Source organism: Paenibacillus tarimensis (assembly GCF_021532315.1).
GTDB lineage: Bacteria > Bacillota > Bacilli > Paenibacillales > Paenibacillaceae > Paenibacillus_I > Paenibacillus_I tarimensis.
On sequence record NZ_JAKGAO010000004.1, the window covers coordinates 57,672 to 113,837 of the forward strand.

Genomic DNA, 56,166 nt, shown 5'->3' on the forward strand with positions numbered 1-56,166 from the left:
GATTCGGGAGAAGGAGATCGTCTCGAGTTCGGAAGATCTTCAGGAGGCATGCCGGGTCCTGCTCAGCAGCATGATGAAGGATGGCGGAGAGTTGATTACGCTTCTGACCGGGCAGGATGCTGCCGAGCAGGACACGAACGAGCTGGCTATCTGGATCGAAGCGGAATTTCCGGATGCGGAGCTTGAGGTTCATCCTGGCGGCCAGCCGCTGTATCCGTATCTGATAGCAGTTGAATAACGGCTCAGCCGGAAGAAAGAAGTGAGCTTTCCTATGTGTGCAGTGAAAATTGTAACAGACAGCACATCCGATGTGCCTCGCGAGGTTCGTGAGAAGCTGGGAATTGAGATGGTACCCCTTAAGGTGCTGTTTGGTGAAGAGTCCTATCAGGATGCGGTGACACTTGAAGCGGAGCAATTTTATAAGATGCTGTCAGCCTCACCCGCACTGCCTACTACGTCACAGCCGTCGCCGGTCGAATTCATGGAGGCTTTTGAACGGATGCTGGCTGAGGACCCGGAGGCACAAATTATTTCGTTTCATCTAAGCTCCCAGTTCAGCGGCACGTATCAATCCGCAGTGCTGGGCAAGTCGCTGCTCGAGCGCGATGCTGATATTACGGTAATCGATACAAAGTCTGCCTCTTCCGGCTTCGGTGTTCTGGTCGTCCGCGCTGCGGAGATGGCCCGAGAAGGCCGCTCGAAGGAAGAGATTCTGGCGGAGGTCGACCGGATTGCCGCCAGCCTCGAGCTGTATTTTCTGGTGGACACGCTGGAATATTTACAGCGGGGAGGACGGATTGGCAGGGCTGCGGCCTTGTTCGGTTCCATTCTGAATATTAAGCCGATCTTGACGATTGATGATGAAGGCTTCGTGGCGCCAGTTGATAAAGTGCGCGGCCAGAAAAAGGCGATGCTGCGCATTATGGAGCTGCTCGAACGGGATTTCGGCGCGGGTGCTGAGCTTAATGTGGTAATGGCCTGGACGAGTGATGAAGCGCCTGCGATGGAGATGCTGAGTCTGATTAAAGCACGGTTTAACGTCAAGGAAGTTAATTATACGACAATTGGCGCCGTTATCGGGACGCATGTCGGTCCTGGTACAGCAGCCGTGTTCGCTTATAAGGTGTGAGGATTCATATGACGACGGCATTACATGAGATTGCCGTCCGGCAGATCAAAGGCGTGAGCGCTCAGAAGGAACAAGAGCTTCACGCCTTTGGCATTCAGACCGTAGCTGATCTGCTGGACTATTTTCCATTCCGGTATGAGGATTACCGGGTAAGGGATTTGGCGGATGTGAAGGATGGGGAGAAAGCTACTGTCCAGGGGAAAATTATGAGTTCGCCTTCGCTGCAGCGGTATGGGCGCGGGAAGTCCCGTCTGTCCTGCAGAGTGGCAGTAGACCATTTACTTTTGACTGGCGTATGGTTTAACCGCAATTTCCTGCAGAGCCAGCTGGTTCCGGGACGGGAGATCACCATTACGGGCAAATGGGATCAGAACCGGAGGCAGATTACCGTATCCGATTCCGAGTTTCCCGATAAGGGGACGGCTAAGACAGGAACACTGCAGCCGGTTTATTCGGTAGGCGGCGCTATCACCCAGAGCTGGATGCGGAAAATAATAAGACAGGCTCTGGAGCAGTACGGTGCTATGATTCCGGAGGTGCTGCCGTATGTACTTACCTCCAAATACGATCTTGTCCCTCGCAGGGAAGCTGTTATGCGTATGCATCTGCCGGGTGATGCCGTGGAGGGCCAGGCGGCCAGACGCCGTATGGTCTATGAGGAGCTCTTCTTGTTCCAGCTGAAGCTGCATGCCTTCCGTGCGCAGACACGAGGCAGGGCGGATGGGGTGGTACATACGACGGATAATGAAACAATCCGGTCCTTCGTTAAGGGACTGCCCTTCGAGTTGACCGATTCTCAGAAGAAAGTCATCAATGAGATTATGTACGACATGCGGCAGTCTTACAGTATGAACCGGCTGCTTCAGGGGGATGTGGGTTCTGGTAAAACAGTCGTTGCTGCGGTTGCGCTCTATGCTGCCGTGAAATCTGGTCATCAAGGGGCCTTGATGGTGCCGACCGAAATCTTGGCCGAGCAGCACAGCCGGACGCTGGACAAGCTGTTCAGTTCATACGGTATTCAGATTGCTCTGCTTACCGGCAGTCTTGGCGAGCGCAAGCGCCGGGAAATACTTGCAGGACTGCAGATGGGGCTGATCGATATTGTGGTCGGCACCCATGCACTTATACAAGAGGATGTATTCTTCCGGAGCCTCGGGCTGGTAGTAACCGATGAGCAGCACCGATTCGGTGTCAACCAGAGGAGCATCTTGCGGCGTAAGGGCATGAATCCCGATGTGCTGACTATGACGGCGACGCCGATTCCGCGTACGCTGGCTATTACTGCGTTCGGTGATATGGATGTATCAACTATTAAGGAACGGCCGCAGGGCCGGAAGCCGATCAAAACATATTGGGTCAAGCATGAGATGCTGGACCGGGTACTCGGTTTCATCCGGCGTGAAGTCGGGGAGGGCCGGCAGGCTTATGTGATTTGCCCGCTGATCGAGGAATCAGACAAGCTGGATGTACAGAATGCCATTGATCTGCATATCCAGCTGCAGCAGGCCTTCCCGGACCTGCAGGTTGGCCTGCTGCACGGCCGGCTGCCGGCCTCTGAGAAGGAGGAGGTCATGAGGCAGTTCAGTGAAGCAGAGACGCATGTTCTGATTGCGACAACGGTCATCGAGGTGGGCGTCGACGTACCGAATGCCACGCTGATGATCATCATGGATGCAGAGCGGTTCGGTCTCTCCCAGCTGCATCAGCTGCGCGGCCGGGTTGGACGCGGCGGCCATCAATCGTTCTGTGTGCTGGTTGCTGACCCCAAATCGGAGACGGGGCGGGAGCGGATGCAGGTCATGACGGAGACCGACGATGGCTTCGAGGTGGCTCGCCGTGATCTGGAGCTGCGGGGCCCCGGGGATTTCTTTGGTACGAAGCAGAGCGGGCTGCCGGAGTTTAAAGTGGCGGATATGGCGGCTGACTTTGCAGTATTGGAGACGGCGCGCGATGACGCGGCCGAGATGGTGGCGCAGCCTGATTTTTGGGAGCGGCCGGATTATGCGCCACTCCATCAGATTTTGCTGCGGGATCAGATTTTTCAGGGCGAATTGCTTGATTAAGGGGCTTGCAGGCAACAATGGCACTGGGACCGCATATCCTTTTACAGATTGCCTGTGAAATCGGATGGAGGTGCCCCAAGTTGAGTTACCAAAAGTATGGCATTCGGCCTGAACTGGTCGGCCGCGTTAAGATGAAGATGAAGCATCCGGCTGCCAAGGAGCGCGTGAAGGCGCTGCTGCAGGGATTGACCAAAGCGGATCTTCAGGATAAGGCTAAGGTAAAGCGGCTGATCCGTTCAGTTGCGGCTGTTCTTAACGAGCCGTTGAGCGAGACACAGCAGGAGCAGATGGCAGCTTTCGTACTCGGTCAGAAGATTGATCCGAATAATACATTTCATCTCCTAAAGCTGTGGAGCATGTTTCGCTGAATAGAACCGCATGTTCTCATGACATTAAAGCCGCTTGACGGCCATCCGGTAGGGTGCCGCTCAAGCGGCTTTTGTGTGCCACGAATAATACGGATATGCATGGACGGGTTCGTCTCTCAAAGCGGTTCAATACAGGATGGGTCATCCTGGCGCACGCTGCCGACTATCGGGCTGACCGGGTAGGCTTCCAGCCGATCCGCGGGATAGGGCTTGAACAGATGCTGCAGGGCTTCAGGACGCTGAATCTGCCGATCCAGCCAAAGAGATTCATCCTCTTGGTGCAGGATAACAGGCATCCGGTCATGGATTGGTGCCATCAGCTCATTCGGCTCCGTAGTCAGAATGGTACAGCTGCTCACTCTGCGGCCATCCGGAGCGGTCCAGGACTCATACAGGCCGGCCATGCTGAACAGGCCGCCGCCTGCTTTGACAATCCTCATCGGCTGCTTGGCGCGGGCAAGCCGCTGCCATTCGTAGAAGCCGTCTGCCGGTATCAGGCAGCGCTTCTGACGGAGCGCATGTCTGAAGGCGGGCTTCACAGCGGCTGTTTCGGCGCGGGCGTTAAGCATGCGGCTTCCAATTTTTTCATCTTCTGCCCAAGGGGGGATCAGTCCCCATTTTAGTCCGCCCAGACGATTGCGTTCACCGTCATGAATGATAGCGGGAATGAGCTGACCGGGCGCGATGTTATATCTCGGCTCGTAGCGAGGAAAGCGACTTTCTTCAATTAAATAGTGGGCCATCAGCTCCTCGAGTGTCACGGTTATCGTATACCTGCCGCACATCGTTGTTCCCCCTCTGCCAAAATAAAATTTGCCCGTATAAGGACAAAGAGTTCTATAGGTTAAGTATACGGTTCCGAAAGGCCTTAAACCAGAGGTGCGTGCTGCCAGCCGGCTGCTTCACCCCCCGGTACGTTTAAGAATAGGCTGAAGGTAGATACTGGTTATAGAAGCTTAAGGCAGGCTGACAGCTGCAGTGCTGGAAGGGAGGACCTATACTTGTGAACGGATTCAATAAGCGAAATAATAGACAGCGGATACGTTCCAGCTGGATGGATCGGCTGACAGGCTGGCCGCAGGCGGTTGGCCGTTATGTGCTTGGAAAATGGAAAGGCATGTCCGCCTCTCATGCGATGACCAAGGCTGCTGAGCCTCTTAAGCTGGACAGAACAGCGGTGAAGGAATTGGAAGCTTATTGGAAACAGATGACTCTGCCTGGTCAGGCATCCCCGTCCGCCTGGCTGGAAGCTGCTGCTCCGCTCGGCACCCCCGCAGCAGAGGAAGCGGGTTACGGCTCTTCTGCCTCTCTGGGGTACCCGCCGGACCTGCCGGGTGACGCCTATGACGCGATCATTCACCGGATTCGTGAGGAGACTGAGCGTCACAACCGGAACAATGTCACTCGGACGGAAGCATACCGGGCGGTGTATTTGCGCTGCCCTGAGCTTCACTGGGCCATGCTGGCTCACATGGTTTCCCGCAATGGCGGCTGGAATATGACGGATCTGCAAGGGGAATGGCTTCCCCGGCTGCTGGGACTGGATAAGCGTGAACCGACATTCCAGTTTCTGGAGCGGGCCAACTGGCTGATCTTCGGAGATGCTTATCCGCAGCTCCTGCTGTATGAGGCAAGCCAGCGGTACGGACGGGATTTGTCGCGACTGCTTCCGGCCTTCGGGGTCTCCCGCTTTATGCAGCCGGTCTGGGCCCAGTTCTGGCGCCGCAGGGATCCGGTGCCGCTGACGGTTTCTCTTATCGTGAACGAGCAGCATGTAATTGAGAAAAGGGTTGTGCAGCATCCCTATTATCAGAAGAAGGTCCTTGGCACGCTGTTCTTCGGCATGCAGTCGCTGCTTCAGCTGAACCAGGTGGTCTTTCCTTACCATCTTGATCCTGCAGCTTATCTGGAAAAGCAGAACGGGCGCCAGGCGGGTTCGGATTTGCGGCTCGCTGGACTTGTATTGGAAAGCTTCGGCAGCTTGAAGGAGAGGATCGAGTTTGGCAAACGGCTGTACGCCATGCTGTTTGGTATTCCAGAGGTGCGAGAGGGCGTACACCGGTTTGCGCGGCAGATCAGACATACTGGCTCCCGATCGGATTACGCGCCTCACCTGTTCGCTCCACTGCGTCATGGCCCCCCGCAGCGCCCTTACCGGGAACGCCTGTCCGGCCTCAGGCTTCGCCCGCAGGCTGAGCCGCTGTACAGCCCAAGGCTTACGGATGCCTGGCCGGATTGTACCGCTGACCCGGCAGAGCCGGGAGACTGGTTCACTGCCTCTGCTGCGGAAGCGGTAACCGCTCACTTGGGGGAGCTTCGTATGCCGCTCAGCTTTGAAATGACGAATGAATACGGCTTTGGTCTAAGCAAGGTCGAGATGGCTGTATTGACAGCTCAGGAAATTGGAGTGGCGCGCTCCCGGCTTTAGCCGGCAGCGGGATGCCCGGGGACATGCATCTAGGCTCAGGGCCGTACCACTCTAGGTAGACTCTTTCACATCAATTTCCACATCATCCTCCGGACCATCGTCTGTACGTACTTCGAGAATGTCCGCAACGGGAATCCAGGTGTCGCCAAGCCGCACTCTTTGGCGCAGGGGATCCACCCCTGTAACGGTTCCGCTGAGCTGCCGCTCCCCGTATTCTTCGTAAAGCGTGGCGTGCAGCGTCTGTCCGCCTGTGTAGGCGGTGCTGATCTGCTCAGCGATAGCCTCCATATGCTGCTCATCGAGCTCCGGGCGTCGCTTCTTCTTCTTGCCTGCTTTCCGGTCGAGCAGCGAATCACGATGCTCGAACAGCATCATGCGGGAGGATTCCCAAAGACCGTTGCCTGTCAGTTTCTTCATTTGTAATGTCCTCCGATCTTGGCGTTCAAAAATTTCAGCTGGCTGGACTGCTTCAGGGACGAGCCATAGAATACGGCCGCCGGTCCGAAGGCATCCTGGAGTTCATCCATAACCGATTCGAGCTGCATGATTCTCTCCCGGTCACCGAAGAGGGAGAGTTGGTGAACTGAATCATCCTGCAGCTGGTCGAGCGACAGCCAGATTTTCCGTACGGGCTGACGGTCCCAGTGCCGGTCGAACAGCTGCCGGGCGGCGGCATAGACTTCGCGGGTAATGTTGGTTGGCTCCGCGACCTTGATCTGGCGGGAGAAGCCGCCCGGCTGGTCAAAATCCGCTCCCTGTGCGCCGGCATGCACGACGCTGCCCATGTACCCCTTGGCTCTGGCACGCCGGCAGATGAGCATGGCAAGCTCCCCAAGGATGACATCAATGTCTTCCGGCTTGCGGTAGTCGACAGGCAGCGTCGTCTGCCGCCCAATTCCCTTCTGCCTGCTGAAGGCGTCCGGCGTAACCGGTGAATCGTCATAGCCGTTCGCCGTACGCCACAGCACCTCGCTCCATATATCGCAGTTCTTCTTCATATACCGCTTCATCCGCTGTTTGAGCTCGGGGAGCGGTGTCCGGGCAAGCTGGCCAATGGTGGTGATGCCGATCCGGGCCAGATGGTTCGTTGTGCGGCTGCCGACGCCGAACATCTTGTGGGGAGAGCACTGCCAGAGCTCATCCAGATTAGCGGCTGTCAGCTCATATATCCCTGTGTCATTCTTCTTCGCAAAATTATCGCAGGCCATCTTCGCCAAAATCTTGTTATGGCTAATGCCCACCCTTATGTAAATGCCCGTTTCATGAAAAATCCGCATCTGAATATGTGCCGCCAGCTCGGTAGCTGAGCAGCCAAAATGCTTGAGGCTGGCGGTGACGTCCATGAACTGCTCATCGATGCTGAACGGTTCGACCAGCTCGGAATAAGATTCGAGAATCGATGTAATCTGCAGGGATACCTGGATATACGTCTGCATCCGCGGCTTCATGACGATCAGGCCGGGGCACTTGCGCTGTGCTTCCCCGAGCGCCTCGCCGGTCACAATGCCGGCTGATTTGGCGAGCGGACATCCGGCAAGTATAATGCCGCTCCTGCGGGAAGGGTCTCCCGAGACGACGAGCGGCTTGCCGCGGTAAGCCGGATTGGCGGCTTTTTCGACCGAAGCATAGAAGGATTGGCAGTCCGCCAGGAAAATAATCCGCTTGCCCTTTGCACCCATGCTAATCCCACCTCCTTAATCACCGCTGATCTGAAAATGCGCCGCCAGCGCCACCTCGATTTCGGCCTTCACAATCTCCCAGATTAAATCCATCTTATGCTCATAGCCGCGGCACAGGTAGCGGGCCCGCAGACAGGCCGTCCGCCGTTCCTCGTGAATAACCTTCATCCCGCGGCGAGCAAGCTCCTTCCGAAGGGCGATCTGCCGCATCAGGACGGTCTTCTGAACCGCCTGCAGGCTGCGGATATAGAAGTGGGGCAGTTTCAGGCGCAGTGTATCCATCGTCTGGATATCCCGCTCGAGCACATCGAACATGACGGGAAGGAGGATATATTCCTTAATGAGCTGTATTTCTTCTTCAGTTTGCAGGGGAGACGAGGACATGCTGACCAACCTCCAGCCGGGCATCGGTTTCGTTCTTATTATATAACGAACATCTGTTCCCTATGCAACCGGAAAAACCTGTATGACATGTAAGCTGATTCATTCTAAGGAAGAGAGGCTCTAGCAATCTATGAGATAACGGCCTTTTCTACTAAAATCAGGCGGATACCGGGGGGCCCGTCCAATCCCTGAACAAACCTGTCTCATAAGATACATTATCAAACCAAAAGGAGATGAATGTTCAATGGCAAATCGTTTTCTTGATGCTCAGATGAGCCAGGCCCGCAGCTTCCCGACAGCAACCGTTACGCCTGTTCCAGCTGCCGGACTTACAGTAGCGACACTTGGATTAAATCTGACGGGGGCAGGCAGCAACACCCAGGTACACTTTGATTTCACAGCAGGCTTCGATGTTACAATCGGAATCGTGGGCCTGACGGCTACTGTCTACAGAGATGGCGTTCCAATCTACCAAGCTATCGAAAACTTTGACGTTGGCGTGAACCAGCTTCTGTCGTTCTCAGGCGCAGATTATCTGCCTCCCGCAGCCTTCCATCTCTACCGCGTTGAATTAACAGTCAGCGGTCCGGGAGCAGTGGGTCTTATTGGTCCGGTCAGCTTCACGGCAGCCGGATACTCGGACTAACTTTCGGTCCGGCAAGGCCCTTGACAGGGTCTTGCCCTTCCTACATAGCGGACATGACATTTTGGGCCGGCTAAGGGTTCAACCGTCGTGCCCCTGCAAGAGCGAGGCTAATATAGTGTACTACTGGTAACAGGACCGCATGGCGGTGAGAAAGGACGTGAGGTATGAACATTCTGCTCTGCACGTTTTGGGCTGTGCCCCATGTGGGCGGAGTATGGAACTACATGCAGCAGCTAAGACGGGAGCTGGAAGCAAGGGGACATACGGTGGATATGCTGGGCCATGGTCCAGGCAACAGCAAGATCCATAACGTGACGCGAAATCAGGAGATACAGAAATCAGTCCTGCTGCCGCTGCTGGAGAAGAAGCTTGACAGCGCGCATTATCCGCAGCTTCAGGACCCTGTCATCCGCTTCTACGAGCTGGAGCGCTACTGCTTCGAGCTGGGGGCGGCCTGCATAGGCGTTGAGGGCTACGATATCATTCATGCGCAGGATGTAGTTGCGGCCCGGGCGATCCGCAGGATCAAGCCGGATGCGCCTCTGGTAGCTCATGTGCATGGTTCGGTGGCGGTAGAGTATATGCTGCATTTTCAGCTGAATCCGCAGCTGGGCGTGACGGAAAACTCGCCGGCCTGGAAATACTTTGAGTCGCTTGAGCATCACGGAGCAGCTTCGGGTAAAAGAACCGTGACGGCGAACCAGTGGCAAAAGCGGCTTCTCGTACACCAGTTCGGTGTGCCTGAGGAGCGCATTGACGTGTTTCCCTATGGTCTCGACACCCGGACATTCCGCCGCAAGGCCTCTCTTGGCACGCCATACCGCAGGCCACCGGGCAAGAAGGTAATCATCTGTCCAGCGCGGCTTGTGTTTGTAAAAGGCGTTGATGTCCTGCTGGCCGCGCTTGGAATCCTGAAGCAGACACGAAATGACTGGGTATGCTGGATTGTCGGAGACGGTGACCAGCGGCAGGAACTGGAGCGGATGAAGGCGAAGCTTGCTCTGCATGAGGAGGTCTTGTTCCTTGGACAGCGAGACGATGTGCCTGCACTGCTGCAGCATTCGGACATCTTCGTCCATTCCTGTATTCAGGATAACCAGCCATTCTCCGTCATGGAGGCTCAGGTCTCAGGTGTTCCCACACTGTTATCGACAGCAGGCGGATTACCGGAGATGGTAGAGCCCGGCAGGACTGGTCTTGTGAGCCCGGCAGGCGATTCCCGGATGCTGGCCAAGCAGCTTGCTGTGCTGCTGGAGAATGATGACTACCGGAAGCAGCTTGGGCGTAATGCGAAGCAGTGGGCGGAATCGCATTGGTCCCTGGACCGGATGATGGAGCGGCTGCTGACTGTATATGACAATGTGCGACACGGACGATAGGGGGTAAACGGATGCAGCAAGGAGCTTTTATGGTGATGGGGGATCTGTACAACCGGATTTTTGCTGTCCAGACCAGTACACCCGGGCAGCTTGTGGATTATGTATACTGGAATCAGATTTTCGCAAACCTGCCGAAGGGATATACGGTGCCGGATATGCCGGTCCTTTCCCTGAAGCAGACTGCGAAGCGTGCGACCATATAGTGAACCCAAACAGAGGGCTTGCCGATAGGGGCGCCCTCTGTTTGGGTTCTGACGGTTGAATGCCTCACCCCGACGTAACCAGGATGCCGCTTAGCAGCTCTGTCCAATAGCGGCTGTTGCCCGTCAGAATGTCGCTGGAGTTCGGAAGCTGGACGGCTGTAACATGGCGCAGCGGCCAGTTAAGCGGTGTGATGCCTTCGACAGGAGCATGGTTGACGAGCAGCACGCGGAAATCTCCTCTTACAAGATTTGCGAGCACTTTCTCTAGCTCTCCTGCCTCCTCGTACGTGCCCTCTGTCCGGATAAACAACATGCGCCGGCTCGACGAGCACTTGGCAAGAAAGCGTGACACCCGGCGGTCGTATTTAGCCTTGATCTCCGGATAAGCGGCAAAGTGCGGAGGGAAATTGTTATGCGTAAAAAAGTCATGATTGGAATAGACGTTGTACTCGGTTTCCTTCACCAGGTAGAGCTTGTCGCTGGCCTGGCCGGCGAGCACGAGATGAGGATAATCCATAAAGCGGGCAAAGCGGTTGGCAAGGAGCCGGTTTACATCAGACAAGCTTGGCGATGACATCCAGTCGAGCGGACCCGCGAATGGACGCAGCCCATTTTTCTCCAGCTGAATACCTGCGATGCACAGGTGTCCGAGGCTGAATACAGCGTCATACGTACCTTTCAATGGTTTCAGCTGCATAGATTGTTCTCTCCTTTCCTTCCTGTTTGCAAGCGGAATAGTCCTGCTTTATATAATGATGGCGGCGGCCGGCTTGCATGGACAGATGGGGCCTGCCTGGCGGATATGGGTGACTGGACCTGACGGTATGCCCTTTCGGCCCGCGCGGACGAAGCATACGATGTAGGAGAATGCAAGCGGGAGGAGAGACAGCATGTCCGTATTTCGTCTGGAGGCCGCACCGAATACCAAGGTGGACTCCCGTTATATTGAGAGTGTGGACTTGACCATTACCAATATAGGGAGCGAATCGTTTGAAATGCTGATCCACGGCTATAAGCCGGAGGGGGTATTCCATGTGGGGCTCATTCATGTGCCGGTTGGCGCGGCTATAAGCATTCCGGGGCTGGTGACGCAGTACTCGCCTTTCAGCCTGCTCCTGGTGTCGAATTACCATACCTTTCATACCACAGGCATCGCGGCGCATGTCAAGGATCAAGGGGCTGTTGTAGCCGTGTTCACACAGGATGACTTTACGAGGATGCACTAGCTTCGTACAGGAGTGGCACGCGACCACACGGGCAAGGGAGGGAACGAGGAACGATGAAAGTACTGTTCGTTTATTACGTGCCGAGCGGCGGGGTTGATACGCTAAACAGGCAGCGCTGCCGGCTGCTGCGGCAGTTTGGCGTCCATGCGGAATGCCTTTACTACGGGTGGGGTGCAGGCCTGCAGAACGCGGCTGATTTTCCGGTTCATGTAACCAGGAATGATATCGCGATCAAGCACATTTTGGATTCTGGGAACTACGAGGCCATTGTGGTTACAACCGATCATATAAGCCTGCAAAGGCTGCGGGTGCTCGGCTTCGGCGGTAAGCTCATACTTGAAATTCAGGGATACGGCCCGAAGGAGGTGGCCCGGCAGCAGCTGACTGCCGCAATGCCTGTCATCAATGCCCATGCCTCCGCACTTCTTAACCCGCAGACGCCGCATATCAGTGCACTGTTCAAGGAGCTGTATCCGCATATTCCGAAATTCCAGTTTAACAATTGTTTTGATGCCGCCCAGTTCACCTACCGTCCAGGCCCGAAGGCGGAAGCGCCGGTTATCGCTTGGCTGGGCAGAATCGAAGATAACAAGAATTGGCGGGAGTTTCTGCATATTGGCCACCAGCTGAGCGCTGTGTACAGCAATCTGCAGCTCTGGATGTTTGAAGACCCGAACCTGGCGATTCCGGCCGAGAAGGAACAGTTTGTCCGGCTGGTCGATACGCTGGGGCTAAAGCAGAGGCTGACCGTCCGTTCGAATGTGCCGCATGCGGAGATGCAGCAGTACTTCTCGATGGTGGGCGATTCGGGCGGGTTTTTGTGCTCAACATCCAAGGTAGAGGGAGCGCCGTATGCGGTGCTTGAAGCGATGAGCTGCCGCTGTCCGGTCCTTTCCACCAATTCCGACGGGGTCTCTACCTCCATCTACCATAACCAGACGGGCAAGTTTTATAAGCTTGGCGACATCGCGCATGCAGTCTGGGAAGCGCGTGAACTGATGGAGAATCCGCTGCTGCGGGAGCAGATACGGGCAGGAGCCCAGCAGCATGTCAGACAGCATTTTGATTCTATGGCATACGGAAGGCATTTTCTTGGTATGCTGCAAACCATTTAACCATATGAAGGGCAGTGTTGCTTGTGATTCAGCGTTATCATAAGGTGGAGGCGCCGGCGGGGAGCTTCCCGGTGTTTGATATAGGCAGGTCAGAAGTTGTGCTGACATCGGTTTCGCTGTTCCCGGTGAATCCGGGAGAGCAGATTATGCTGCGCATGGAGATCGGCTGGGAAAGGCCGGTGCAATGGGATACCGGGGAGCTGGAGGTTGCCGTACGGCACGGCTCGAAGGTTGGGCCAGTCGTTTATTGGACGACGGAAAATTGCTTCCAAGAGGCGAAAACATCGGATTCCTTCACGGTAAAGGCCAGCGGATTTGCTGAGCATTTCTACCTCACGGTACGGTCGGCTGAAGGCCGGGCGCGGATTAAAGGACCTTTCCAGCTGGAGGGAAAGGTCGGGATTGCAGGAAGGAGCACAAAAGAGCAGCCTTGATTGCTGGCCCGGAGGCAGTGATCAAGGCTGCTTCTTGTTAGCGGAGCTTGGCGTTCAGCCGGGCACGGTAGGTCTCCTCAACCCCCTGCGGGAAGGAATATGCGGGGCTCCAGCCGAGACTGGCGGCTGCTTGGTCCGCAGATAAGCAGCTGTGGCGTATATCACCGGCTTTAGCCGGGCGGTACTTCACGCTGACGCCCGCAGGATGCAGGCGGTCCAGCAGCCGGATCAGCGTATTGACTGTGGTCGGCTGTCCGGTGCTGGCATGCAGCGTTTCACCGTCTCCCTGTGATGCGGCGGCCAGGTTGGCCTGAACGATATCGGCAACGTAGATGAAATCACGGGTCTGCTCGCCGTCCCCGTTCACACCAAGCGGATCGCCTGCGGCTATCCGGTCCATGAAGACGGCAACCACTCCGCCTTCCCCTTTGGCTGTCTGGCGGGGACCGAATACATTGCCGTAACGGAGAATGGTGTACGGAACGCCAAACAGGCGGGCGTACAGGCGGATATAGTGCTCGGCCGTCAGCTTCGACAGCCCATAGAAGGAGATTGGCCTGGCCGGATCATCCTCGGTAAGGATATCCTTTGCAAGATCGCCGTATACAGCGGAGGTGGAGGCGAAGACGAGCTTGCAGCCGCCGGCCAAGCGGCAGGCTTCCAGCATGTTAATGGTGCCCTGGACGTTAACCGAGAGATCAAGACCGGGGTTCTGGATGGAGCGCTGCACATCAGCCTGTGCGGCCAGATGGTAAATAACGTCGGGCTTGATGGCTGCCGCTGTACGGCAGGCCTCCGGACTGCATACGTCCAGCTGATGCAGACGCGCCCTCGGGTTCGCCCGCAGCCAGTCACCGGATGATAAATCGTCGATTATATGAACTTCCGTTCCGGCGGCAAGCAGGGCATCGGTCAGATGAGAGCCGATAAAGCCTGCGCCGCCGGTTACGATGGCTCTGCCTGGCATTTTCATGATGGTTGAAAGCTCCCTTCCTGGTTCTGCTTTATCGTACGCGGCGTGCCGCTGCCACGCGTGAGCGTAAGTCCAGGGGGCAGGAAATATCAGCGGCATGTGGATTTTTTCGAATGGTTTGTTATAATAGGGCATGACAACAACTGAATGCAGCAACCAGGGGAGCTGGGCAGGCCGGCTGAGAGGGTATCCCGAGAGAGCATGACTATGATACCGACCCTTATACCTGATCTGGGTAATGCCAGCGTAGGAAAGATGGCGGTACAGCCGCCGCAGGGCTTCCGCATGCGAAGAAGGCTTTCGCGGCCGCAGTCTCCTGAATGAATACGTGAACACGGCGTCTCCCGGATCGGGGGGGCGTCTTTTTTTGCGCAGGAGTTGTTGAAGACAAGCTTATAAAGACAGAGAGGGGAAACAACATGCTGAACGGAAAGAAGCTTAAGGGAATGAAATGGGGTCTTGCGCTGACGGCGTTAATGCTGCTGCTAACAAGCTGCGGCGGCGGCAGCGGCGGGAATTCGGACAGAGGTAATGCGGGCGGAGAGAATACAGGCTCTGGGAATGCGCAGCAGGAGGAAGCGGACAAGCCTCTGACCAAGGTGCGTGTCGTGCTGGACTGGACGCCGAATACGAATCATACAGGCCTGTATGTGGCGCGTGACAAGGGATTCTTCCGCAATCACGGCCTTGATGTAGAGATTGTTCAGCCGGGTGAAGGCGGAGCCGAGCAGATGGTTGCTACAGGCAGCGCGGAATTCGGCGTAAGCTATCAGGAGCAGCTGACGATGGCACGCACCAACGGGGTGCCGGTCGTGTCGGTTGCGGCCGTCATTCAGCACAATACGTCTGGCTTTGCTTCGCCGGAAGCGTTGAATATCAAGTCGCCGAAGGATTTTGAAGGCAAAACCTATGGCGGATGGGGAGCGCCGGTGGAGGAGGCCGTAATTGATTCCCTGATGCAGCAGGAGGGCGCCGATGTGTCGAAGGTCGAGATCGTCAGCGTAGGCGACGCGGACTTCTTCACAGCAATTGAGCGGGACATCGATTTTCAGTGGATCTATTACGGCTGGACAGGCGTTGAAGCCGAGCTGCGCGGCGAGAAGCTGAACATGGTCTACCTGACCGATTACAGCGACAAGCTGGATTATTATACGCCGGTGCTGGCAACGAGCGAGCAGCTTATTGCCGACAACCCGGACCTTGTGCGTGCATTCGTGGCAGGTGCCTCGGAAGGCTACCTCCACGCCATTCAGAATCCGGAGGAAGCAGCTGACATTCTGATTGCCGCAGAGCCGGATCTGAACGCCGAGCTGGTTCGCGCCAGCCAGAAGTGGCTGAGCCCGAAATACCAGGATGATGCCGCGCGCTGGGGCGAGCAGAAGCTGGAGGTATGGCAGGGCTACGCCGAATGGATGACCGAGCACGGCGTGCTGGAGGGTGAATTTAATCCGGAGCAGGCATTTACGAACGAGTTCCTGCCTGAATAAGGGGCGTGCTGCGCCGTGTACCGGCGTGTAAGAAGATGGAAGAGGGAGAGATGGGGCAATGGCAAATGCACTGCTTAGTATACAGATTATTCCGCGAACGCCTGGCGGCGAGGATGTTATTCCCTACGTAGACCGGGCGATTGATATCATCAAGGCGTCCGGCCTGCCGTATCGCGTTAGCCCGCTGGAGACTACCATTGAAGGCGAAATGGACGTGCTGCTGATGCTTGTGAAGGATATGAATGAAGCAATGGGAGAAATGGGCTGTCCGTCGGTCATTTCCCAGGTCAAGCTGTACTACAATCCGAAGGATGGCGCTTCGATGGGCCGCCTGCTGGAGAAGTACCCTGATGGGCAGTAAGCTTCGCAGAGGATGGCCGCCGCTGGCGGTCATCCTCCTTTTCCTTCTTGCCTGGCAGGGCGTGGTCATGTACGGCGGCATCAAGCCTTATCTTCTGCCTTCGCCCATTCAGGTTATTCAGGAAGCGCTGTCGGACAAGGTATGGCCGCGTCTTGTGGAGCACACGCTGGCGACGGCACAGCGGACGCTGCTCGGGCTGTTTTTGGGCACGGCGGCGGGGATTGTGCTCTCGATGCTGCTGCATCTGCTCCCTGGTGCGCGCAGGGGGCTGTCCCCGATGCTGATTCTGTCACAAAATATTCCGATAATCGTGCTTGGACCGCTGCTGATGATCTGGCTCGGCTTCGGCGAGCTTCCGAAAATCGTCCTCATTGTTCTTGTATGCTTCTTTCCTATAACGGTGGCGATGATGACCGGCCTGCGTCAAAGTGATCCGAGGCTAGCCAACTATCTGGCGATGATCGGGGCGGGGAGATGGACGATGTTCCGGCGCCTGGAGCTGCCAGGGGCGGTGCCTTACCTGTTCTCCGGCATGAAAATAGCGGCCGCCTACAGTGTAACATCCGCGATAGTAGCCGAATGGCTTGGGGCGAAGAGCGGCCTTGGCTACTTCATCAAGCTGTCGGCAAGCGGCTTCTTCACAGCGCGGGTGCTCGCGGCAACCGGCATTATTGTGCTGTTCAGCTTGCTGCTGTATGGGCTTGTGGCTGCGGCCGAGCGCTGGTTTGTCAGGTGGAAGCCGCAGGGAGAAGGAGGGGGGCTGCAGCCATGACAGAGCATGCGCTGGACATACGCAATATAAGCAAGCAGTTTGGCGGCATCCCGGTTCTGGACAATGTGTCTATCACGGTGTCCGAAGGCGAGTTTGTCGCGCTGCTCGGTCCCTCGGGCAGCGGGAAGAGCACGCTGTTTCAGATGATTGGCGGCATGATGAGGCCGGAGGCGGGAAATATCATGATCTCGGGCAGGCAGGTGACCGGAGAACGCGGACATATCGCGTATATGCCGCAGCAGGCGTCACTGCTGCCATGGCGCACGGTAGCCGCCAACGTGGAGCTGGCGCTGGAGATTGGCGGAGTTCCCAAGGCAGCGGCACGGAAGGAGACCAGGCAGTGGCTGGCCCGCGTGGGCCTCGGTGAATATGCGGATGCTTATCCGCATGTGCTCTCGGGCGGGATGCAGCAGCGGGTTTCGTTCATCCGCGCGCTGCTCAGCCCGCAGCGGCTGATGTGTCTTGACGAGCCGTTCGGCGCCCTCGATGCGCTGACCCGGATGCAGATGCAGCAGTGGCTGCTGTCGATTTGGGAAGAGAACCGCCGCTCAGTGCTGCTCGTTACCCACAGTATAGAGGAGGCGCTGCTGCTGTCTGACCGGATCGTGGTGCTGTCAGCCAAGCCTGCTTCCGTGCTGGAGCAGATTCCGGTGCCATTTGACAGGCCGCGTGATGAGCGGCTGTGGAGTACGCCGTTGTTTAACGAAATGAAGGAGCAGATCTATGAGCTTCTTAAGCCCGCGAACGGAGCGGGAGGGGCGGGTCAAGCTTGATGCCGACAGGAGAATGTAATGGCGAAGGGGGAGTGCACAGTGGCAGCAGGGCGGATGAATGCCGGCTTTGCATGGATTGATGCGCACATTCATTTGGACGCATACGGGGATGAGGAGCGGGACGGGCTGCTGCAGCATGCTGCGGCAGCCGGCTTAGAGGCAGTCGTAGCGGTATCTATGAATCCGGAGTCTTGCAGGATAACGCGGCAGCTGGCGCTCGCAAATCCCGGACAGGTCATGCCGGCTTATGGTTATCATCCGGAGCAGGCGGTCCCGGATGAAGAGCAGATAGAACGCCTTACAGGGTGGATTCGGAGGCTTCACCAGGCGGGGGAGCCGTTTGCGATCGGGGAGGTCGGCCTTCCTTATTACAGACGGACAGAAGCGGAAGCGGCGGGGGGAATTTTCGACGAAGGGCCTTATTTGCAGCTGCTTGAACGGTTCATCAGCCTTGCGGCCGAGCTGGACCGGCCTGTTGTGCTGCATGCCGTCTATGAGGATGCGGCGAAAGCCTGCGACCTGCTGGAACGCTACGGAATCAGAAAGGCGCATTTTCATTGGTTCAAGGGCCCTGCTGAAACTGTCGAGAGGATGGCCGCGGCGGGGTACTATGTGTCCATCACGCCCGATGTCCGCTACGAAGCTGAAATTCAGGAGCTGGTGCGGCATTACCCGCTGACGCAGCTGATGGTCGAGACAGACGGGCCGTGGCCGTTTGAAGGACAGTATGCGGGGCGCCGGACGTCGCCGGCTATGGCAGCCGATGTGGTCGCCGAAATTGCGGCGCTGAAGGGTCAGCCGCTTCCCGAAACGGCCGCGCTGCTGCTGCAGGGCACGAAGGCATTTTACGGAATCGGATGACAGTTATTCGGACGGCGGCCTATCCGTACAGGGATAACAGCTGCCGTCCATCTGTCCCGGCTATTTCAGGAACAGGCGGAACAGGTAGGCTCCAAGGGACAGCACGACACTGATAATAATGCAGGTAACGATCGGAAAGTAAAACTTCATATTTTCCTTATCGATGGCAATGTCACCCGGCAGTCTGCCCAGAGGAATATACTTGCCGACGAGCATCCAGAGTAGCCCCGCAGCAAAGAGAATGGCTCCGAGAATCATTAACAGCTTAGGCACCTGATTCATGATGATCATCCTCTCCTTTTTGTACTAAGGATAGCCGAAACAGCATGGCAATGCCAAGCCTGGCTGAAGAGGCTCGTTATTTATGGAACAGTGGTATGGCCGGAAGCAAGCAGTACAGTACAATGCATGACGTTGACACACTTCATCGATAATGATAATCTTTATCAATTAAAGAGTGATCGGGATCTCTATCGAGCGGGGTGTGCATATGAAAGCATTGGAGCGGCAGGTCTGTCAGGTTGACTGTACAGGGCAGGGTGCTGCTTGAATATGCCAAGCAGGTCATGAACCTTTTGGAAGAAGCTGCCTTTCAAGTGCGAAAATTAGGGGAAAACGGTGACAGGCTGGCCTAATGCGTGATAAACTTATAAACAGGAAACGACATTAATTACCAGAGATGAGGTATAGATGATAATGAAGAAACAGGGCTATCTCTTCGTCGGCATTTTGGTTGGGGCAGCACTCAGCTTCAGTCTTAGCGCGTTTGGCGCCGAAACAAGTTTTGTCGGCAAGAAGATCCAGGGAGAGAAGGATCTGGTCATCCAATATGAGCCATCTGGCAAGGTCCTCATTGTAGACGGCAGAAGCTATGCGCCGGTTCGAATGGTTGGAGAGTCCGCAGGCTATGATGTAGCCTATACAGGCAAGCAGGTTATTATGGTCAAGCCGGGAGCTGACCCGACGCAATCGTCGACAGAAGAATAGCGGCGCCGCTTGGTTAAGCAGGCCATTATAGATACTCTTAAGCAAATACAGCCGGGTCTCCCGGGGTGCGTAAGTCCATCAAGCGGATTTCGCTCTCCGGGAGTTTTTTTGTCATGTTCCTCTACAACAGTATGGCACGGCAGCGGCCGCCCACTCCGCTTAGCCCGCAGAGTCATAAGCTGAGCAGAGAGGAGGAATGCAGAAATGGCGAAATACCGGTTAATTGTGGATCTGTCTGACCGCAAGCTCTATCTGCTGGAGGGGGACCAGGTAGAGCGTCAATATCCTGTAGGCATCGGCAGGACAGCCATGGAGACCCCGCAAGGGGAGTTTACGATTGTTAATAAACAGGAAAATCCCGGGGGGCCGTTCGGTGCTTTCTGGATGGGATTGTCCAAGCCCCACTACGGCATACACGGTACCAATGATCCTTCATCTATTGGAAAAGAAGTGTCCCATGGCTGTATCCGGATGCATAACGGAGACGTACTGGAGCTGTCGAAGCTGGTACCGGTAGGTACGGCGGTAACAATCCGGCCTTAAAAGAGAAGTTCAGTGACAAAAAAATCGGGACCCCTTTCGGGGTCCCTTTCATGGGAGAGGAGAAACCGGACGAAGAGCTTATGGGGAAACGTAAGTCTTCTCCGCGGTTGTCTACGGCATCTCTCGACGCCGATAATGTAAGGATGGCCAAAGACGGCAGTTATTATACATATTGTCCTAAAATTAAATAAAAAGCTGCCGGATAAGGCATGATTAAGACCTGTATAAGGCCTGTTATGTCAGGCGGTTGCACGGCGTGCAAAATATGGTACGATAGCTAGTACAGCTAGCAGAGGCAAGGGGGTATTGGTTGTGAGAGTAATTGCGGGCGAAGCCAGAGGACGCAGCTTGAAGGCAGTCCCCGGCAGCCATACACGTCCGACCACAGATAAAGTTAAGGAAGCAATGTTCAGTATGATCGGGCCATTCTTCGAAGGAGGAACGGCGCTGGATCTGTTTGCGGGCACAGGAGGGCTGGGCATTGAAGCGCTTAGCCGCGGCATGGAGCTCGCAATCTTCGTGGACAGCGACAGGCGGAGCGTGGAGATTATAAAGTCCAATTTAGAAGCAGCGCGTATGAAAGAGCACGCGGAGGTATATTGCAACTCGGCTGATCGGGCCATCCGGACCTTGGAGAAGCGGGATATCCGGTTTAATCTTGTGTTTCTTGATCCGCCATACCGGATGAAGAATGCGGACGAGCTTATGCTGGAGCTGGCTGCCCGCGGTCTGCTTGCCGAGGATGCGACGCTGGTTGTCGAGCATGAATCAGGACATCGTTATCCCGAAACGTTCGGAGATTTCCAGCAGCGCAGATTAGCTCTGTACGGCGAAACAGCAGTGGCTATATATCATTACGGGCCGATTGGCGAGAGAGGCGGCATGGCAGATGATGGAGAATGAATGTCCCCAGAGGATTGCGGTTTACCCTGGCAGCTTTGACCCGGTCACATTAGGGCATCTGGATATTATACAGCGTGCGTCCAAGCAGTTTGACCGGTTGATTGTGGCTGTACTTAATAATACAAGCAAGAACCCGCTGTTTTCAGTGGAAGAGCGTAAGACGCTGCTTGCCCAGGTTACACGGAGTATGCCAAATGTGGAAATCGACAGCTTCCGCGATTTGCTGGTCCGTTACATGCAGAGCAGGCAGGCTAATGTCATTATCAGGGGAATACGGTCGGTGTCGGATTTTGAATATGAGCTCCAGCTTGCTTCCACTAACCATCAGCTGGACAGCGAGATTGAGACGATTTTTATGATGACCAATCCCAAATTTTCTTACCTTAGCTCAAGCATCGTCAAGGAAATCGCCAGGTTCCAGGGCAATGTGCATGACTTGGTGCCGGCAGAGGTGGAGGCGGCACTGCTGGATAAGTACCGGGTATAGAAGTTACCGGCCTGTATGCTTCATGTGAACAAGCAGGGATAAGATGGCCATTATGCCAATTATGCATGCCAACAGGGCTGCACTAGCAGCAGCGGGGAACCAGAGACCGGGTATGCCCGCAAAAGATATCGAGCCGCCTTGGGAGGCGAACACGGCTTCTGTTATGCCGTCCCAGCGGATAACCACAGGCTCCAGCTGTTCCCACATCCGGCTGAGCGGCTTCCACAGCATGAACGTGCTTCCAAATGCAAGTATGGCATGCAGCAGCTTTCCGCGAAGAAGCGGGGCAAACCGGAGTCCGGCTGCAGTTAGGCTGCTCTGTGCGCTGAGAAGAGCAGCCATGCCGCTCCAGGCCAGAAAGGCGGACAAGGAAGCGGCTGCCAGCGGTGCTCCCCATTCAGCGAAATGACCGGCGATATCATAAGCGCCGAGATGGACTTCGAACAGTCCCGGATATATAAGCAGCTCCATCTGCCCGGGGAGAAGCCGCTGCAGGAGACCGATTAGAACAGAACCGGCGATCATAAAGCCGCCGATCAACAGCAGCTTCTGGACGCTGGCAGAGATAGCCTCTCCGAGCGCCTTGCCGAAGCTGCGGCCATCGCGCTCCTGTGCTTCCTGCATCGCTGCGAGGGCCATCCTCAATCTTGAGGGGCGGGCCGCAGAACGGAGAAGCTTCGAACCAGTGGAAGCAGCTGATTGGCCTCGGCTGCCGGGCAGACGGGCAGACACGATGGCGGCCATTGCGCCGGACAGCCATACGGCAGCTGCTATTGTGAGGGCGGTGGAAGGCTGATGAAGGAAACCTGCCCCGATGACGACCAGCATCAGAATCGGACTCGGCATATGGCTGAGCGCTACCAGCCGCTGTGCTTCCGGGCCGCTGAGCATTCCTCTGTTTTTCATGGAAGCTGCAGCATCCGGTCCTGAAGGGAAGCCGGCTGTCCAGCCGAGGGCGACTACCCACCCTGCGCAGCCGGGAATGCGAAACAGTTTGTACATTAGCGGATCCAGCAGCACACCTAGGGCATGGATGGCGCCGAAGGCAAGCAGCAGCTCGGATAAAGCGTAAAAGGGCAGCAGTCCGGGGAATACAATTTTCCACCAGACGGACAGGCCTTGAACGGCAGACTGAAAGGATTCACCCGGGCTTTGGATGATAGCGGCAACAAGCGCAAGCATAACGGCTCCCACCATAATGGTTCGCAACATACTCAGCTTCCCTCCTGTACGTGGAACGTGAAACTCCCGGCCGCAAGGGCGGGAGCAGCAGACTAGACAGACTATTGTCAATGTACGCGGACAAGCGGGGCTTTAGACCAGACATGAAAGGATAGGCTGCGGTGAACGGATTCAAGCTCAGGCGGCCTGCTGTTTCGCTCCCGCTTAAATGGGCGCTTGCGGCAGCGGTGCTGATGATTTTGCTATTGTATGTACCGGCCCCTTATCTCGTCGCAGAACCGGGACCGGCACAGGAAGCTGCGACGCTGGTGCATGTGGCGGAGGAAGCGGGGCAGCGAGACAGCGGCTTTCTTGTCACAACCGTCTATATGGCGGGTAAGTCCAATTACTGGATGGTATTGCAGTCTCTGTGGAGGGACGACCTTGAATCCTATCCGCGTGATGAAATATTGAAGGGCGGCACAATAGATGAATATGCCCAGCGGATGCATGTATTGATGGACAATTCACAGAGCAGTGCTGTTGAGGCGGCTTACCGGCAGGCGGGTATCTCATATGCAATCGGTACGAAGGAAATTGTGATTACAGACCCTGGTGATGGAACGGGCTTTGCTCCTGGAGACCGTATTACGGGGCTCAACGGCACCTCGCTGTCTGATATCGGACAGCTGCTTGAACTGCTGAAGGCTGCCGATGAGGATAGCAGGCAATCCGCCTTACGCGTTGCTGTAGAGCGCAGGGGGATTAGTGCACAAGTAGAAGTGCCGAAGAGCGGAGTTCACCGAACGGAGAAGCTGGATGAGCAGGATCTCCCCGGTCTGCTGGGAGTTGGTGGGTTGACCGTGATGAAGGCGGTCATGCCAGAAGATCCGGCCTTCCGGGTGGAGATAGAGGCGGGAGAGGTGGCCGGGCCTTCGGCAGGCCTGGCCTTCGCGCTTGAAATTTACGACAGGCTGACTGGCGGGAAGCTGGCTGAAGGCCGAAAAATAGCTGCTACCGGTACAATCAGTCCCGACGGCACAGTGGGTGCCATCGGGGGAGCGGCGCTCAAGGTAATTGCTGCAGAGCGGGCAGGAGCCCAAATGTTTCTGGTGCCGAAAGGGAACTATAAGGAAGCAGCACGGCAGGCGGAAGCGATCGGAACCCGCATGATGATTATCCCGGTTGGTACTCTGGCAGAAGCACTTGTAGGGCTTGACGCTAATGGCTTGTGAACCTTTGTGGCATATTGGGCCGGTTAAACGATAATCGGAGCGTCAAAATAATCACGGAACAGATCGGGCGGGCCTGCATTGCCAAAAGCAAGGGCATAGACCGCGCCTGCTTTTGTATCCAAATCCAGCATCCGGAAGGCAGCCGGGGGCCTTGCCGCGCTGTGCAGCACCGGAAGGGAAGCAGTAGTCCTCATTTGCTTGAGCAGGGCTCTGCCTTTGTCCGTAAAACCCAGTACCCGGATATATTCAACGCCGGAGGCCAGGCTCGCGGCTGTAAAATCCTGCTTCCGGTGGCCGAGCAGAATGGCGAGCAGGGCACGTTGGAGCCTCGTCCGGGTATACCTTTTGGTTTTGAGCGCTTCCATTAAGGAGTCAAACTCGAGCGAGGGAAGGGTTGGGATGGCCTGCTTGATGCGGTATTCCAGCCCTTCATTCACCTCCCGGTAAGCGGCCAGCTCGTCCGGGCTGCTGCGTACAATTTCATGCAGGAGCCTGGGCAGGAAGCCGTTCCAGTCAATCGGTGCCCGGTGCGCTTCCCATTCCTGCTTAAGCAGCCGCAGGGAAGCCGGCGGTACGTAAGCTGCGATCGCTTCAGGTTTCAGGTGTTCGGCCAGCAGCCTGCGTAGAGCGGTGGCGCTGGCTATAGCGTTATCTGATATGCTCTCTTCATGGTAGCCTGCTTTCTCTCTCTTGACCGTATAAGGCACGATTGAGCTCCCGATCTTTTCCAGTGCGATTAAGTAGTGAAGGCCCAGCGTGTTGTTCGGCTCCTGCAGCGGGAAATCTGCAGCCTTGCTGAGCCCTAGGCCGGATAAGTAAGAACGAACGGCTGAGCTGTAGGCGGCAGGGTAATTGCTGCCTGACTGCAGCGCGGCTGCGAGCAGAGCACGGAAATCCTCCGGCTCGGCGGCCAGCATGCCGGCAATGCGGCGAAGCGTGTCGATATCCCCGGTCTCGCTTCCGAAGCACAGCGTGTCCACGATACCTGTGGCATGAAGGAGGGAGACGGCACCGTGCGCAAACCATTGAGCCGCATTCGTTGCATAGGCGACCGGAAGCTCAATGATTAGGTCACACCCGCTGCGGAGGGCAGTTTCGGCCCGGGCCCATTTGCTCAGCAAAGCCGGTTCTCCGCGCTGCAGGAACGGCCCGCTCATGACGGCTACCACAGCCTCCGCGCCTGTCAGCCGCACGGACTGCTGCAGATGATAAAGATGGCCGTTATGAAACGGGTTGTATTCCACAATCACGCCGACAGTGCGCATAACGATCCCTCCATCATTCATATTTCTTGCATTTTGCAGGCTGCTAATGCTATTCTACCAGAACCGCGGTCATCGGCGGGACTGATGCCGGCAGACCCGCAAGTAATCGGATGACTGTTCATCCGACATACAAAGAATATATCACGCTCTGAAATTGTTGACAAAACCTGTGCCTGATCGATATAATAATCTTTGTTTGTTTGGAGTGATGACTCGTGAATATTCATATGCAGGAAACGTTAAAGGGAAAAACCCACACGTTCGACACCGAGCTTGACGTTTCGTCACTGGTGGATGGAAGGCGCGATGTAATCCGGAGCAGTCCTTTGAAGGTGCGCCTTGAAGCCCGCTCCGAGAGCGGTGCCGTTCAGGTGGAGGGCGGGCTGGACATTGATCTTGAGATGTCCTGTTCTAGATGCCTTAAACCGACTACTGCCCACATTGCGGTGCCGTTCCAAGAACAGTTCAAACCGGCCTCAGCTGTCACGGCTGCTGAAGTCGAGGAAGACGAGGTTATCCCGGTTGACGGAGAATGGCTCAATCTTCAGCCTTATGTTGAACAAGCGCTGCTGCTTGAACTGCCTTTTGCCCCGCTGTGCGGTGAAGACTGCAAGGGGTTATGTGCTGAATGCGGGTCTGATCTCAATGAAGGGGAGTGCGGCTGCTCCCGTGAAGTGATCGATCCAAGGCTTGCAGGGCTCAAGGATTTCTTTAAATCGTAAGCTGTTGATGGATAGAGCAAGGGGCAGGACACGATCCTGCTAGTCTTTGAAGGAGGTGGGAAACATGGCAGTACCACAAAGAAGAACATCCAAAACTCGCCGCGACAAACGTCGTACGCACTTCAAGCTGGCGGTTCCAGGCATGGTTAAATGCGAGCAGTGCGGAGAGTTGAAGCTGGCTCATCGCGTTTGTAAGGTTTGCGGACATTACAAGGCAAGAGAGATCATTAAGCAATAGTTTTGACAAGAGAGTAGTACTTCATCTTAGGATGGGGTGCTATTTTTTTTGTCCATAGAATGATAGGTGTGAAATCCTGTGGTAAATGGGTCTTGCTTTTCCATTGCTTCCCCGTTTAATATTCTTTATACTGGATTAGTACCAGGTGATAGTAGCAGCTGCCGATATTTTGTCATGTTTATACATATCGCTGCTTAATAATAATATAGAGGGCGGTGCGGACCATGGAGCGTCTGCCAAAACGGCAGCGGCACCAGCAGCTGTCCCGACTGGTCGAAGAAAATCCGTTCATGACAGACCGGGAACTGACCCGGCTGCTGAAGGTAAGCATTCAAACGATTCGTCTGGACCGGATGGAGCTGGGTATTCCGGAGCTGCGTGAACGATTGAAGCTGATGGCCGAGCGTTCTTATGATGCGGTTCGTTCGCTTCCTCTCCATGAGGTAATCGGCGACATCGTCGATCTGCAGCTGGACAAGAGCGGTATTTCACTTTTCGAAATCCGTGAAGAACACGTATTTTCCAGGACAGGCATTGCCCGTGGGCATCACGTTTTTGCTCAGGCAAATTCACTTGCTGTAGCCGTTATTAATGATGAAATCGCACTGACAGCAGCGGCCGACATCCGGTTTGTCCGTCAGGTTAAGCTTGGCGAGAAGTGTATTGCCAAGGCATACGTGAGATCAGGCGGCAGGAGCAAGGCGAAGGTGGAGGTGTTCACCTACGTGGGAGAGGAAATGGTGTTCCAAGGCCACTTTATTATCTATCGTTCAGCAGGGGAGCAGGTCATCGAAGGAGGAGACGAACGTGCGGATCGCAATTGACGCTATGGGGGGCGATCACGCACCGGCTGAAATCGTCAAGGGCGCGGTTCAGGCGGCTGCGGAATGGAAGGATACCGTTATAGTACTGGTTGGAGACCGGGAGCGGATTGAACCCTATCTGGCCGGACAGGCGCAGGCCAATCTCGAGATCCGGCATGCTGCCGAGCAGATTGGACCGGATGAGGAGCCTGTGCGCGCGGTAAGACGGAAGAAGGATTCTTCTATGGTTGTTGCAGGTAAAATGGTGCGCGAAGGGGAAGCGGATGCCATGATATCCGCTGGTAACACGGGGGCGCTGATGACAACGGGACTGCTTGTCGTTGGGCGGATTGAAGGCATTGAGCGTCCGGGGCTGGCGCCTATGCTGCCGACTGCTGATAACAAAGGCATGCTGGCGCTTGATTTGGGTGCCAACATGGATGCAAAGCCGGAGCATCTGCTCCAGTATGCCCTGATGGGCAGCATCTACCGCTCGAGCGTTCACGGCATAGCCAAGCCGCGCGTCGGCTTGCTAAATGTTGGCAGCGAAGCCGCCAAGGGCAATGAATTGACCAAGGCGGCATATGAGCTGCTGGACAAGGCACCGATTCATTTTGTCGGCAATGTCGAGTCCCGAGATGTGCTCCAGCGAACCTGTGATGTGCTGGTATGCGACGGATTTGCCGGCAATATACTGCTGAAGGCGATGGAAGGCACGGCCAGCATGGTTATGGGGGCGCTGAAGGAAGAGTTTACGCGGAACTGGCGCACCAAGCTGGCGGCAGCCATCATGCTGCCGGGGCTGCGCGGGCTGCGCGATAAAATGGATTACAAGGAGCATGGCGGTGCTCCGCTACTTGGCGTGAACGGGTTGGTGATCAAGAGCCATGGCTCCTCCGATGCCAGAGCGGTCAAAAATGCAGTCAGACAAGCCAGAATTGCGCTGCAGGGTCAGTTGATCCGTTCGATTAAGGCTGAAATCAGCGGGAAATGAGAGGTTGCTTTTGATGAGTTTACAAGCAGTTGGCATACTTGGAACCGGTAAATATGTGCCGGAGAAAATTTTAACGAACCACGATCTGGAGCAGATGGTGGAAACGAATGACGAGTGGATTGTTACCCGGACAGGCATTCGGGAGCGTAGAATCGCCTCACCGGAGGAAGCGACCTCCGATCTCGCATTTATGGCTTCGCAGGAGGCGCTTCGTAATGCCGGGATTGGCGCCGAGGAACTGGATCTTATAATTGTAGCGACGGTTACACCGGATAAATTTTTTCCTTCCACTGCCTGCCTGCTGCAGGAACGCCTGGGTGCCCGCAAGGCCGCCGCATTTGACTTGTCGGCAGCCTGCTCGGGCTTCATTTACGGGCTGGCCAATGCAACCAGCATGATTGCGAGCGGCATGTACAAGCATGTCCTCGTAGTGGGAGCGGAATGCCTGTCACGGATAACGGACTATACGGACCGCAATACCTGCATATTGTTTGGGGATGGGGCTGGCGCTGTTGTGCTTGGCCCTGTGGCTGAGGGACGCGGTTTCCGCTCCTTCGAGCTTGGTGCAGACGGCGGCGGCGGCGAACTCCTTAAGATTGACGGCGGGGGATCCCGTATTCCTTTGGACAAGGATAGCACTGCGCAGAACAGGCACTACATTCAGATGGCCGGCAGCGAAGTGTTCAAGTTTGCGGTGCGGATCATGGGCAACGCAGCTGAGGAGGCGCTCCGCAAGGCGGGTATTAACAAGTCGGATATTGATCTGCTGGTTCCGCATCAGGCGAATATTAGAATTATCCAGTCATCTCTTAACCGCCTTGAGCTGGAAGAAGATAAGTGCATGATCAATTTGGACAAGTACGGTAATGTATCCGCTGCTTCGATTCCAATCGCGCTTGCGGAAGCGGTTGAGCAGGGAAAGGTTTCCGAAGGTGATTGCGTTGTGCTTGTAGGCTTCGGGGGCGGACTGACCTGGGGCGCAACCGTGCTGATTTGGTAGTGCAGGAGGTAATGGTAAATGGGTAAAATAGCATTCGTATTCCCTGGCCAAGGGGCACAAACGGTCGGAATGGGTAAAGATGTTTATGAAGCATCCGAAGCAGGACGTTCGTTATTTAAGCGGGCGGATGAGGCGCTGGGCTTCAAGCTGTCCGATATTATCTTTGACGGCCCTGAAGCGGAGCTGAAGCAAACGGCCAATACACAGCCGGCACTGCTGACGGTTAGCCTGGCTCTGCTGGAACTTATTAAAGAGCGGGTTAAGCCGGATTATGTTGCCGGGCACAGCCTTGGTGAGTACAGCGCGCTTGCAGCAGCGGGTGTTCTCGCATTTGATGAAGCTGTTCGGGTTGTAAGGGCCAGAGGAGAATTCATGGAGTCTGCTGTACCGGGGGGGCAGGGAGCAATGGCTGCCGTTCTGGGTGCGGACCGTGAACAGCTCGCCGCGCTCTGCCAAGCGGTTTCGGGTGAAGCCGGAGCCGTTGAGCTGGCGAATGTGAACTGCCCGGGACAAATCGTCGTCTCCGGTACGGCGGAAGGCATAGCCGCCATCGTTGAACGGGGCAAGGAAGCCGGGGCTAAACGGGTGATTCCGCTTGAAGTAAGCGGCCCGTTTCACTCTTCGCTCATGAAGCCGGCGGCTGACCGGCTGCAGCAGGTGCTGGAACAGGTTAATCTGAAGGATAGTGCGGTACCGGTTGTTGCTAACGTGACGGCAAGACCGGTACAGTCAGCTTCAGACATCCGGGGCCTGTTGACCGAGCAGGTCATATCTCCGGTTCTTTGGGAAGATACAATTGTCTGGCTGATTGAACACGGTGTGGATGAATTCATCGAGATCGGTCCTGGTACGGTGCTGGCTGGTCTCATTAAGAAGACGGACAAATCGGTGCGCGTGCGCTCGGTGAACAGCCTGACGGCTGCAGCTCAGCTGGTGGATGAGCTTCGCTGAAGCCGGCCGCTCCAGCTTTAATTGAAGGAGGGCAATCAATGTTTGCAGGTCTAGAAGGAAAGAAGGCGCTGGTCACCGGCGCGTCCAGAGGCATTGGAAGGGCAATTGCCGTAGCGCTGGCGGAAGCGGGTGCGGATGTAGCGGTTAACTATGCAGGCAGTGAAGGCGCAGCCGCCGAGACGGCAGCCGCTGTGGAATCGTTGGGACGCCGTGCGCTGCTGATCAAGGGGGACGTGGGGAAGGCTGATTCCTTCGATGCGATGGTTAAGGAAGTGCTTGAGAATTTCGGTTCCTTGGATATACTGGTGAATAATGCCGGTATTACTCGGGACAATTTAATTATGCGCATGAAGGAAGAAGAGTTTGACCAGGTCATTGAGACGAATCTCAAAGGGGTGTTTAATGGCATTAAGGCCGTTACACGCCCGATGATGAAGCAGCGGTCGGGCCGGATTATCAATATTTCGTCTGTAGTGGGGGCGGTCGGCAATCCTGGCCAAGCCAACTATGTGGCGGCTAAAGCCGGCGTCATAGGACTTACAAAGGCGAGTGCAAGGGAGCTTGCTTCACGGGGGATTACGGTTAACTGTGTAGCACCGGGCTTTATCGCAACAGATATGACTGATAAGCTGTCAGCCGAAACCCGTGAGCAGCTTAGCGGACAAATTCCGCTTGCCCGCCTGGGACAGCCTGACGATATTGCCAATGCCGTACGCTTCCTGGCATCTGACGCAGCCGGTTATATGACAGGGCAGACGATCCATGTGGACGGCGGCATGTATATGGGCTAAAGGAGCCTTTTAGACCCCTATGGCAATTTGTCCAACATTCTCGTATAATACCAAGGAGGAGGTGAACCGGATGTCCGACGTATTGGAACGCGTAAAACGCATCGTCGTTGACCGCCTCGGCGTAGACGAAGCCGAAGTAACGCTCGAAGCCAATTTTAAAGACGACCTCGGCGCGGATTCTCTCGATGTCGTGGAGCTTGTTATGGAATTGGAAGACGAGTTCGATATGGAGATCTCTGATGAAGACGCAGAGAAGATCACCACGGTGGGAGAAGTAGTCAATTACATACAATCTCATACGTAATGTACGAAAGTCCCGTTTAGCAGACGGGACTTCTCTCCATATCAGGGTGCAGGAAAGAGTGCACCGGGATCGAATCTGTATCCATTCTCTTAGGAGCGGCGCTTGCCAAAGGCTGTACAGACATTATCGAAAAATCATTATTCAAATAATTGATACTATAAATGAATCGGCAGTTCATGGCTTTAACTTGTTTGGCTGTCGTTAGAGGTGATAGATATGAAGCAAAGAGTCGTAGTCACCGGCATGGGAGTCATGACCTCGCTCGGATCCGACCTGGAGACATTCTGGGGGAACCTTATGGCAGGGAAGTCCGGCGTTTCACTGATTGAAGCCTTTGATGTATCGGAGTATCCGACACGGATTGCCGCGGAAATCAAAGGTTTCAATCCTGAGTTATATGCAGATAAGAAGGAAGCGCGGCGCATGGACCGCTTCGTACAGTTTGCCGTGGCGGCCAGTACGCTTGCCGTAAAGGACTCCGGCATTGAAATCGGCGGTGAGGTTGATCCTGAACGGGTCGGCGTTATGGTCGGTTCCGGTATCGGCGGGCTGGGCACGTGGGAGGACCAGCATAAGATTTTACTTGAAAAGGGTCCCAAGCGCGTCAGCCCGTTCTTCATTCCAATGATGATTGCAAATATGGCTTCCGGTCAGATTTCCATGACTACAGGTGCCAAAGGGCCGAACAGCACGGCGGTAACCGCTTGTGCAACCGGCACGCACTCCATCGGCGATTCGTTCAAGCTGATTCAGCGCGGTGATGCGGATGTGATGATTTGCGGGGGTGCCGAAGCAACGATTCGTCCAACTGGCATGGCGGGCTTCTGCTCGATGAGAGCGATGTCCACCCGCAATGATGAGCCTGCAAGAGCCAGCCGTCCGTTTGACACGGACAGGGACGGCTTTGTTATGGGTGAAGGAGCCGGTATTCTTATATTGGAATCCTATGAGCATGCAATCAAGCGTGGTGCCCGCATCTATGCTGAGGTTATTGGTTATGGCATGAGCGGTGATGCTTATCATATGACAGAGCCTGATCCGGATGGGGCTGCCCGCTGCATGACCAGGGCGGTTCGCGATGCCGGTATCAGTCCTGAAGAAGTGGATTACATTAATGCGCATGGCACATCAACCCCAGTTGGTGACCGGTCAGAGACAATAGCCGTCAAGAAAGCTTTTGGTGATCATGCGTACAAGCTTGCTGTCAGCTCCACCAAATCGATGACCGGCCATCTTCTCGGCGCCGCAGGCGGTGTGGAAGCGGTTATTGTCGCCTTGACGCTGCAAAATGGCGTAATCGCGCCAACGATCAATCTGGAGAATCAAGATCCGGAATGCGATCTGGATTATGTGCCAAACAAGCCTCGCGAGGCGAATGTCCGGACTGCGGTTTCGAATTCCTTCGGTTTTGGAGGCCATAATGCTACGATCGTCATGAGGAAATATGAAGCATGACCGGTTTGACGAGCTGCAGCAGCGGCTCAGTGTCCGTTTCCGCCGGACTAAGCTGTTAAGACAGGCTTTTACGCATACATCGTATGTAAATGAGCATAAAGGCGGAAATACACAGGATAATGAACGGCTTGAGTTCCTGGGAGATGCTGTACTGCAGCTGCTGGTGTCGGAGTTTCTCTATACGACGCACCCGCAGCGGCCTGAAGGCGAACTGACGCGCATGCGCGCCTCCATCGTATGTGAGCCGTCATTCGCCCGCTTCGCCGAATCGCTGGAGCTCGGCCGGTATGTGCTCTTGGGACGCGGAGAAGAGCAGCTGGGCGGCCGGCAGCGGCCGGCACTGCTGGCTGACTTGTTCGAGTCCTTCGTCGGTGCGCTATATCTGGATCAGGGTTTAACGGCTGTTAGAAGCTTTCTGGAAGCCAGCATCTTTCCGCTGATAGATTCGGAAGATCATTTGCCGGTAAAGGATTTCAAGTCCAAGCTCCAAGAGCGGGCCCAGCATCGTTCCCTTGGACAGATTGAGTATGTCATTGAAGAAGAACGCGGTCCTGCGCATGACAGGGAGTTCGTGATCCGCGTGTTGATCGGCGGTGAGTCCTGGGGCTCTGGCACGGGACGAACGAAGAAGGAAGCAGAGCAGCGGGCGGCATCTGAGGCATGGCGCCAGCTATCGGCTGATGATAAGAGTGATAAGTAAACCCCGGCATCGGTGGTCTAGATCCATTAGTGAATCTGCAATGGATCTAGACCAGGCTTGCCGGTTTTTTTATTGCGCCAATGAGCTTTCCGCTATTATCCGCTGATGTCGAATGGTTGCGGGTATGGTACAATAACGCTAGAGGTGAAGGTATAATCATGTTTCTGAAGCGAGTCGAATTAGCCGGGTTCAAATCGTTCGCAGACCGGACGGAATTGGAATTCGTGCGGGGCATTACCGCCGTTGTTGGACCAAACGGCAGCGGCAAGAGCAATATATCGGACAGCATCCGCTGGGTCCTTGGCGAACAGAGCGCCAAGAGCTTGCGCGGAGGGAATATGCAGGATATTATCTTTGCCGGCAGTGATGCCCGCAAGGCAGTCAACTATGGTGAGGTTTCGTTGACGCTTGATAATACCAGCGGCTCCCTTCCGCTTGAATACGATGAGGTAACAGTAACCCGCCGTGTTCACCGCAGCGGCGAAAGTGAATATCTGATTAACAAGCAGGCTTGCCGCCTTAAGGATATTACCGAGCTGTTTATGGATACCGGTATCGGCAAAGAAGCGTACTCGATTATCGGTCAAGGCCGGATAGAGGAAATTTTGAGCACTCGCTCCGAGGACCGGCGCGGTATTTTTGAAGAGGCCTCGGGTATTGTCAAATATAAATCACGTAAACGGGAAGCACAGCGGAAGCTTGACGATACGGAGCAAAATCTCCTGCGGATAAACGACCTGGTGACTGAGCTTGAGGATCAGGTTGAACCGCTGCGTCTGCAGTCAGAAAAGGCCATTCACTATAAAGCCTTGCGCGAGCAGCTGAGGACGAAGGAGATTTCAATGTATGTGCATCAGATTGAGCAGGTGCACAGCAGCTGGAAGGAAGCGACAGCTAGGCTTGAGAAGCTCCAGAACGAGCAGCTGGAGCTGTCAGCCGTTGTCAGTAAGCACGATGCGCATTTGGAGAAGGACCGCCTGCAGCTGCGGGATATTGAGGAAGCGCTGGAGCGTCTGCATGAGGATATGCTGCGTTACAGCGAAGAGTACGAGAAGTGCGAGGGCCAAGGCGAGGTATTGAAGGAGCGTACGCGCAACCTGGAGCAAAACCGCCGCCAGCTCGAAGAGTCCATAGCCGCCCAGTCGGAAAGAATTACGGCACTGACGAAGGAAGAGACGGATTTCCGAGCGAAGGCTGCCGGACTAGAACAAGAGCTGCAGACACTGCGCCAGCGGCTCGAAGAGGAAGAATCGACGCTGATTGGTGTAGCAGGCGGTATGGGCAGCGACGCAGAGGAAAAGCTGAAGGGTGAGCTGCTGGATGTGCTAAGCAGCATGGCTTCCACACGCAATGAAATCCGGTATGCCGATCAGCAGAAGGAAACGCTGCAGAAGCGAATTGAACGTCTCGGGGAAGAAGAAGCCAAATGGCAGGAGCAGCTGGGCGCGCTTGAGGGCAAGCGTGAGGAGCTGCAGAACCGCCTGGATCGTACCGTTGCCGAGCTGTCCGTGCTGCGGGATCGCTACATACAGGAAGGGGACCGGCTCAAGAGCTCACAGCAGCTGCTTGAAGAGGCCCAGATGGCAGTGCGCAAGTGGGAGCAAAAGCTGGACGCGCTGACTTCCCGGCGTGACACCATGAAGGAAATGCAGAATGATCTTGACGGCTTCATGCATGGCGTCCGGGAAGTATTGAAGGCTTCGCGCCGCAGCGGCGGCGGGATAGACGGCGTGCATGGGGCTGTTGCCGAATTGATTCGCGTTCCTGAGAAGCTGGAAACAGCAGTTGAAACCGCGCTTGGCGGTGCCCTGCAGCATGTCGTTATGGAGGACGAGCGCTCTGCGAGGGCAGCGATTGCTTTTTTGAAGCAGCGCCAGCTTGGCCGGGCGACCTTCCTCCCTCTCGATGTCATTAAGGGAAGAAGCGTACCGGAACAGGAACGGAGGCTTGTTGCTTCGGTGGAAGGCTTTGTCGGCGTAGCGGCTGATCTTGTCGGCTCGGAGCCGGCTTACAGCTCTATTGTGGCGAACTTGCTCGGAAATGTGCTGATCGCGGAGACGCTTGAGCAGGCCAACCGGATTGCGGCTAAATGCCAGTACCGGTTTCGTGTTGTGACACTCGATGGCGATGTGGTAAATGCCGGCGGCTCGATGACAGGCGGCAGCCTGCAGAAGAAAGGCGCTAACCTGCTCGGCCGCCAGCGGCAGATCGAGCAGCTGGATGAGGATATCAAGCAGTCCGGGTTGCAGCTGGACAAGCTGCGTGATAAGGTATCGGATCTGCGCAAGGAGCTGTCCATACTCGGACAGACCATTGAGGAGCTGCGGGACCAAGGTGACAAGCGCAGGCTGGAGGAGCAGCAGCTTCGTTCGGAGCTGCAGCAGGTGGAGCAGGAGACGCGCTATCTGCGGGAGCAGCATCAGATGTCTCATGAGGATCGGAGCAGCCAGATGTCTGAATCGACGAGCCTGGATAAGCTCAAGGCTGCAGCCGAGGAGAGGCTGGCCCAGTTGACTGCTCAGGAAGCCCGGCTGCAGCAGTCGATCAAGGCAGCGGAGGATCGGCGCAAGGCCAGTGAATCGGCCAAGGAGGAGCTTCAGACACATCTGACCGATCTCAAAATCCAGGTCGCCAAGACGGACCAGGAGAAGCTGTCCTTTGAGGATCAGGCAGTGCGCATCCGTTCGGATATCAACCGGGCGAAGCAGGAGCTTGCTACGCTGCGCAGCCTGGCTGTCCAGCAGGAGGAAGAGCAGCGTAAGCTGGAAGCTGAGAAGATCCGGCAGACAGAAGAGCTTAACCACTACCGTCTCAAGAAGCAGGAATGCGCGGAGCAGACCGATTTCAAACGTGCTGAGCGTGCCGGGAAGCTGCGCCAGCTTGAGGATGGGGAGAGCGAGACGAAGGAGCAGCGGGCGCAGCTCCGTCAGGTGGAGGATGGCATCCGCCAGACAGAGATTGCCGCCAACAGGCTCGATGTCGAGCTTGACAATGTGCTTCGCAAGCTGAGCGAGGAGTATGAGCTCAGCTTCGAGCTGGCCAAGGAGCGTTACCCCGTGCCGGAGGATGTGCAGGGCACACAAAACCAGGTCCGCGACCTCAAACGTCAAATTACAATGCTGGGCGATGTGAACCTGGGAGCCATTGAGGAGTACGAGCGTGTCCGCGAGCGCTATGAGTTCCTGGATGCCCAGAAGAATGACCTTATTGAGGCCAAGACCACACTGTATCAGGTCATCCGTGAGATGGACGAGGAGATGGGCAAGCGGTTCCGCACGACCTTCGATGCCATCCGCAGCCACTTCGGCTATGCGTTTACAAAGCTGTTTGGCGGAGGCCGAGCTGATCTGGTGATGGTCGATCCTGACCGGGTGCTGGAGACGGGGATCGATATCGTAGCCCAGCCGCCCGGCAAGAAGCTTCAAAATCTTCAGCTGCTCTCCGGCGGTGAACGCGCGCTGACAGCGATGGCGCTGCTGTTCGCCATTTTACAGGTTAAGCCGGTGCCGTTCTGCGTGCTTGACGAGGTCGAGGCAGCGCTTGATGAAGCGAATGTGGCCCGGTTTGCCCAATATCTGCGCGAGTTCTCGGAGCAGACGCAGTTTATTGTTGTAACCCACCGAAAAGGCACGATGGAGGAGGCCGATGTGCTATACGGCGTGACGATGGAGGAAGGCGGCGTATCCAAGCTGGTGTCAGTGCGGCTTGAGGATGACGAAGCGGCCGTTTCGGCCTGATAACGCGGCTGAATGAAGAATTAGATGTAGAAGGCTATGCACGCTGAATCAGTCGTGGATAAGGTCGGTGTGCTTATATACAGGAAGGCAGGCGATTAGAAGGATGAGTTTCTTTAAACGGTTGAAAGAGAGTATTTCGAGCAAGACCGAAGCGGTTACCAATAAGTTTAAGGAAGGCCTTGAGAAAACAAGAACCGCCCTCGTTGAGAGGGTCGAAGAACTGGTTATCCGCCGCAAGAAAATTGATGAAGCCTTTTATGAAGAGCTTGAAGAAATTTTGATCGGCGCGGATGTAGGCGTAAATACGGTCATGGACTTGATCGATGACCTTCGCGCAGAAGTGAAGAAGCGTAAAATTGAGGATGCGGCCGAGCTGCAGCCCGTACTGTCCGAGAAGCTTGTCGGTTTGCTGCGGGGTGAAGAGAACCCTAAGCTGAACATGGCGCCCGAAGGAAGCATTACTGTGCTGCTGTTCGTCGGTGTGAACGGCGTCGGCAAGACGACGACGATCGGTAAGCTTGCACACCGCTTCAAAAGCCAGGGCAAGCGTGTGCTGATGGCTGCAGGCGATACGTTCCGCGCAGGGGCCATTGAACAGCTCGAGGTATGGGGTGAACGGGTTGGGGTCGATGTGATCAAGCAGCAGGCAGGATCAGACCCGGCAGCAGTGATGTACGATGCGGTTCAGGCTGCCAAGCAGCGGGGCGTGGATGTCCTGCTCTGTGATACCGCAGGACGGCTGCAGAACAAGACGAATCTAATGGAAGAGCTTAATAAGATCTTCCGTGTTATTCAGCGGGAAATCCCGAATGCGCCGCATGAGGTCCTGCTGGTGCTGGACGCGACGACTGGACAGAATGCACTAAGCCAGGCCAAGCTCTTTGGCGAGAAGAGCGGTGTTACTGGTCTAGTGCTGACCAAGCTTGACGGCACGGCAAAAGGCGGGATCGTAGTGGCAATCCGTAATGAGCTTAACCTTCCTGTAAAATTCGTAGGTCTTGGCGAGAAGATGGACGACCTGCAGGAATTTGATTCCGAGCAGTTTGTCCATGCGCTGTTCGCCGGTCTGATTGCGAAGGAAGAGAAGCAGACCGAGGAGGTCTGAGGTTAAGGGCGGGCGGCATGCAGCCTGACGAGTTTGTTTGACGATAACAATAACGATTGCTGTTCATGTTCGGCCGTTTCCGCAGGGAGACGGCCGTTTGTTCACTTCAGCTTTCGTAAGGAGTTTCCTGTCGCTTCTTTTATTTGCGGCTCCTTTTATTGTGCCGGTCATCCGCTTCCGTGAGATAACTGACAAGTAAAAAGACTTGACACATGGTCGCGGGTTAGGATATGATAAGAAACGTTGTACAGCTGTAAAGGTTTTTCCCTTGACGGAAGGAGGGCGGACGGTGGCGATGAGCGAACCGGGTGCCCTGGAGAAAACAACCAGGATTAATCTGTTGTTTGACTTCTATGAGTCGCTGCTGACTGACAAGCAGCGCACATTTCTTAAATATTATTTCCACGACGATTACTCGCTTGGCGAGATCGCGGCGGAATTTGAAATCAGCCGGCAGGCTATTTACGAGCATATAAAGCGGGCCCAAGCGGTCCTTGAAACGTATGAACAGAAGCTGGGCCTGGTGGCACGGCATGAGAAGCTGATGATGTTAATCGACCGGCTTGACGAGGCGCTCGAAGCTGGAGAAGACGAAGCGGCACTTACAGAGCTGCGCGGCATTGCTAGAGGGCTTCGGCATGCGGTAGAGATCGAATAGTTGCATGGGAGGTGAGGTTCATGGCTGCTTTTGAAGGATTGACAAGCAGGCTGCAGAACGTATTCGGCAAGCTGAGAGGCAAGGGCAAGGTATCCGAGGATGATGTCAATGAGGCGATGCGCGAGGTTCGGCTGGCGCTGCTGGAAGCCGACGTTAACTTTAAAGTTGTCAAGGATTTCATCGCCAAGGTGAAGGAGCGGGCAATCGGCCAGGAAGTCATGAAGAGCTTTACGCCCGGCATGGTTGTCGTAGACATCGTTAACAAGGAATTGACCGAGCTGATGGGCGGCACGCAGAGCAAGCTTGCCAAGGCGAGCAAGCCGCCGACCGTCATTATGATGGCGGGTCTGCAGGGTGCGGGTAAGACAACGACCTCTGGTAAGCTGGCGAGATTGCTGCAAAAGAACAATCACAAGCCGCTGCTGGTAGCGGGTGATATCTACCGTCCCGCTGCGATCAAGCAGCTGCAGGTTCTCGGCGAGCAAATTAAAGTGCCTGTTTTCTCACTTGGTGACAAGACAAGCCCGGTAGAAATCGCCCGTCAGGCCATGCAGCAGGCCAAAGAGAACGGCAATGATTATGTGATCATCGATACGGCGGGCCGTCTGCATATTGACGAGGCGCTCATGGATGAGCTGAAGCAGATCCATGAGGTGACGAAGCCGGACGAAGTACTGCTGGTTGTCGATGCGATGACCGGTCAGGATGCTGTTAATGTGGCACAGAGCTTCCATGAGCAGCTGGCGCTGACAGGCGTTGTTCTGACCAAGCTGGACGGTGACACCAGGGGCGGTGCGGCGCTGTCGGTTAAAGCGGTAACCGGGCAACCAATTAAATTCGCGGCCATGGGTGAAAAGATCGATGCGCTAGAGCCTTTCCACCCGGACCGGATGGCTTCTCGTATTCTCGGGATGGGAGATATGCTCTCGCTCATCGAGAAAGCACAGTCCGGAATTGATGCGGACAAAGCGGCTGAGATGGAACGGAAAATGCGCAATGCAGAGTTTACGTTCGAGGATTTCCTGGATCAGATGGCGCAAGTTCGCAAGCTCGGACCGCTTGACCAAATTTTCGACATGCTCCCGGGGATGGGCAAGATGAAGGGCATGAAGGATATCAAGGTCGATGAGAAGCAGGTCAACCGGGTAGAGGCGATCGTCAGGTCCATGACGATTGAAGAAAAGCAGAAACCGGAGCTGCTTAACCACAGCCGCCGGAAACGGATCGCTGCGGGCAGCGGCACTTCGATCGCGGAAGTTAACCGCCTCATTAAGCAGTTTGACGAAATGCGCAAGATGATGAAGCAGTTCTCTTCCATGATGGGACCGAAGGGACCCAAGGGCGGCATGAAAGGCTTGAAGGGGATGCTTGGCAAAGGGAAGTTTCCTTTCGGCTGATCCGCTGGACATCGATGTGATACAAGGCAATGAGAACGGCAATTTTTTGAAGGAGGTGAATCAACAATGGCAGTACGTATTCGTCTGAAACGTATGGGTGCGCACAAAGCGCCTTTCTATCGTGTAGTAGTATCCGATTCCCGCTCGCCACGCGACGGTCGTTTTATTGAAGAAATCGGTACTTACAATCCGGTTGCACAACCGGCTCAAGTAAGCATCGATGAGGAGAAAGCTCTGAAATGGCTGCAAACGGGTGCACAGGCATCTGACACCGTTCGTAACCTGCTCAGCAAACAGGGCATTCTGACTAAGTTCCATGAGCTGAAACAACAGAAATAATAGCCACAGGCATGCTCAGCGGCATCCGCATTTTGCGGAGGCCGTTTTGACATCCTGCTGCGGAGGGCCTTGTGATGAAAGATCTGATTCTTGTCATAGCTAGGGCTTTAGTAGATCATCCGGAAGATGTCCGCATTGACATCCGGGAAGATGATCGCGGAACCGTGTACTCGCTTTCGGTTCATCCCGATGATATCGGGAAGGTAATCGGCAAGCAGGGACGTATTGCCAAAGCGCTTCGGACCGTGGTGACATCTGCGGCCGTCAAGGACGGGCGGCGTATTATTGTTGATATCGTCTCATGAAATAATAGCAGTGGGCGGGGGTTAGGATGAATGTCCTAACCCTTTTTCGTCGCATAGTAAGGTAAGCGTTCATTCGAGTGGCAAGGAGGATCAGGGATGGCAAACAAATGGTTTACCGTCGGCAAGCTTGTAAACACGCACGGCATTAAGGGTGAGGTCAAAATCTATCCGTCCACAGATTTTCCGGATGTACGGTTCGCTCCCGGGAGTCAGCTCAGCCTTCACGATGCCAGCGGTACAATTGTACCAGTGGAAGTGGAAGCCGCCCGTGAGCATAAAGGTATGTTTATTGTCCGTCTGAAAGGCTTTGACAATATTAACGAGGTCGAGAAGTATAAAGGCTGGACGGTCAAAGTATCGGATAATGAGCTGGTTGATCTGGAAGAAGGCGAATATTACTACTATGAGATTGTGGGCTGCCGAGTGGTAACGGATGAGGGCGAGGAGCTGGGAACAATTTCGGAAATCCTGAGTCCCGGAGCTAATGATGTGTGGGTTGTAGAGCGTCCGAAGGACAAGCCTGTGCTGCTGCCGGTCATTGATGATGTGATCCGCAGTGTGGATGTAAAGGAGAAGCTTGTGACGGTCCATTTGATGGAAGGGCTGATCTGATGAAGATTGATGTGCTGACCCTTTTCCCCGAGATGTTTGACGGCGTATTCGGCGCAAGCATCCTGGGTAAGGCGCGGGAAAAGGGTATTGTCGAGCTTGCCGCGGTTAATTTTCGGGCATATGCCAATAACAAGCATAATACCGTAGACGACTATCCCTATGGCGGCGGCGGGGGGATGGTGCTCAAGCCCGAGCCGATGTTTGCCGCTGTGGAAGATCTGGTGAAGGACGCGGGACCCGAGCCTAGGATCGTTCTGATGTGCCCGCAGGGGGAGCCTTTTACCCAGCGCAAGGCGGAGGAGCTGTCTGCAGCAGAGCATTTAATATTTGTGTGCGGCCATTATGAAGGCTATGATGAACGCATTCGGGAGCATCTTGTGACGGATGAGCTGTCTATCGGCGATTATGTGCTGACAGGCGGGGAGCTGCCTGCGATGGTAGTGATTGATGCGGTAGTCCGGCTCCTTCCCGGCGTGCTCGGCAATGAAACCTCTGCGGTAACCGATTCGTTCAGCACAGGTCTGCTCGAATATCCGCACTACACGCGGCCAGCTTCCTTCAGAGGCATGGACGTTCCAGAAGTGCTGATCTCGGGTCATCACGGCCGTATTGACGCCTGGCGGAGGGAGCAGTCCCTGTTAAGGACCCTGCAGCGGCGCCCGGACCTGCTGGAGAAGGCGGAATTAACCGCGAAGGAGCGCAGCTGGCTTGAGGAGCAGCGGAGGCTGCTGAGCCATAAGGAACGAGATGGATGTAGCGGGCCTGCTGCGGATGACAGCGGTACGACGTAACAAAAAGAGCCTTGTCCTAGGACAACGCTCTTTTTGTTCATTATTAGGCTTGTATGCTATGGCGTATAGAAATTCTGGGTATAATAGAGCTTATAGGAGCCGCCTGCATATATACCGACTCCCAATTTGGTCAGGCGCTCATTCATCAGGTTGGTTCGGTGACCCTCCGAGTTCATCCAACCGATATGGACGTGAAACGCATTGGCATGACCGGCCGCGATATTCTCGGCAGCCATACGATACGTGATGCCTTCCTGGCTCATCCGGTCAAACGGGCTTTCATCCCGAAGGTTCGTATGGCTGAAGTAGCTATTCACGGCCATATCCTTGCTGTGCTTGCGTGAGCTGGCAGCCGCCTGGTCATCCCAAACAAAGGGTTGAAGGCCGCGTCTGAAGCGCTCAGCATTGGCGAGGTCAAACACTTGGCGCTCCATGGCTGAAGCGCGCTCTGCGCTTACTGTCTGGTTTGTGCCGGCAAGCTGGGTGCCTTCTTCAAGGACCAGTATGGCAGCGAGCTTGTTGCCATCCAGTTTGTCACGATACAGCTGATAGCTGTTCGGCCCGGCAGTGAAGCTGTAGTAGTCTTCACCCCGCAGTATACTTGTGGCACTGTGCTTCGACCGGAACACTTCAAGCGCTTGTTCTGCATCCATGCCAACCTGGATAAGGTTAGAGCCGTTCCAGCTCTTGGCATTGGAGAACAGAGCGACGACTTTACCGGACTTTATACCGATCATAGCAAAGTCAGCGTAATTCGAATTATATACATACCACTGCATTCCATTATCAGCCGTGTCCTTGCGGCTTGGCTCTCCCAGACGGGAGGTAACGGATGCTGCCGTATCACCGACTGCAATGCTGCGAAGGGAAAGAACAGCCTGCTTGTCCGGTTGCTTGGCTGCCGGAAGAACTGGCGATGAGCTTAGCTCCGGCTTGTACTGCTTCTGATTATAGATGAACGTCAGCGCTTCTGCCCTGGTCATCGTATCGGCTGCCTTGAAGCCGGCAACGGTAGGTGCGGTCTTACCGTTTGACAGTCCTTCATCAAGCAGCCACTGGACCGCCGAGTTGACGGTTAGTGAACGGCCATTGGCCGCTGCGAGAAGGACAGCCGCTTCTCCGCGCCTGAATGGCGCTATGCCGGTCGGCCAGTTCAGCTCTTCGGCCTTCTCGTACGAGGGTTCATACCATTTGTCCTGCGGACCTGCCTGGCGGAGCTTGAGCTCCGGATAGGCACGCATCAGCATAACGATAAAGTCCCTTTCTTGTACAGTACGGTCAGGACGGAAGGTTCCGTCTCCATAACCTGCCGCAATCTGGCTGCGTGATGCCCACTCTATAGTGGAAGCAGCCCAGTGGCCCTGAGTGTCCTTGAAGGAAGAAGCAGCGGCTGCATGGGCGCCGCTAGGATGCGGACCTGGAATGACAGAGCCAGCAAGCAGGGTAATCATGGCTGTCAAAAAGGCAATTCTGGTGATCAGGGAATGAGGCTGGTTTCGTATCATGCTGTGTTCTCCTTTCCTATCCCGGAATAAGGTTTATGTTAACGTATACGATGAGCTTCTGTCATTCGTTTTTGGGAATCGCTGGTTCTGAAACTTTTCTCATTAATACCAGTTGGATTCAAATTAAGCGGCAATGCTGGAACTTTAATAATAATAGTTGTGTTTTAATCTAGCGTATGGTAAAATTTCAAATGTTGTTTGTAATAGTCGGGCGGTCCGCTGTCGGCCAGGACACGGCTTCCAAGGGAAGCCGGAGAGCTTATAAGAACGCCTGTTGTGGAAGGAGGGAACATGAATATGAATATCGTACAAGCGATTACGCAAGAGCAGCTCCGTAAAGACATCCCAAGCTTTCGCCCAGGCGATACGCTGAAGGTATATGTTAAAGTTATTGAGGGAACCCGTGAGCGGGTCCAGCTCTTCGAAGGCGTCGTGATCAAGCGTCGCGGCGGCGGAATCAGCGAGACGTTTACAGTGCGCAAAATCTCCTATGGAGTAGGCGTTGAAAGAACGTTCCCGGTGCATTCTCCGAAACTCGACAAGATTGAAGTAGCTCGCCGTGGTAAAGTGCGCCGCGCGAAACTGTACTACCTTCGCAATCTGCGTGGTAAGGCAGCTAGAATCAAAGAAATTCGTTAATTGTTCTACCAAGGGGGGCTTGCGCATACAAGCCTCCCTTTCTCTTCTTCGGAAATGGGGAGCGGCTTCATAAATTGAAGGCTTCTTAAGATAATAGACTTAATGTGCAGCGGAAGGAAGGCGTATTAATGGACGAATCGCAGAAGCATCGCTCAGGGAATCCGGCGGAAGGCAGCGATACGGAACAGGCAGCTGTGCCGTCATCACCCGATACTGGCACACAGCCCGGTCAGACGGTCGAGGCGTCAGGTCAGGCCCCCCGCGGCGGAAGCAGACTATATAAAGAAATTATTGAATGGCTCAAAGCGCTTGCGATAGCCGCATTGCTAGTATTTGTGATCCGCTGGCTGCTATTTGCACCGTTCATTGTCGACGGCCAGTCGATGGAACCGAACTTTGAATCCGGGGAACGGCTTATAGTCAATAAGATTATTTATGATATCAGAGCACCGAAGCGCGGAGAGGTTGTTGTGTTCTATGTACCGGATGAGAAGCGCGATTTTATTAAACGCATCATTGGTCTTCCGGGCGACAAGGTGAAGCTTGAAGGCGATACGATCTACATAAACGGGGTCGAGATGGACGAGCCTTATCTGAAGGAAGCGATCGCGGAAGCGAACAGCCGTGGCGAGCTGTACAACACGAGAGAAGGATTTCCGAATCCATTCATAACCGAGGATACAGTGCCTGAGGATAAGGTGCTTGTTTTCGGGGATAACAGAAGTAACAGCAAAGACAGCCGTATGATTGGCTATGTGAATTACGATTCGATCGTAGGCCGTGCAGATTTCATATTCTGGCCGCTGGATAAGCTGAGCTTGGTTGAACATACCGCACCCGTGCAAGCTGAGGAACCCGCGGGTAATGCCGGGGAGCCGGCTGAGAATACGGGATCTTGATTAAGATAACGACGGGACGCGCGCGTTTGCGTGCGTCCCGTCGACGCATACAGAGAAGGTGATACTTGTGACGATACAATGGTTTCCGGGACATATGACAAGGGCCAAGAGACAGATACAGGCCAAACTGAAGCTGATTGACGTAGCGATTGAGCTGCTGGACGCCCGGGTGCCGCTGGCAAGCCGCAATCCGATGATTGATGAAATTTTACCCGATAAGCCGCGGCTGATTGTACTGAACAAGTCGGATTTGGCCGACCCCCGGATGACGGAGGAATGGATGGCTTATTTCACAGCCCAGGGGCACTCCTGTGTTGCTGTGGATTCTTCTACTGGGACCCGTGTGGGCGAAATACCGGTGAAGGCCAAGGCGCTGGTTGCCGAGAAGTGGGCCCGAATGGCCGCCAAAGGAATGAATCCGCGTGCGGTCCGGGCTCTGATCGTCGGTATTCCGAATGTGGGCAAATCAACCTTGATCAACAGGCTGGCAGGCCGGAATATTGCCGCAACCGGCGACAGGCCGGGCGTAACGAAGGGGCAGCAGTGGATCAAGGTGGGAACCGAGATGGAGCTGCTGGATACACCAGGTATACTGTGGCCAAAATTTGAGGATCAAATGGTCGGCTACCGGCTTGCCATGACTGGAGCCATAAAAGAAGAAATTTTAAATGTGGAGGACATTGCGTTCTTCGCAATCAAGGTCATTGCCGCCCGCTATCCGGATGCTCTGTCAGAACGCTTCGGCGTCGCGGAGAAGGAGCGGGATTTAAACAACGCAGATGAAGTCGTCGCAATTATGGAAGAGATCGGACGCAAGCGGGGGTGTCTGGTGAGCGGAGGCCGGATTGATCTGGAGAAGACCTCCGGCATTATTTTGCGAGATATGCGCGCAGGCAAGATGGGCAGGCTGACACTGGAGACGCCGGATGAAGCAGAAGCCGGGGGGATCGATAGCCTGTGACGGGAGAGCAGGAGAACTCGGTTGTAGAGCAGCGCAGGGGAAGACAGAAGGCTAAGCCTGAAAAGCAGGCGGAGGAAAAAGCGGTAGACATGCTCGCTTTCGAACGTCCGCTGTGGGAGCAGGGATATGCCTTCATTGCAGGGGCTGACGAGGTTGGCCGTGGTTGTCTGTTTGGCGATGTGGTGGCAGGCGCGGTTATTCTTCCGGCTGGTCTTGTTCTCGAGGGCATTAACGACTCGAAGAAGCTGACCGAGAAGAAACGGGAGTATTATTATGAGCGGATTGCAGAAGAAGCGCTGGCTTGGTCAGTCGCCTGTGTAGCTGCGGATGTAATTGACCGGATCAACATTAAGCAGGCGGCAAGGCTTGCTATGAAGCGGGCTCTTGGTCAGCTTGCCTTAAAGCCCGATTATGTGCTTGTAGATGCCGAAAGGCTGGATATAGAGCTGCCGCAGCTCCCGGTTATTCACGGTGATGCGCGAAGCCAGTCCATTGCTGCCGCTTCTATCATGGCGAAGGTGACCCGCGACCGTCTCTGCATGGGGGAATGGGACCGGTTATATCCGGAGTATGGAATTGCTTTACATAAAGGGTATGCGACCAAGCATCATCGTGAGCAGATTCTGGCTTATGGTCCCACGCCGATGCACCGGCGTTCCTTCCTTGGCAATCTGATGGTCGAGCAGCAGGAGCTGTTCTAACCGTCTGGTTCGGCTGCCGAGTGAAGCAGCGGAAAGGATTAAGCAGGCCGGATACAGCAACAGCAAGAGCTCCCCGCTTTAAGCGGCGGAGCTTTTGACGGTTTAAAGGGGTGCTTTATAATTTGGGTAATCAGGCCGATATATATATTAGGACGATGAAACCGGCAGCGGCCGGAATTATCATAGGTCAGATATCAAGTATGACAGGTGGAAGGAGGGGCGAGGCCAGTGAATATAGGACAGCTGATGCGGGGGATGCTTGGCGAAGCGCAGCCTGCGGATGGAAAGGCGCTCGAATTGAAGGTCGGACAGATTGTTCGCGGCGTTATTATGCAGATGATGGAAGGCCAGGATGCAATGGTGCAGATCAATGGTGTGGCTGTTCGCGCCAGGCTGGAGTCGGTTCTCTTGCCGGGCCAGACGACGATGCTGCAGGTGCAGCCGGAATCGGCGGGCGGTCTGGTTACGTTAAAAGCCGTGGATTCTTCCGGAGCCGGTATGCCAGAGGAGAGTCTTAAAGATCTGGTAAAAACGCTGGGGCTACAAGACCGGAAGTGGGCAATGGATATTGTCCGCGACTTGAAGCGCGAAGGTTTCCCGGTTAATCGTGAGACGGCGCAATCACTTCAGCAGGCTGCTGCAATGAAGCCGGCGAGAGTCAACGAGGAGCAGTGGATGCAGGCCGCCGGAACAGCGCTAAAGCGGGGGTTACCGGCCACGCAGGGTGTTCTGTCCGGGCTGCATCAGGCACAGTCCGGCAAGCCGGTAACACAGCTGATGGAAACGCTCCGTCAGCAATTGAATAACCTGACAGATAACTCTAATACGCAGCCTTCCTCGGCAGGCACAGCTAGCGGGAAGCTGCCCTCTGCGGCAGCTAAAGTGCTGTCTCTGATAGCTGATGGTGCTGCTCTGATGAAGGGAGCCGCTGCAGCGGCAGCTGCCCCGGCGGCTGTTCAAGCCGGTCAAGGCGGCCCGGGCCCTGCCTCTGCCGCCCGCGGCGGCAATGAGATGGCAGGCCAGCATACGCAACCACAGCAGGCAGCATCCGGCTCAGCGGCGGCTGGCGGACAAGCTGCTTCAGGTAAGCTGGATGCGGCGTCTGGACCGGAGCAGGCAGGTCATGCCGGCGGAGCTGCTGCCGGCAGGACGTTTTCAGGAACGTCAGACACAGGCCAAAGCTGGGTAGGCGGTTTAATGAAATGGCTTGGCGTGCATCATGAGAATATGCTTGCCCAGACATTGAACGGGCAGGGCAAGCCGAGCGCATCGGGACAGCAGGCTGTTGATGACACGGCGCTGCAGCAGTATCCCGACCAGAAGGCCGATGCGACCACGGCAAGGCAGCCGGTTCAGCCTGCTGAGCTTCGGCAGGGACAGATGCCTGAACGCTCCGCACTGCAGATGGCGCTCCAGACAGGCGGACCGCAGCTTGAACCAGCTGCACAAGCAGAGTCGGTGAAAATTAACGCGGCCGAGACATTGAAGGGAGCTTTGCTCAGTCTGATCAATAGCGATGATGTGCCTGCTGCCGTTAGGGAAACAGCACAACAGCTGGTACAGCATATTACGGGCCAGCAGCTGCTTCTTTCCCCAGAACGCGGAGGTTCACTCTTGTCTCATGTGACGCTGATGATACCGTTTCACGGACCGGATGGTGCACAGACTGCTTCTGTTCATGTACAGTCGAGACGGGGCAAGAGAGGCGAGCTTGATGCGGATAACTGCCGGCTGCTGTTTGACCTGCAGATGAAGCAGCTCGGGGCTACGGTAGTGGATGTGCAGGTGGTGGAGAAGATGGTCAGCCTGAGTATTTGGAATGATCATCCGGTTATGGGCTCGATGGTCAGGGAGGCGCGCGCTGAAGTATCAGCAGCGCTGGCTGGAGCAGGGTACCAGCTGTCGGCGCTTAATGCCAGGCCGCTGCCAGACCCTGGAGAAGCAGCTGCCCAGGCAGCGGATAAGAAAGCCCCCCAGCTTCCGGAGCCTTCTGCGTATCAGACTAAGCGGTACAAAGGGGTGGATTACCGGGCATGAAGCAGGACAAAGCCGCAGGCAGGGCCGATGTGACTAAGGCGGTTGCGCTCAAGTACGATGCCGAGAAACGCAGTGCTCCTATCGTGGTGGCCAAGGGAAAAGGCGCGATCGCCGAATCTATACTGGAGAAGGCAAAGGAGCATGATGTGCCGATTCAGGAGGACTCGTCGCTTGTCGAGGTGCTATCCAAGCTGGATGTGGATCAGGAGATACCACCTGAGCTGTATACGCTGGTTGCCGAGATATTAAGTTTTGTCTACCGATCTGACCGGCGCGCGAAGGAGTGGAAGGATGAGCAGTAGCGGAATGGACAGGAATGCACCCAACGGCCGCGGTAAGGAGCTGTCCCGCCGTAAGGAGACAGGCAGCCGCGGGGAGGATGCGGCCGCCGAACTGCTTGTAGGTAAGGGGTACAAAATTCTGAGCCGCAACTGGCGATGCCGCAGTGGCGAGCTGGATATTGTAGCAGACGATAGTGGAACGACTGTGTTTGTTGAGGTCCGTACGAGACGGTCTGGCAGCCGTTATGGGACTGCAGCTGAATCAGTTGACTGGCGGAAGCAGAGAAAGCTGCACCAGCTTGCCCAGTTCTATATGGCTGTTCACGGAAGCGCTGTAAGCCTGGCTATGCGTTTTGACGTCATTGCGGTTTCCTATGAAGAGGCGGATGGCCCGCTCGTGTGCACGCATTATGAGCATGCATTTTGAAGACCCGTAAGGCGAGGGCTCCCACGCTGTACGGGTCTTCTGTTTTTTGAGGGTACCGGTTATAACAAAGGAAGAAGCTTGCGGTCCAGACAGCGGTACTGGACGGCTTCGGCGATATGCTCAGCCAGAATATCTTCCTGCTCTGCTAAATCGGCGATCGTCCGCGCCAGCTTTAAGATGCGTTCGTGGGCTCTCATGCTGAGACCGAGCGTTGTATACACATTATCGAGAAGGACAGCAGCTTCCTTCCTCAAGTGGCAGGCAGCGTACAGTGCCTTCCCCTGCAGATCACTATTCCATGGAACCCCGGTAACCTTCATGCGGTATTGCTGCCTTTCAACGGCGGCCTGCACCAGCCGGGACATGTCTGCTGATGACATTCCAGGCTGGAGGCTCTTATCCATCCGCGGTCTTGGTACATCCACCTGCACATCAATCCGGTCAAGGAGAGGGCCGGACAGCTTCGCCATATAGGCAGATATCCGGTGCGGCGTACAGGAGCAGCGGCGTTCGTCGGTTTCGTGACCGTAATAGCCGCAAGGACAAGGGTTCAGGGAGGCAGCGAGCATGAAATGTGCTGGGAAACGCAGGACCGCCCGGGCACGAGAAATCGTTACATGCCTGTCCTCAAGCGGCTGCCGCATGACTTCAAGCGCCTGTCTTGTGAACTCGGGGAGCTCATCCAGGAACAAGATGCCCTGATGAGCAAGTGTAACTTCACCAGGACGCGGCACCGTGCCCCCGCCGATCAGGCCGCCTGTGGATATCGTATGATGAGGTGTCCGGAAAGGACGCTCTCTAAGCAGGACCGGACCGGATCCATTCAGCTTGCCGGCCACGCTGTAAATTTTCGTCACTTCCAGCGCTTCCTGCTCGGTAAGCGGAGGCATGATGCCGGGCAATCGCTTGACGAGCATGGTCTTGCCGGTCCCTGGCGGTCCGGAAAGCAGCAGATTGTGTCTGCCGGCTGCGGCTGTGAGCACGGCACGTTTGGCCGTCTGCTGCCCAAGCACGTCGGCATAATCAAGGGATGGCAGGCCAACTGACCAGGCAGGAGCATCAGCCGCGATGTAGCTGCCGGCAGTGCTGCATACCTCAATACCAGATGCCCCGGCTTCGCCTTCCCGGCCATCCAGCCTGCTTAAATGATGCAGGCCGACGACCTTTAATCCGCCAATGAGCGAAGCCTCCGCAGCGTTGGCTGCAGGCAGCAGTACTTTGCCGATGCCATGGCGCCGGGCCTGCTCGACCATGGGCAGAACGCCGGGGACGGCTCGCACTTCCCCGCTTAAGGCCAGCTCTCCGATCAGCAAAGCACCGTCATAGGCCTCCGGCTTGAGCTGTCCGCTGCCGACCAGTATACCGGCGGCTACGGCTACATCGAAGGCAGTTCCTTCCTTACGGAGATCTGCTGGTGCCAAATTCACCGTAATGCGCTGAAGCGGAAATTGATAACCGCAGTTCTTGAGCGCAGCGCGCACACGTTCAACGGATTCACGCACAGCCGGGTCAGGCAGACCCACAATATTAACCTGCGGCAATCCAGGAGAAATGTCGACCTCTACCTCGATCAACCGACCTTCCACACCTTGTACTGCCGCACACAGCATTCTTGTATACATAACAAAAAGCACCTCCATCACATAGCGGATGAAGGTGCTTCCTTACGTTCCTCTAACGTTGAGCGGCGTTGGCCGCACGTCATTCGATTGTTGATGATAGTCTAATGGATGATGAGGGACCCTGTCAATTCTTTCTCTGAAGGGCAGCCCTAGTAATAGAAGCAGTAGTATAGTCTAACGGAAATTGGAAAAAGTTATGGTAAAATAATGATTGTCCGACCATAATAAGAGGGGGTGCGGCCTGAGCCCAATGGGTTCCATTCGCAATTCGAGATGATACCCATATCAAATTCGCATAAAAAAAGCTGTGGGATTTTATGCGAAAAAATAAGGAAAGCCGATTGGAATCATGTTACAATAACAATGGTCTGTGTACATATCGAGACTGAAGCTGCGGATAGGGAGGATTTCGGTAATGAATATCCATGAGTATCAAGGCAAAGAAGTCCTGAAGCAATACGGGGTCGCAGTACCGGAAGGCAAAGTCGCTTTCACAGTTGATGAGGCTGTAGAAGCGGCACAAGCGCTTGGTACACCGGTAGTCGTGGTGAAAGCGCAAATCCATGCAGGCGGACGCGGTAAGGCAGGCGGTGTTAAGGTTGCCAAGAGCCTCGACGAGGTCCGGCAGTACGCGGGAGATATTTTAGGAAAGACGTTGGTGACGCATCAGACGGGCCCTGAAGGCAAAGAAGTAAAGCGCTTGCTTATTGAGCAAGGCTGCGACATCAAGAAGGAATATTATGTTGGCGTCGTGGTTGACCGCGGTACAGGCCGCGTCGTCATGATGGCTTCGGAGGAAGGCGGCACTGAGATTGAAGAGGTAGCTGCGCATACACCGGAGAAGATTTTCAAGGAAGTGATTGACCCGGCAGTCGGACTGCAGCCGTTCCAGGCGCGCAAGCTTGCTTACGCGATCAATATTCCGAAGGAGCTCGTAAATAAAGCGGTGCAGTTTATGACGGCTTTGTATACGGCTTTTGTGGACAAGGACTGCTCGATTGCAGAGATCAATCCGCTAGTTGTAACCGGAGACGGCAATGTCATGGCGCTCGATGCCAAGCTGAATTTTGATTCGAATGCGCTTTACCGGCATGCCGATATCCTGGAGCTTCGTGATCTGGACGAAGAAGACGAGAAGGAAATACAGGCTTCCAAATTCGATTTGAGCTACATAGCGCTGGATGGCAATATCGGCTGTATGGTTAATGGTGCCGGACTGGCGATGGCTACGATGGACATCATCAAATATTACGGTGGAGACCCGGCAAACTTCCTCGACGTAGGGGGCGGTGCCACCAAGGAGAAGGTTACTGAAGCGTTCAAAATTATCTTGTCCGATGAGCAGGTTAAAGGAATATTCGTCAACATTTTCGGCGGCATTATGCGCTGTGACGTGATAGCTGAAGGTGTTGTGGCAGCAGCCAAGGAGCTTGGTCTCAGCCGTCCACTTGTTGTCCGTCTTGAGGGCACGAACGTGGACCTCGGCAAGAAGATCCTGAACGAATCGGGACTCAATATCGTCGCTGCGGATTCGATGGCAGACGGCGCTCAGAAGATCGTTGAACTCGTAAAGTAACAAGTGCATAAGCAGGGCTGTCCGGAGACGGATATCCGGCGGCTGTCTGACAGGCTTCTGATCAGACTGAAGGAGCAGTTTACCGCACGAATTCATATAGGGGATGTGAGCCTTCGATGAGCATTTTGGTAGATAAAAATACGAAAGTCATTACGCAAGGCATTACAGGCAAAACCGCCCTGTTCCATGCCAAGGGCGCGCTGGACTATGGCACGCAAATGGTAGGCGGTACATCGCCGGGCAAAGGCGGCACTAATGTGGATATCACATTGGAGAATGGCAGTACGGTTTCTCTCCCGGTATTCAACACTGTTAATGAAGCGGTTTCAGCAACCGGCGCCACGGCTTCGGTCATCTACGTTCCACCAGCTTTCGCGGCGGATGCGATTATGGAAGCGGTTGATGCGGAGCTGGAGCTTGTTATCTGTATTACAGAGGGCATTCCGGTTCTTGACATGGTAAAGGTCAGCCGGTATATGGAAGGCCGCAAGACACGCTTGATCGGCCCGAACTGTCCAGGCGTGATTACGCCAGACGAGTGCAAAATCGGCATTATGCCGGGCTACATTCACAGAAAAGGCCATGTCGGTGTTGTCTCCCGCAGCGGTACGCTGACCTATGAAGCGGTACATCAGCTTACAACACGCGGCATCGGCCAATCCTCGGCGGTTGGTATCGGCGGTGACCCGGTTAAAGGCTCCGAGTTTATCGATATTCTGTCGATGTTTAATGATGATCCGGACACGTATGCTGTCATCATGATCGGTGAAATCGGCGGTACCGCTGAGGAAGAAGCTGCAGAGTGGATTAAAGCAAACATGACGAAGCCGGTCGTCGGCTTTATCGGCGGTGCTACTGCTCCTCCTGGCAAGCGGATGGGACATGCCGGTGCGATTATCTCGGGCGGCAAAGGCACAGCTGCTGAGAAGATCGCAACACTGGAAGCCTGTGGTGTCAAGGTTTCGCCTACACCTTCCGAGATGGGTGCAACTCTTGTCAGCGTTTTGGAAGAGAAGGGTCTTCTCGACAAGTGCGTTACCTGCAAATAAGCAGTTAAATGAATATCTAGTTAGAAGGCGGGCAGCCTTCCAACACCTTGAGACAAGGTGACGGGAGGCTGTCTTTTTTTTGTCCGCTCACGCTTCCAAGCAGGTTGATGACGAGTGGCAGAGAGTGATTATTATGGCCGCGCTTGCATTCTTTTCCCGAGTGAAGCACAATAAGGTATGGAGTTCACTGAATATTGTGTATTTCTAATGAAGAGAAAGTGAATGCCTGCCGGTCCTGAGAAGGAGTGGCTTTGAATGGCAACGAAGGATTTAATGGAATGGTCAGACAGAGAAATCATTTTTACGCTGCATGAAACCAGGGGGATTGGCGCTCAGACGATACGCAAGCTGGTTAAACAGGGGCTTCTTCGACGCTGCCTGGCCTTCTCTCAAGAGGCATGGCGGGAAGCGGGATTGAATAGATCTCAGGCGGCTGCCGCAGCCGAAACGATGAACCGATCGTTTTTCATAAGGCGTTCTTACTACTACAAGGAAGCACAAATTCGCTGGATGACCGTGCTGGATACGAATTATCCTGAGATGCTCAGGCAAATCGCTGATCCACCCTGGGTTATCTATTATATCGGCCGTGAGGAGCTGTTAGTCTCTCCAGCAGCGTCTATAGTAGGTACCAGGGGGCCAACGGCTTACGGAAGGCGACAGGCAATGAAGCTTGCGGGTGAGCTGTCACATGCAGGAATTACGGTAGTAAGCGGAATGGCCAAAGGTATTGATGCTTATGCCCATGAGGGAGCGTTAGCAGGCACGGGAAGCACGATCGCTGTACTTGGTACGCCAGTTAACCGGATTTACCCGCCGCAGAACGCATCGTTGTACAGGGCTATTGCAGAGCGGGGACTGATCCTGTCAGAATATCCTGTTGGCAGCCCTTTTCATCCGGGGATGTTTCCCCAGCGCAACCGGATAATTGCGGGTCTATCTAGCGCGACCGTAGTTGTGGAGGCGACCAAGGGAAGCGGATCTCTGATTACCGCGGGTCAGGCAGTGGATTATAACCGCGAGGTGTTTGCCGTTCCTGGCCCGCTTGGCGCTATCAAGAGCGAAGGGGCGAACGAGCTGATCACCCGCGGTGAGGCCGCACTTCTAACAGGAGTGGAGCCGATTTTATCACATATTATCAGGACGGCAGAGCCTGAGGTCATTCGGTCAGCATTAAGCGACCCGCCCACGTGTGACAATAATGCAGCGCAGGAAGCGGAGTCACCGAAACAGGACAACAGCAGACAGCTGCCGGATAAGGCGGGCCAGGTGACTGATGCCGAAGCTCTGATACTGAGCCTGCTGGGCGATCAGCCGCGCACGGCGGATGAGCTGTGTGAGCTTACCGGTATGGCTTTTGGACATTTACACGCACTTCTGATAAATTTATCTATAAAACATAAAATCGAACAACATCCGGGTTCATTATATAGCGCCGTTTAGCGCATTTTACAGAACCATTGTCGGGAGGAGGGGCAGTATGGCGGATTCATTGGTTATTGTGGAATCACCCGCAAAAGCGAAGACAATCGGCAAATATTTAGGCAGTAAATTTATCGTAAAAGCTTCGATGGGGCATATCCGGGATTTGCCCAAAAGCCAGATCGGTGTAGAAGTCGAGAAAGGCTTTGAGCCCAAATACATTACGATCCGCGGAAAAGGCAGTGTCCTCAAAGAGCTTAAGGATGCCAGTAAAAAAGTCAAGAAAATATATCTGGCGGCTGACCCTGATCGCGAAGGCGAGGCGATCGCGTGGCATTTGGCCCACTATCTGGATCTCGATGAAACGGAAACATGCCGGGTCGTATTTAACGAAATTACAAAGCAGGCGGTCAAGGATGCGTTCAAATCACCAAGACCAATTAATATGGATCTGGTTAATGCCCAGCAGGCACGGCGTATACTAGACCGTCTTGTAGGTTATAAGATCAGCCCTTTATTATGGAAGAAAGTGAAGAAGGGTCTGTCGGCCGGCCGGGTACAGTCGGTTGCAGTGAAGCTTATTATTGACCGGGAGAATGAAATAGACGCTTTCGTGCCAGAAGAATACTGGTCGATTACAGCGTCTCTGATGCACGGAAAATCGGCTTTTGAGGCCAAGTTTTATGCCATGAATGGGGAGAAGAAGGAGCTTTCCAGCGAAGCTGACGTTCAGCAGGTGCTGCAGGCTATGGATGGTTCTGACTTTGTGGTTCAGGAAGTTAAGGAGAAGGAAAGGCTCCGGAATCCGGCACCGCCCTTTATAACAAGCTCGCTTCAGCAGGAGGCTGCCCGCAAGCTCGGGTTTCGTGCTGCCAAAACGATGTCAGTTGCCCAGCAGCTTTACGAGGGTGTAGATTTAGGCAAGGAAGGCACTGTCGGTCTCATCACTTATATGCGTACAGATTCGACTCGTATTTCCCCTGTCGCACAGGAGGAAGCCAAGGAGTACATCATCGATAAATTCGGTGAGCCATACGCACCCGAGCAGTTTCGCAATTACGTCCGTAAGAACGCCAATGCCCAGGATGCGCATGAGGCTATCCGTCCTACTTCGGTTCTCAGGGGACCCGATGAGATGAAGCCTTTTCTGACGCGTGACCAGATGCGCTTGTATAAGCTGATCTGGGAACGGTTCCTGGCGAGCCAGATGTCCTCAGCCGTTCTTGACACAATGACTGTCGATATTGCAGTCGGCCCCGTTACGTTCCGGGCAGTCGGCTCGA

Annotated in this window: 61 protein-coding genes and 1 riboswitch (2 of these 62 running past the window's edge); of the genes, 50 read left to right on the forward strand and 11 right to left on the reverse strand. The window is 55.0% G+C overall.

The annotated features are described in order from the left end of the window. The 4 genes from L1N82_RS01345 to L1N82_RS01360 form a co-directional block, all read left to right on the forward strand. Positions 1–238: the final stretch of a DAK2 domain-containing protein gene (locus L1N82_RS01345; protein WP_407946663.1), read on the forward strand. Its footprint begins 1,571 nt before the window's first position; 238 of the gene's 1,809 nt are visible here — the last part of the coding sequence; its start codon lies off the left edge, out of view; its stop codon occupies positions 236–238. Between the two features lie 33 nt (positions 239–271). Further along, on the forward strand, positions 272–1,129 hold the full coding sequence (locus L1N82_RS01350; RefSeq protein ID WP_235286132.1) for a DegV family protein: 858 nt from the start codon (positions 272–274) through the stop codon (positions 1,127–1,129). Positions 1,130–1,137: 8 nt separating this feature from the next. Beyond that, entirely contained in the window at positions 1,138–3,192 is a 2,055-nt protein-coding gene (gene recG, locus L1N82_RS01355) for an ATP-dependent DNA helicase RecG (RefSeq protein WP_235285549.1), read from the forward strand. A gap of 80 nt (positions 3,193–3,272) precedes the next feature. Further along, entirely contained in the window at positions 3,273–3,560 is a 288-nt protein-coding gene (locus L1N82_RS01360) for a stage VI sporulation protein F (protein ID WP_235285550.1), read from the forward strand. Positions 3,561–3,676: 116 nt separating this feature from the next. Here L1N82_RS01360 and L1N82_RS01365 read toward each other — a convergent pair whose 3' ends face one another. Further along, positions 3,677–4,345 (reverse strand): SOS response-associated peptidase, encoded by a 669-nt coding sequence (locus L1N82_RS01365; RefSeq protein WP_235285551.1) that lies wholly within the window; start codon positions 4,343–4,345, stop codon positions 3,677–3,679. Positions 4,346–4,563: 218 nt separating this feature from the next. Here L1N82_RS01365 and L1N82_RS01370 point away from each other — a divergent pair, with 218 nt between their 5' ends. Next, positions 4,564–5,988: a DUF2515 domain-containing protein gene (locus L1N82_RS01370; protein WP_235285552.1), complete on the forward strand. Its 1,425-nt coding sequence runs from the start codon at positions 4,564–4,566 to the stop codon at positions 5,986–5,988. 51 nt (positions 5,989–6,039) lie between these two features. Here L1N82_RS01370 and L1N82_RS01375 read toward each other — a convergent pair whose 3' ends face one another. The 3 genes from L1N82_RS01375 to L1N82_RS01385 are packed head-to-tail and all read right to left on the reverse strand — an operon-like array spanning position 6,040 to position 8,051. Further along, on the reverse strand, positions 6,040–6,405 hold the full coding sequence (locus L1N82_RS01375; protein WP_235285553.1) for a YolD-like family protein: 366 nt from the start codon (positions 6,403–6,405) through the stop codon (positions 6,040–6,042). Continuing rightward, complete coding sequence (locus L1N82_RS01380) at positions 6,402–7,667, reverse strand: DNA polymerase IV (RefSeq protein ID WP_235285554.1); 1,266 nt, start codon at positions 7,665–7,667, stop codon at positions 6,402–6,404. Before L1N82_RS01380 ends, L1N82_RS01375 begins: the two co-directional genes overlap by 4 nt. 15 nt (positions 7,668–7,682) lie before the next feature. Next, a complete protein-coding gene (locus L1N82_RS01385) occupies positions 7,683–8,051 on the reverse strand; it encodes a hypothetical protein (protein WP_235285555.1) in 369 nt (122 codons plus the stop codon). A gap of 244 nt (positions 8,052–8,295) precedes the next feature. Between L1N82_RS01385 and L1N82_RS01390 the strand changes: the two genes are divergently transcribed. The 3 genes from L1N82_RS01390 to L1N82_RS01400 all read left to right on the forward strand — a co-directional run bounded on the left by L1N82_RS01390 (position 8,296) and on the right by L1N82_RS01400 (position 10,279). Continuing rightward, on the forward strand, positions 8,296–8,697 hold the full coding sequence (locus L1N82_RS01390) for a hypothetical protein (RefSeq protein WP_235285556.1): 402 nt from the start codon (positions 8,296–8,298) through the stop codon (positions 8,695–8,697). Positions 8,698–8,861: 164 nt separating this feature from the next. Beyond that, positions 8,862–10,076, forward strand: a complete 1,215-nt coding sequence (locus L1N82_RS01395) for a glycosyltransferase family 4 protein (protein WP_235285557.1) — start codon at positions 8,862–8,864, stop codon at positions 10,074–10,076. 11 nt (positions 10,077–10,087) lie between these two features. Continuing rightward, positions 10,088–10,279 (forward strand): hypothetical protein, encoded by a 192-nt coding sequence (locus tag L1N82_RS01400; protein WP_235285558.1) that lies wholly within the window; start codon positions 10,088–10,090, stop codon positions 10,277–10,279. Between the two features lie 64 nt (positions 10,280–10,343). Here the strand turns inward: L1N82_RS01400 and L1N82_RS01405 are convergent, their stop codons facing one another. Beyond that, positions 10,344–10,976: a DUF1796 family putative cysteine peptidase gene (locus tag L1N82_RS01405; RefSeq protein WP_235285559.1), complete on the reverse strand. Its 633-nt coding sequence runs from the start codon at positions 10,974–10,976 to the stop codon at positions 10,344–10,346. A gap of 193 nt (positions 10,977–11,169) precedes the next feature. Here L1N82_RS01405 and L1N82_RS01410 point away from each other — a divergent pair, with 193 nt between their 5' ends. Genes L1N82_RS01410 through L1N82_RS01420 form a run of 3 tightly spaced genes read left to right on the forward strand, consistent with a single transcriptional unit; the run spans position 11,170 to position 13,054 of the window. Beyond that, positions 11,170–11,505, forward strand: a complete 336-nt coding sequence (locus tag L1N82_RS01410; protein ID WP_235285560.1) for a hypothetical protein — start codon at positions 11,170–11,172, stop codon at positions 11,503–11,505. Positions 11,506–11,558: 53 nt separating this feature from the next. Continuing rightward, the gene (locus tag L1N82_RS01415; protein WP_235285561.1) at positions 11,559–12,620 is read left to right on the forward strand and encodes a glycosyltransferase family 4 protein; all 1,062 of its coding nucleotides are present in this window, start codon (positions 11,559–11,561) and stop codon (positions 12,618–12,620) included. A 23-nt stretch (positions 12,621–12,643) separates the two neighbouring features. Then, positions 12,644–13,054, forward strand: a complete 411-nt coding sequence (locus tag L1N82_RS01420) for a hypothetical protein (RefSeq protein WP_235285562.1) — start codon at positions 12,644–12,646, stop codon at positions 13,052–13,054. Positions 13,055–13,091: 37 nt separating this feature from the next. On the opposite strand, the gene L1N82_RS01425 is transcribed toward L1N82_RS01420, so the two are convergent. Further along, positions 13,092–14,027, reverse strand: coding sequence for an NAD-dependent epimerase/dehydratase family protein (locus tag L1N82_RS01425; RefSeq protein WP_235285563.1), 936 nt, complete (start codon positions 14,025–14,027; stop codon positions 13,092–13,094). A gap of 148 nt (positions 14,028–14,175) precedes the next feature. Beyond that, a riboswitch (TPP riboswitch) is annotated at positions 14,176–14,297 on the forward strand. Between the two features lie 149 nt (positions 14,298–14,446). On the opposite strand from L1N82_RS01425, the gene L1N82_RS01430 reads away from it, so the two are divergent. From L1N82_RS01430 to L1N82_RS01450, 5 genes are read left to right on the forward strand one after another with little or no spacing between them, the layout of a single operon-like run. After that, positions 14,447–15,514, forward strand: a complete 1,068-nt coding sequence (locus L1N82_RS01430; protein ID WP_407946664.1) for an ABC transporter substrate-binding protein — start codon at positions 14,447–14,449, stop codon at positions 15,512–15,514. A 58-nt stretch (positions 15,515–15,572) separates the two neighbouring features. After that, positions 15,573–15,875: a thiamine-binding protein gene (locus tag L1N82_RS01435; protein WP_235285564.1), complete on the forward strand. Its 303-nt coding sequence runs from the start codon at positions 15,573–15,575 to the stop codon at positions 15,873–15,875. Next, positions 15,865–16,647, forward strand: a complete 783-nt coding sequence (locus L1N82_RS01440; protein WP_235285565.1) for an ABC transporter permease — start codon at positions 15,865–15,867, stop codon at positions 16,645–16,647. The genes L1N82_RS01435 and L1N82_RS01440 overlap by 11 nt, the downstream gene beginning before the upstream one ends. After that, positions 16,644–17,420, forward strand: coding sequence for an ABC transporter ATP-binding protein (locus L1N82_RS01445; protein ID WP_235285566.1), 777 nt, complete (start codon positions 16,644–16,646; stop codon positions 17,418–17,420). The genes L1N82_RS01440 and L1N82_RS01445 overlap by 4 nt, the downstream gene beginning before the upstream one ends. Positions 17,421–17,438: 18 nt before the next feature. Continuing rightward, positions 17,439–18,281 carry a TatD family hydrolase gene (locus L1N82_RS01450; protein ID WP_235285567.1) on the forward strand — a complete coding sequence of 281 codons (843 nt, stop codon included), beginning with the start codon at positions 17,439–17,441 and terminating at the stop codon, positions 18,279–18,281. A gap of 60 nt (positions 18,282–18,341) precedes the next feature. On the opposite strand, the gene L1N82_RS01455 is transcribed toward L1N82_RS01450, so the two are convergent. Further along, positions 18,342–18,563, reverse strand: a complete 222-nt coding sequence (locus L1N82_RS01455) for a DUF2905 domain-containing protein (protein WP_235285568.1) — start codon at positions 18,561–18,563, stop codon at positions 18,342–18,344. 408 nt (positions 18,564–18,971) lie between these two features. Between L1N82_RS01455 and L1N82_RS01460 the strand changes: the two genes are divergently transcribed. The 4 genes from L1N82_RS01460 to coaD all read left to right on the forward strand — a co-directional run bounded on the left by L1N82_RS01460 (position 18,972) and on the right by coaD (position 21,201). Continuing rightward, a complete protein-coding gene (locus L1N82_RS01460; RefSeq protein WP_235285569.1) occupies positions 18,972–19,268 on the forward strand; it encodes a hypothetical protein in 297 nt (98 codons plus the stop codon). Between the two features lie 204 nt (positions 19,269–19,472). Continuing rightward, a complete protein-coding gene (locus L1N82_RS01465) occupies positions 19,473–19,811 on the forward strand; it encodes a L,D-transpeptidase (protein ID WP_235285570.1) in 339 nt (112 codons plus the stop codon). A 312-nt stretch (positions 19,812–20,123) separates the two neighbouring features. Further along, on the forward strand, positions 20,124–20,714 hold the full coding sequence (gene rsmD, locus L1N82_RS01470) for a 16S rRNA (guanine(966)-N(2))-methyltransferase RsmD (protein WP_235285571.1): 591 nt from the start codon (positions 20,124–20,126) through the stop codon (positions 20,712–20,714). Next, on the forward strand, positions 20,701–21,201 hold the full coding sequence (gene coaD, locus L1N82_RS01475; protein WP_235285572.1) for a pantetheine-phosphate adenylyltransferase: 501 nt from the start codon (positions 20,701–20,703) through the stop codon (positions 21,199–21,201). The genes rsmD and coaD overlap by 14 nt, the downstream gene beginning before the upstream one ends. A 3-nt stretch (positions 21,202–21,204) precedes the next feature. Here coaD and L1N82_RS01480 read toward each other — a convergent pair whose 3' ends face one another. Beyond that, positions 21,205–22,413, reverse strand: a complete 1,209-nt coding sequence (locus tag L1N82_RS01480; RefSeq protein WP_235285573.1) for a nucleoside recognition protein — start codon at positions 22,411–22,413, stop codon at positions 21,205–21,207. A gap of 131 nt (positions 22,414–22,544) precedes the next feature. Here L1N82_RS01480 and L1N82_RS23365 point away from each other — a divergent pair, with 131 nt between their 5' ends. After that, entirely contained in the window at positions 22,545–23,597 is a 1,053-nt protein-coding gene (locus L1N82_RS23365) for a S16 family serine protease (RefSeq protein WP_235285574.1), read from the forward strand. A 23-nt stretch (positions 23,598–23,620) separates the two neighbouring features. Here L1N82_RS23365 and L1N82_RS01490 read toward each other — a convergent pair whose 3' ends face one another. Next, positions 23,621–24,862 (reverse strand): nucleotidyltransferase, encoded by a 1,242-nt coding sequence (locus L1N82_RS01490; RefSeq protein ID WP_235285575.1) that lies wholly within the window; start codon positions 24,860–24,862, stop codon positions 23,621–23,623. 215 nt (positions 24,863–25,077) lie between these two features. On the opposite strand from L1N82_RS01490, the gene L1N82_RS01495 reads away from it, so the two are divergent. The 18 genes from L1N82_RS01495 (at position 25,078) to trmD (ending at position 41,764) form a co-directional block, all read left to right on the forward strand. Continuing rightward, positions 25,078–25,584, forward strand: a complete 507-nt coding sequence (locus L1N82_RS01495; RefSeq protein ID WP_235285576.1) for a YceD family protein — start codon at positions 25,078–25,080, stop codon at positions 25,582–25,584. Between the two features lie 64 nt (positions 25,585–25,648). Further along, the gene (gene rpmF, locus L1N82_RS01500; protein WP_111148956.1) at positions 25,649–25,822 is read left to right on the forward strand and encodes a 50S ribosomal protein L32; all 174 of its coding nucleotides are present in this window, start codon (positions 25,649–25,651) and stop codon (positions 25,820–25,822) included. A gap of 233 nt (positions 25,823–26,055) precedes the next feature. Continuing rightward, positions 26,056–26,646, forward strand: a complete 591-nt coding sequence (fapR, locus tag L1N82_RS01505) for a transcription factor FapR (RefSeq protein ID WP_235286134.1) — start codon at positions 26,056–26,058, stop codon at positions 26,644–26,646. Next, positions 26,630–27,619, forward strand: coding sequence for a phosphate acyltransferase PlsX (plsX, locus tag L1N82_RS01510; protein ID WP_235285577.1), 990 nt, complete (start codon positions 26,630–26,632; stop codon positions 27,617–27,619). The genes fapR and plsX overlap by 17 nt, the downstream gene beginning before the upstream one ends. A gap of 13 nt (positions 27,620–27,632) precedes the next feature. Continuing rightward, positions 27,633–28,619 (forward strand): beta-ketoacyl-ACP synthase III, encoded by a 987-nt coding sequence (locus L1N82_RS01515; protein WP_235285578.1) that lies wholly within the window; start codon positions 27,633–27,635, stop codon positions 28,617–28,619. 18 nt (positions 28,620–28,637) lie between these two features. Beyond that, positions 28,638–29,570, forward strand: a complete 933-nt coding sequence (gene fabD / locus L1N82_RS01520) for an ACP S-malonyltransferase (protein ID WP_235285579.1) — start codon at positions 28,638–28,640, stop codon at positions 29,568–29,570. A 38-nt stretch (positions 29,571–29,608) separates the two neighbouring features. Next, positions 29,609–30,361: a 3-oxoacyl-[acyl-carrier-protein] reductase gene (gene fabG, locus L1N82_RS01525; protein ID WP_235285580.1), complete on the forward strand. Its 753-nt coding sequence runs from the start codon at positions 29,609–29,611 to the stop codon at positions 30,359–30,361. Positions 30,362–30,431: 70 nt separating this feature from the next. Further along, complete coding sequence (gene acpP, locus L1N82_RS01530; protein ID WP_111148962.1) at positions 30,432–30,665, forward strand: acyl carrier protein; 234 nt, start codon at positions 30,432–30,434, stop codon at positions 30,663–30,665. 216 nt (positions 30,666–30,881) lie between these two features. Further along, positions 30,882–32,120, forward strand: coding sequence for a beta-ketoacyl-ACP synthase II (fabF, locus tag L1N82_RS01535; protein ID WP_235285581.1), 1,239 nt, complete (start codon positions 30,882–30,884; stop codon positions 32,118–32,120). Beyond that, complete coding sequence (gene rnc / locus L1N82_RS01540) at positions 32,110–32,820, forward strand: ribonuclease III (protein WP_235285582.1); 711 nt, start codon at positions 32,110–32,112, stop codon at positions 32,818–32,820. The genes fabF and rnc overlap by 11 nt, the downstream gene beginning before the upstream one ends. A gap of 158 nt (positions 32,821–32,978) precedes the next feature. After that, entirely contained in the window at positions 32,979–36,557 is a 3,579-nt protein-coding gene (gene smc / locus L1N82_RS01545) for a chromosome segregation protein SMC (RefSeq protein WP_235285583.1), read from the forward strand. Between the two features lie 103 nt (positions 36,558–36,660). Further along, positions 36,661–37,662, forward strand: coding sequence for a signal recognition particle-docking protein FtsY (ftsY, locus tag L1N82_RS01550; protein ID WP_235285584.1), 1,002 nt, complete (start codon positions 36,661–36,663; stop codon positions 37,660–37,662). Between the two features lie 295 nt (positions 37,663–37,957). Next, entirely contained in the window at positions 37,958–38,320 is a 363-nt protein-coding gene (locus L1N82_RS01555; protein ID WP_235286135.1) for a putative DNA-binding protein, read from the forward strand. A gap of 20 nt (positions 38,321–38,340) precedes the next feature. Then, positions 38,341–39,717 (forward strand): signal recognition particle protein, encoded by a 1,377-nt coding sequence (gene ffh, locus L1N82_RS01560; protein ID WP_235285585.1) that lies wholly within the window; start codon positions 38,341–38,343, stop codon positions 39,715–39,717. A 66-nt stretch (positions 39,718–39,783) separates the two neighbouring features. Continuing rightward, positions 39,784–40,056, forward strand: a complete 273-nt coding sequence (rpsP, locus tag L1N82_RS01565; protein WP_111148969.1) for a 30S ribosomal protein S16 — start codon at positions 39,784–39,786, stop codon at positions 40,054–40,056. A gap of 74 nt (positions 40,057–40,130) precedes the next feature. After that, a complete protein-coding gene (locus L1N82_RS01570; RefSeq protein ID WP_235285586.1) occupies positions 40,131–40,361 on the forward strand; it encodes a KH domain-containing protein in 231 nt (76 codons plus the stop codon). Positions 40,362–40,457: 96 nt separating this feature from the next. Continuing rightward, positions 40,458–40,973, forward strand: a complete 516-nt coding sequence (gene rimM, locus L1N82_RS01575) for a ribosome maturation factor RimM (protein ID WP_235285587.1) — start codon at positions 40,458–40,460, stop codon at positions 40,971–40,973. Continuing rightward, positions 40,973–41,764: a tRNA (guanosine(37)-N1)-methyltransferase TrmD gene (gene trmD, locus L1N82_RS01580; RefSeq protein ID WP_235285588.1), complete on the forward strand. Its 792-nt coding sequence runs from the start codon at positions 40,973–40,975 to the stop codon at positions 41,762–41,764. The genes rimM and trmD overlap by 1 nt, the downstream gene beginning before the upstream one ends. 56 nt (positions 41,765–41,820) lie before the next feature. Here trmD and L1N82_RS01585 read toward each other — a convergent pair whose 3' ends face one another. Next, positions 41,821–43,269 (reverse strand): CAP domain-containing protein, encoded by a 1,449-nt coding sequence (locus L1N82_RS01585; protein ID WP_235285589.1) that lies wholly within the window; start codon positions 43,267–43,269, stop codon positions 41,821–41,823. 297 nt (positions 43,270–43,566) lie between these two features. Between L1N82_RS01585 and rplS the strand changes: the two genes are divergently transcribed. The 7 genes from rplS (at position 43,567) to L1N82_RS01620 (ending at position 49,214) form a co-directional block, all read left to right on the forward strand. Continuing rightward, on the forward strand, positions 43,567–43,908 hold the full coding sequence (rplS, locus tag L1N82_RS01590) for a 50S ribosomal protein L19 (RefSeq protein WP_111148974.1): 342 nt from the start codon (positions 43,567–43,569) through the stop codon (positions 43,906–43,908). 128 nt (positions 43,909–44,036) lie between these two features. After that, positions 44,037–44,807, forward strand: coding sequence for a signal peptidase I (gene lepB, locus L1N82_RS01595; protein ID WP_235285590.1), 771 nt, complete (start codon positions 44,037–44,039; stop codon positions 44,805–44,807). Between the two features lie 67 nt (positions 44,808–44,874). Then, positions 44,875–45,768 carry a ribosome biogenesis GTPase YlqF gene (gene ylqF / locus L1N82_RS01600; RefSeq protein WP_235285591.1) on the forward strand — a complete coding sequence of 298 codons (894 nt, stop codon included), beginning with the start codon at positions 44,875–44,877 and terminating at the stop codon, positions 45,766–45,768. Then, a complete protein-coding gene (locus L1N82_RS01605; RefSeq protein WP_328284411.1) occupies positions 45,765–46,469 on the forward strand; it encodes a ribonuclease HII in 705 nt (234 codons plus the stop codon). Before ylqF ends, L1N82_RS01605 begins: the two co-directional genes overlap by 4 nt. Before the next feature lie 228 nt (positions 46,470–46,697). Further along, a complete protein-coding gene (locus tag L1N82_RS01610) occupies positions 46,698–48,506 on the forward strand; it encodes a hypothetical protein (protein ID WP_235285592.1) in 1,809 nt (602 codons plus the stop codon). Further along, entirely contained in the window at positions 48,503–48,808 is a 306-nt protein-coding gene (locus tag L1N82_RS01615; protein ID WP_235285593.1) for an EscU/YscU/HrcU family type III secretion system export apparatus switch protein, read from the forward strand. The genes L1N82_RS01610 and L1N82_RS01615 overlap by 4 nt, the downstream gene beginning before the upstream one ends. Further along, entirely contained in the window at positions 48,798–49,214 is a 417-nt protein-coding gene (locus tag L1N82_RS01620; protein ID WP_235285594.1) for a YraN family protein, read from the forward strand. The genes L1N82_RS01615 and L1N82_RS01620 overlap by 11 nt, the downstream gene beginning before the upstream one ends. A 59-nt stretch (positions 49,215–49,273) precedes the next feature. On the opposite strand, the gene L1N82_RS01625 is transcribed toward L1N82_RS01620, so the two are convergent. After that, on the reverse strand, positions 49,274–50,836 hold the full coding sequence (locus L1N82_RS01625; RefSeq protein WP_235285595.1) for a YifB family Mg chelatase-like AAA ATPase: 1,563 nt from the start codon (positions 50,834–50,836) through the stop codon (positions 49,274–49,276). A gap of 415 nt (positions 50,837–51,251) precedes the next feature. Here L1N82_RS01625 and sucC point away from each other — a divergent pair, with 415 nt between their 5' ends. The 4 genes from sucC to topA form a co-directional block, all read left to right on the forward strand. After that, entirely contained in the window at positions 51,252–52,412 is a 1,161-nt protein-coding gene (gene sucC, locus L1N82_RS01630; protein WP_235285596.1) for an ADP-forming succinate--CoA ligase subunit beta, read from the forward strand. A 116-nt stretch (positions 52,413–52,528) separates the two neighbouring features. Further along, positions 52,529–53,461 carry a succinate--CoA ligase subunit alpha gene (gene sucD, locus L1N82_RS01635; RefSeq protein WP_235285597.1) on the forward strand — a complete coding sequence of 311 codons (933 nt, stop codon included), beginning with the start codon at positions 52,529–52,531 and terminating at the stop codon, positions 53,459–53,461. A 255-nt stretch (positions 53,462–53,716) separates the two neighbouring features. Then, positions 53,717–54,904 carry a DNA-processing protein DprA gene (dprA, locus tag L1N82_RS01640; RefSeq protein ID WP_235285598.1) on the forward strand — a complete coding sequence of 396 codons (1,188 nt, stop codon included), beginning with the start codon at positions 53,717–53,719 and terminating at the stop codon, positions 54,902–54,904. A 37-nt stretch (positions 54,905–54,941) separates the two neighbouring features. Beyond that, positions 54,942–56,166, forward strand: the 5' portion of a protein-coding gene (gene topA / locus L1N82_RS01645; RefSeq protein WP_235285599.1) for a type I DNA topoisomerase. 872 nt of this gene lie beyond the right edge of the window; 1,225 of the gene's 2,097 nt are visible here — the first part of the coding sequence; its start codon is at positions 54,942–54,944; its stop codon lies off the right edge, out of view.

Coding starts and splice junctions, on each gene's coding strand:
- L1N82_RS01555 (WP_235286135.1), top strand. CDS start 37,958: ATGAGCGAACCGGGTGCCCTGGAGAAAACAACCAGGATTAATCTGTTG.
- L1N82_RS01585 (WP_235285589.1), bottom strand. CDS start 43,269: ATGATACGAAACCAGCCTCATTCCCTGATCACCAGAATTGCCTTTTTG.
- recG (WP_235285549.1), top strand. CDS start 1,138: ATGACGACGGCATTACATGAGATTGCCGTCCGGCAGATCAAAGGCGTG.
- L1N82_RS01480 (WP_235285573.1), bottom strand. CDS start 22,413: ATGTTGCGAACCATTATGGTGGGAGCCGTTATGCTTGCGCTTGTTGCC.
- L1N82_RS01440 (WP_235285565.1), top strand. CDS start 15,865: ATGGGCAGTAAGCTTCGCAGAGGATGGCCGCCGCTGGCGGTCATCCTC.
- L1N82_RS01405 (WP_235285559.1), bottom strand. CDS start 10,976: ATGCAGCTGAAACCATTGAAAGGTACGTATGACGCTGTATTCAGCCTC.
- sucD (WP_235285597.1), top strand. CDS start 52,529: ATGAGCATTTTGGTAGATAAAAATACGAAAGTCATTACGCAAGGCATT.
- L1N82_RS01400 (WP_235285558.1), top strand. CDS start 10,088: ATGCAGCAAGGAGCTTTTATGGTGATGGGGGATCTGTACAACCGGATT.
- rplS (WP_111148974.1), top strand. CDS start 43,567: ATGAATATCGTACAAGCGATTACGCAAGAGCAGCTCCGTAAAGACATC.
- rpsP (WP_111148969.1), top strand. CDS start 39,784: ATGGCAGTACGTATTCGTCTGAAACGTATGGGTGCGCACAAAGCGCCT.
- L1N82_RS01350 (WP_235286132.1), top strand. CDS start 272: ATGTGTGCAGTGAAAATTGTAACAGACAGCACATCCGATGTGCCTCGC.
- ffh (WP_235285585.1), top strand. CDS start 38,341: ATGGCTGCTTTTGAAGGATTGACAAGCAGGCTGCAGAACGTATTCGGC.
- fabD (WP_235285579.1), top strand. CDS start 28,638: ATGGGTAAAATAGCATTCGTATTCCCTGGCCAAGGGGCACAAACGGTC.
- L1N82_RS01415 (WP_235285561.1), top strand. CDS start 11,559: ATGAAAGTACTGTTCGTTTATTACGTGCCGAGCGGCGGGGTTGATACG.
- L1N82_RS01410 (WP_235285560.1), top strand. CDS start 11,170: ATGTCCGTATTTCGTCTGGAGGCCGCACCGAATACCAAGGTGGACTCC.
- L1N82_RS01445 (WP_235285566.1), top strand. CDS start 16,644: ATGACAGAGCATGCGCTGGACATACGCAATATAAGCAAGCAGTTTGGC.
- trmD (WP_235285588.1), top strand. CDS start 40,973: ATGAAGATTGATGTGCTGACCCTTTTCCCCGAGATGTTTGACGGCGTA.
- fabG (WP_235285580.1), top strand. CDS start 29,609: ATGTTTGCAGGTCTAGAAGGAAAGAAGGCGCTGGTCACCGGCGCGTCC.
- L1N82_RS01460 (WP_235285569.1), top strand. CDS start 18,972: ATGATAATGAAGAAACAGGGCTATCTCTTCGTCGGCATTTTGGTTGGG.
- L1N82_RS01425 (WP_235285563.1), bottom strand. CDS start 14,027: ATGAAAATGCCAGGCAGAGCCATCGTAACCGGCGGCGCAGGCTTTATC.
- dprA (WP_235285598.1), top strand. CDS start 53,717: ATGGCAACGAAGGATTTAATGGAATGGTCAGACAGAGAAATCATTTTT.
- L1N82_RS01450 (WP_235285567.1), top strand. CDS start 17,439: ATGGCGAAGGGGGAGTGCACAGTGGCAGCAGGGCGGATGAATGCCGGC.
- L1N82_RS01390 (WP_235285556.1), top strand. CDS start 8,296: ATGGCAAATCGTTTTCTTGATGCTCAGATGAGCCAGGCCCGCAGCTTC.
- sucC (WP_235285596.1), top strand. CDS start 51,252: ATGAATATCCATGAGTATCAAGGCAAAGAAGTCCTGAAGCAATACGGG.
- L1N82_RS01465 (WP_235285570.1), top strand. CDS start 19,473: ATGGCGAAATACCGGTTAATTGTGGATCTGTCTGACCGCAAGCTCTAT.
- rpmF (WP_111148956.1), top strand. CDS start 25,649: ATGGCAGTACCACAAAGAAGAACATCCAAAACTCGCCGCGACAAACGT.
- L1N82_RS01615 (WP_235285593.1), top strand. CDS start 48,503: ATGAAGCAGGACAAAGCCGCAGGCAGGGCCGATGTGACTAAGGCGGTT.
- L1N82_RS01395 (WP_235285557.1), top strand. CDS start 8,862: ATGAACATTCTGCTCTGCACGTTTTGGGCTGTGCCCCATGTGGGCGGA.
- L1N82_RS01385 (WP_235285555.1), bottom strand. CDS start 8,051: ATGTCCTCGTCTCCCCTGCAAACTGAAGAAGAAATACAGCTCATTAAG.
- smc (WP_235285583.1), top strand. CDS start 32,979: ATGTTTCTGAAGCGAGTCGAATTAGCCGGGTTCAAATCGTTCGCAGAC.
- L1N82_RS01430 (WP_407946664.1), top strand. CDS start 14,447: ATGCTGAACGGAAAGAAGCTTAAGGGAATGAAATGGGGTCTTGCGCTG.
- L1N82_RS01435 (WP_235285564.1), top strand. CDS start 15,573: ATGGCAAATGCACTGCTTAGTATACAGATTATTCCGCGAACGCCTGGC.
- rimM (WP_235285587.1), top strand. CDS start 40,458: ATGGCAAACAAATGGTTTACCGTCGGCAAGCTTGTAAACACGCACGGC.
- lepB (WP_235285590.1), top strand. CDS start 44,037: ATGGACGAATCGCAGAAGCATCGCTCAGGGAATCCGGCGGAAGGCAGC.
- ftsY (WP_235285584.1), top strand. CDS start 36,661: ATGAGTTTCTTTAAACGGTTGAAAGAGAGTATTTCGAGCAAGACCGAA.
- L1N82_RS01620 (WP_235285594.1), top strand. CDS start 48,798: ATGAGCAGTAGCGGAATGGACAGGAATGCACCCAACGGCCGCGGTAAG.
- acpP (WP_111148962.1), top strand. CDS start 30,432: ATGTCCGACGTATTGGAACGCGTAAAACGCATCGTCGTTGACCGCCTC.
- L1N82_RS01490 (WP_235285575.1), bottom strand. CDS start 24,862: ATGCGCACTGTCGGCGTGATTGTGGAATACAACCCGTTTCATAACGGC.
- L1N82_RS01455 (WP_235285568.1), bottom strand. CDS start 18,563: ATGAATCAGGTGCCTAAGCTGTTAATGATTCTCGGAGCCATTCTCTTT.
- L1N82_RS01625 (WP_235285595.1), bottom strand. CDS start 50,836: ATGTATACAAGAATGCTGTGTGCGGCAGTACAAGGTGTGGAAGGTCGG.
- L1N82_RS01570 (WP_235285586.1), top strand. CDS start 40,131: ATGAAAGATCTGATTCTTGTCATAGCTAGGGCTTTAGTAGATCATCCG.
- L1N82_RS01375 (WP_235285553.1), bottom strand. CDS start 6,405: ATGAAGAAACTGACAGGCAACGGTCTTTGGGAATCCTCCCGCATGATG.
- coaD (WP_235285572.1), top strand. CDS start 20,701: ATGATGGAGAATGAATGTCCCCAGAGGATTGCGGTTTACCCTGGCAGC.
- L1N82_RS01365 (WP_235285551.1), bottom strand. CDS start 4,345: ATGTGCGGCAGGTATACGATAACCGTGACACTCGAGGAGCTGATGGCC.
- rnc (WP_235285582.1), top strand. CDS start 32,110: ATGAAGCATGACCGGTTTGACGAGCTGCAGCAGCGGCTCAGTGTCCGT.
- L1N82_RS01515 (WP_235285578.1), top strand. CDS start 27,633: ATGAGTTTACAAGCAGTTGGCATACTTGGAACCGGTAAATATGTGCCG.
- fabF (WP_235285581.1), top strand. CDS start 30,882: ATGAAGCAAAGAGTCGTAGTCACCGGCATGGGAGTCATGACCTCGCTC.
- L1N82_RS01380 (WP_235285554.1), bottom strand. CDS start 7,667: ATGGGTGCAAAGGGCAAGCGGATTATTTTCCTGGCGGACTGCCAATCC.